Raw genomic sequence first — 57671 nt, forward strand, 5'->3', positions numbered from 1 at the left:
CCCAAAAACGAAATCCCAAAACGCAGGAAAGCGAGGTCCCACACACCGCTTTCCTGCAAAATCGAATACTTGTTCAAGACCAGTTTTGCTTGTTTTTCAGGTCAATCCGCATTCTTCACGGACGACTCGAAAAGTCATCGACCGCAACGCGACAGCAGAACGTGTAGTCGAGCATCTACATCGGTTGATCGCGAAAAATCCAGAAAAGGAACACATGTTTTATTGGGCTAATTGCTCAGCAGTTATCGCTCTCTGCCGATGAAGTCCGGGATTCGGTCAGGTTCGGCGGCCATCACGGAATCAGGGTCGTGATAACTGACGACGACCAAGCCTTCCTTGCTCGATATCGGTGAAGTTGGTTAGTCTTGCAGCTTGCTCTTACCTTCCTTCTCGACAAGTTTTGCACAAGCATCCATGTCGACCTTAAGGCCGGGCAGATACATTAAATAGCTTGGCAACCAACCGTCTCCGGCTCCCCCATGGTGTCGACGGAAGAGCACTTGTGCCGCGTCCTTCTCAGAGTTTTCACTTGTGATGGAGCGGACGAGCACTTGCACCATAAGGCTTGCGGCTTCGTCCATGGCATGAGGCGATGGCCCGCCATCATCCTCCCCAATGTCTTTGAAAGCCACGTAGGTGGGGCGAATACGGTCTATTTGCACCAGTCGTTCAATTACCGCCGAGCGGAGCTTCTCAGGCACGCACCAAAGCAGGCGATCCAGCGCATGTGCCCATATGTCGATCAGTTTTTCGGTCAATTGGCTCTCTCTTGAATGCGATCTTACAAAAGTCATTCTCAATCGTTGCAATGGCTGACAGTGTGAAGAAGCCAAGCATACAGAATTGTTCTTTGGGCGACATCGTATCGTAGACCCACTCCCGATAGTTCCCGTCCTTCCTTTTATGCTGAAGAGCGAAATGAGTCGGTATGTTGCGCCCTAAAAGTTCCGAGACTGGACCCTCTAGCGTGGTCACGTCTTGCGGACTAAGCGCTTCCTTCTCCCGATGCGCGAAGTCATTTCTAATGGTGTTGATCACTCTTGCCGGTTGAACCCGAACGTTTGGCGCTTGAAGAAATCGAATTCGCTGCTCCATAAATCTGTGCTGGAGAAGTTGAGCTTCGGGCACCATGACGTTTACCACGTGCTCTAACGCTCTATCGATTTCGAAATGCAAGCGAACCACCGCTCCGATATCGTCCGGGGTATCGATCGCACAAATCATTCGGGCCGTATCTACTGCGAAATTGAAAGTGGTGGTTTCGGTCATGCCCTTGAACTAGCCTGAATACGTATTGGACCGCCCGTGCTTCACGCCGCGAATGTACCCGCGCGACACTCGCTCTTCCATCTCGCGCTCTAAGAACTCGTTGCAATCAAGAGGGCCTTCACCGCTTCGCGCGCGTCACCGCCGCAAGCCGCGATGGCCTGATCGGCGGCAGCTTCCAAAGCGTGCGCATCCAATAATAATTTGGCAGCGGCTGCATGAGCCATGGGGAAAACCAAAGGATCGGCCTAGCCAATGTTCTCATTCCGTTCTAAGCAAGTCAAGCGTGTGTTGTATAACGAGCGCTCAGGTGACGGATGGAGACTACAGGCCCTTCATTAGAAGAGAGAAAGTGGGCTCGCGAACTGGAGATCGAGGAAAAAAAGTGGGTAGCGGAAAAGACTCGCGAAGATGCTCAGCACATGACCGCAGCAATGAGTTCCACACCTACGTCAACAAGGCGGCTATCGATGCTGGAAGCCTTGCCCTTCGAACGCTCATTGTGATCAACGAGGGCGCCGCAGTCGCTGTCTTGGCGTTTTTGGGCGCGGTGGCCTCGAAGGATAAGGTAAATTTCGGCCAGGTATTGAACTTGTCGCCCACACCCTCCGATATTTCGCGGTTGGTGTTGCCCTAGGTTTAGCCGGAATGGCTCTCGCCTATCTGACCAATTTCTTCATGGCTGCCATTGAAGGCTCAAAGAAATATACTTTCGAACATCCCATTATCCGCAAGACGCCTCGAACTCGCACCATGAGGTGTGCTAACAGGGTGTTTCACGTCCTCTCGTTTCTAGCAGCACTCGGATCGCTTACGCTGTTCACGTGTGGGTAACTAGCGATAAGGTTACGAAGCTGATATAGAGAGCAGGTCAATAACCACGCCCGCGCGCGGCTAGATGGTCTTGCGGGCAGCCTCGATACTACTGCTCTTAACGGGCGGCGCTATTGCGGGCGATCTAGTCGGACAGGCCAGCGTCATTGAGCGCGACACGCTGGAAATCCACGGCACCCGTATTCGCTTGTGGGGCATCGATGCACCTGAAACCTCGCAGCTCTGCCGTGGCGAGGACAACTTGCCTTATCGTTGCGGAGCGAAAGTGGCGAATGAGCTGGACAGATTTATAGCCGGAAGGCCGGTGAGCTGCGGGTCCGTCGGGCATGATGTCTATGGTCGTACAGTCGCAACGTGCTCAGTGGGCGGCGTTGACCTGGGAGATTGGCTTGTGCGGGGCGGGCTCGCGTTTGATTGGCCGCGCTATTCCAAAGGCGAGTACGACGCTGCGCAACGTGAAGCCGATCACGCGTGGCGGGGAGTATGGGCGGGCAGCTATGTTGTGCCGTGGCTGTATCGGACTTCTGTAATTGCTGGCGGGAAACCGGGCGACTGTTCGGATAATGCGAACGCGCATCCGTGATCCCATCTCGTCTAGAACGGTAAAGTGTACGAGGACCTGTCAACGGGGTGTGTTAGTTGTTGATTCAATGAGGTATTTCGAGGTCGGCGGTCAACTCCGGCCGACCTACTCGCTGCAAATGACCCTCGCATCAACCCCGATCGTCTGCTTTAGGAAAACTAGACCAGCTCCGAGCACTAGGCGTTGGTCATCGGAAATGCGTGAGCGGCTGACACCTGGCTGCACGATGGCGATCTCGAAGTCGATCGGCTTGACCCGGGTCGATTTGGCGATCGCGGCCAAGGTCGTCAGGTTGCCCGTCAGGAACCGGGAGCGGCTTCCCGCGCCGGATCCCTTGAGCTTCAGGCGGGCCAGCAGATGCCTGTGGAGCCGGTCGAAGTTGCCGCGCCAGACCGCACTCCTGACGGCCTGGGAGGTCACTTCGACGACGTCTTTGACGCGGCTGCCTTCTGTTGCTCCACCGGAGAATTTACAGTGGGTCAGCACGATTCTGACGCTTTCCTCTTCCTCCTTGAGGCAGACTAGGTCGGCGGCCTCACCCGCATCGTCGTCGTTGAAGACTACCTCGAAGCCTTCATCCCGATAGTGGGCAGCCACATACGCCTGGACCGATTTCGGCCTCTCGACGCCTTTTTTCCAGATCGACTCCACCGTGATATCGACCTTGTCATTGGGCCATTTCCACGACTCGAGGCTGCGGTCGTCCAGCTTTATCGTCGCCGGGTTGCTCTGTTCGTATAGGAGATCGCCCTCCAATTCTTTTAGGCTCACATACCGGACGAGCAGTGGGTAATTATAGAGATAGTCGGTCAGCGCCATGGCCAGCCGCCCCGACTTGAAACTAACCCCAGGGGCTCCTTCGAACCGGTATCCCTTGTTGGCGTCCAATTTCAGGGACACCTGCTCGTCGAGCTCGCCGGATGACGAAATCAGCCTGAAGGCCAGCTTGGTCGCCGTCGAATTCTCCTCGTCAAATGACCACTCACAGAAGGCCGTAGCGACCTCTTGGTCGCCCTTCACGACGAAGACGCGTTCGTCCGAGGTCTTGAGCAACTCGGGCGGCCACTCGACCGAGAGCACCTGTTGGTCGGGGAACTTGTCCTTGACCTCGACGGGAATGAGCACGTTATCGATGATCTTCGATGCATCGATGGTCTCGTCGATCAGCTTCCGGCCCACCGGTCTGCACCAGCGCACCAAGTGCGGAATCGACCCCTGCGCCTTCGACCAGACGCGGCCTTTGGCGGAGCACCCTGGGTGAACGACCGAGCCGTACTCCCATCCCCGACCGTCGAGGTTGGATTTGGTCGCATCCTTGGTATCCACCGCCGTCAACGCTTCTTTCACGTCGGCGCCAGTGTACATGGCGAAGCTCATGTTGCGTCGACCATGTTTCCGGACGCCGATGTTGCTGAAGATCAGCCGATTGATGCCTCCAAGCGACCGGAAGACGGTCTCGCCCTGGATCCGACTGTCCGCGCCGACCGCTTTGGCCAGTTCGTCGTGCGTCGACGCCTTGTCGGACGAGTTGATGTGCAGGAGCCCGGCCTCGGCATCGTGATAGAGCACGAAAAGATGCCATTCTCGGTCTTCAACGACCCGACCTTTCGCCCATCGTACGGCGTCCTGTCTACGCGACACAAAGAACAGCAGATTAGCGCCGGGGTTGAGCCATGCGTTGTGCACGATGACCGAGCTGGAAATCCCCTTTTGGAAGCTCTTCGGGGTGAACTTCGTACACCTGAAGACGATGGTGCTGAACTTGGGGCGCAGCAGGTTTTTCGAGATCTTGATCTCGTCGACGCCGGAGTCGTCGATGAGCGTGTCGGAGTTTCTCAGAAACTCCACCAGCTCAGCGTGTTCTTTGGCCGCTTCCGAACTTCGCTCGCTGAGCAGGACGTTCCAATCGGCGTTCTCGGTATAGAGCTTCTCCAGTCTCTGCGAGACCTTGGGGTCGGCGATATTGGCCACGACGGTCGCGTCCCCGATGCCGACTGCCGAGGTGCGCGTAAACCGCCCGGTGAACTGGAGCAGGATCGGCAGGCTTTTGTGCAGATCGTGCAGAGCGGCGATCTTCAATTCGGGCAGGTCGAACCCTTCCCCTAGCATGTTCACGCAAATGACGATCTTGCTTTCGCCGGCGCGCATACGGGCGATGGCGGCTTCGATGACCGAATCCTCCATGTCCGAATGGACGACGAGAGCGTCGAATTCCGGTGCCAAGCGATCGTAAATCGCCTTGATCTTGGCGCCTCGATCGATGAGCCGGCACCTGGCCATCAGCAAATGACGTAGGCCTGTCCGCAAATCCGCCCGTAGAACGCGGACAGCCTCTCGCGCTATCGCTTCGTCAGCATCCGCCTGGTCGAGCTCGAAGACTGGAAGAAATGTAATTTTCTTGAAGTATCGGTCGCGCTGGGCCGCAGCCAGCGAGTAGTTGAAGATCACACGGCCATCGACGAGCTTCCGATCCAGCCGGAATGGAGTTGCAGTAAACTGCACGATCTCATGCGCCGTGAAGTGGGACCTGAATTCGGTCCATGTGTCGGAGGGAATATGATGGGCCTCGTCAATAAACAGAGACCTGAAAACGGCCGCGATTCCTGGACGGAACGGAGCCACATCTGAGGCCCCCAGCGATGCCATCACCGCAATTACGACGTTGCAGCCGCGAAGCATCTCGAAGTCGTCTTCGGAGTTTGGCTCCTTTGTGATGACGCCCACGATCGGATTCGGGACCGCGCGATCGACGAGGCCGAGGTCACGCAGCAATCCAAGCTTCCTAAATTTTCCGAACGTCTGATTGCGAAGGGCCCGGGACGGCACGACCACCAGAGTTGGGCCCCGGCGGTAGTTCACGACCGTGCAGAGCATCGTCTCGGTCTTGCCCGTCCCCGTCGGCATGACTACCGTGGCGACGTCGTGAGGGAAGATGCTCCAGTGGGTTCCGATAGCGTGTAGCGCGCCAATCTGGGGCGGTCTCAGTCCTTCGTTTCCCGGAGCCACCTCTCCCGCTGAGTCCGCCTCCTCCATGCGGAAACGAAATTTATCCCTCCAGGCGGTCTCGATTTCGCCTGCGACCGCGCCGGCATCTGCAGCCATGCGGGCACCGAATTCCTCAAGCAACGAGTGCCATTGCCAACGATACCCCTCGTCGGTCTGCTCTAGGACGCCCGTAATCCCTTTAGGAATCTCGCGAGGCTTGCGGTCAACCACCATGATTCGGTCACCCGTTCCTAGATGCCAGACGGGAAAGCGCGTTCGACCGTAGGCAACCTCAGAGGTGGACCGAACGACGTCGACAGACTGACTTTGGCGCAGCAGGCAGACCTGTTGGCCCAAACGATACCTTCTGACGAATTCGATTTCCGGGAAAACGACCGATCGAGGAAACGACGAAGCGGCTTCGTCCTCCGATCCCAGTATCGCGTCCATGCAGCGCAATCTCCGCCGATCTTCGGAAGGTAGCTAGTTGTACAGCAACGAACATTGCAACCTTCGAGAAATGCCAAGAACGCGCGATAGAATCACCAGGGTCGACCAAAGTCACCACTTCGTTGTCCCGGATCCACGGGAAAATCAGTCGCCTTCGCCAAGCAACGTTCCGAGCGCCGTCTCTCGCCGCTCGGCGCGAGCGTCCCGCTCCAGCGCCTGCCGCAAGGTCTCGCCGGCGCCGACCATGACCGTCAGGTCGGTGGCCCGCGTGATCGCCGTGTAGACCGGCGAGCGGTCTAGCAGCCGGGTCTTCTGTATCGGGATGACGACCTTCCGGAAGCTCGAGCCCTGGGCCTTGTGGACCGTGATGGCGTAGGCCAGCGCGAGATCGTCGAGCCCGTAGCCGCTCAGCTCGACCTCGGTCCCGTCGAAGTCGACGGCCACCTTTGCGTCCTCGATGCCGGTAATCCGGCCCAAGCTGCCGTTGCGTAGGCCCAACTGGTAGTCGTTCTTGAGGAACATGACCGGCTCGCCCTCGGCGAGGCGTCGGGTCGGGTGCCGGCGCTTGCCGACCGCGAAGATGTCGTGGAAGCGGGCGTTGAGCGCCTCGGTGCCGGCGGACCCGGCCTTCACGGCGCAGACGATCCGCAGGTCCTCCTTGAAGCCGCCGAGGTCGGCGACCACGTCGACGATCTGGTCGGTGGTGACCTCGCCTCTGGGGATCAGCGCGGCCCCGCCGCTGGTGGCATCGAGCGTGTCCGGGAGCTCCGGCAGCCGGCCGGAGCGGATCGCGCCGGCGACCGCCGGGATGCCGGTCGCCTCGGTCTGGCGGTAGACCTTGGTCAACACGACGGAAGGGATCTCAGGACGCTTAACCAGCGCATGCAGCACCAGGCCGAACTGGATCGGCGGGAGCTGGCCCGGGTCGCCGACCAGCAGCAATCGGCAGCCGTCGGGCAAGGCCCGCAGGAAGCCGGCGCGTAGGTGCCGGGGCTTGAGCAACCTGACAGACCTGATGAACTTGACAGAAGCAGGGATCGTGGCCATCTAAAGGACCGGAGATATCCATGGCCCAAACTCGTCGACAGCATCCATCGCCTCACGTCGGGAAGAAGAAGCGCAGCCGAAGTCGCCTCGTGCACCCCGCGACCGGTGAGGTCGCGATTCTCAGGGTCGGAAAATACGAAATCGAGCTGCCGGTTTCCGACGTAGTCATGAAGGTGATCGGCAAGAGGAAGAAGCGAACCGTTTTAGGCAAGCTGCTGGCTGGATACGCCGACGTCGCCGAAAAGGCTGCGCGAGCGGGTCGCGCCGTCGAATATACTGTCCGTGTCACGCCCGAGGGCGACGCCGAGCCGGTGGCAAAGCCGGATCCACTCGACGCGGCGCTGAGCGCGGCGAAGAAGCGGGGCGAGGCGAAGGTCGCCGAGATACTGAAAGGCGACGACATGCTCACGGCGAGCGACTTCGGGTCGCTGATCGGAGCGTCCCACGAAACCGTCAACGTCAAGCGACGTCGAGGCGAGGTATTGGGACTACAAGCCGCGACGCGCGCAGTGAGATACCCCGCTTGGCAGGTGACGGATGCAGGACAGCTTTTGCCTGGTTTGTCCAGCTTGTTTGAGATGCTGGGTCAACAGCCTTGGACTGTCTACCGCTTCCTACGTACCGCTCATCCAGAACTCGAAGGACGGACCGCGCTGGATGCCCTGAAGGCCGGCGAGGAGAAGGCCGTTCTGAACGTCGCACGAAACCAGATGAGCGGCGTGTTTAGCTGACATGACTAGGCCCGTGCTGCCCGATGCGTCGTTCGCAACCCGGCCGCTGGTGACTGCGACGATCCCAGTCGGGTCTACCTGGAGGCGCATGTACGAAACCCGATTTCCGGATCCTCTTGGCTACGGAACGGGCCTGAATCGTTTCAGTGATCCGACCGGAAAGGCGTTCGGATTGATCTATCTTGGATCGAGCGCGAAAGTTGTCTTTGTCGAGACGATACTTCGGGACCGTGCCGACGGTCGGGGCACTACCTGCGTGGTTGAGTACGGCGAGATCGAAAAACGTTCCCTGGCAAGCATTGTAACGGTGGAAGCCTTGGTGCTGGTCGATCTTACGGGCGATGGTCCACTCCGGATGGGCATTCCGTCCGACGTCGTGGGCGCCCGGGATCAATCGTTGGCTCAACGATGGTCGGTCGCATTTCACGATCATTCCGAAGAACCGGATGGAGTTCTCTACCCTTCGCGCCTGAACAAAGAACTCTGCATCGTGCTCTACTCGCGCGCGCTTCGGAAGCTAAAGGCGACCGCAACGCCGCTTCTGGTGGATTGCGGTGCGGAGCTTGCCGCGATCCTCGACGATCTCGATCTCGCGATCGTCTGACGTGGATCCGCGGCGGGTCTCCGAGAGAACCGTGTCGCGTGACGATCCGTTTCGAACTTCTCGTCAGGCGCGCCCGCTGAAGGAGACTGGGCACATCTCACGCGACGCTCTTTCCCTTCTCCATCTGCTTCATGTACGACTCGATGCCCTCGTTCAGGATCTCATCGCGCAAGCGTTCGGCCACTGCGCGATGACCCGGCCCGCGGATGGAGTTCGAGATGGACATAATCGGCATGAAATCGGCTTTCGGACGGTCGCTATACACGCCATCGACATAGGTGGAGTCCGTAACGCTCTCGAACAATCCGATAGGTGCCGGATGCTTGGCACGTGGATTGTGAAATAGATTGGCTCCCGTCCCCCACGTCTCCGTCGGCGCTTCTTCGTCGCCGACGATGAACGCGAACGGCAGTGGCAGATGCGCGTTCGGGTCGTGATCGATCATATTGCCGAAACGCACAACCGAGACGTCCTCATCGGGATAGGGGCCGGTGATCGCCATCCGCGTGAACTTCGGTACTGTGCCCGAGTTCGTCCAAAGGACCGCCGAGACGTTCTCCGAGCCTTCGAGATTGAAGAAACCGGTCGGAATTTCCTCCTCCGCATACTTATGCTGATCGACACGCCGCGTCTCGATGACCAGGTTGCCCTCATTGTCCCAAGATCGGCAATGCTCGATGCCGTAGAGATATCGAATGACACCGACGTTCGAAAACGATAGCGAGCCATGTTCGTGGAACGTCTGGATCGCGAGAACAAACGGCCGTCCGGCGACGTGCGGAAGTTCCCAATAACTCTTGCCGGCTCCGTTCTTCTTGTCCAATCGATGCTGCATCTTGGCTCGGAGTGCGCCGGCGATCCGGATTGGGAGCTGGTTCTGCTGGCGGTCGCGGATGTCGGCGACATCCAAATCGCGCTCGTTGACGCTGCGGTAAGCGAGTAGACCGGCATCGTTGCCCGAAGGATTGGCCGTGGTGCGTTCGATGGAGATCTGAACCCCATTCTTCGCGACGGTGAAATGGGGCTGCGGCTCGCTTCCCACGGGGAAAAGCCTTCCGAGTGCAGCAGCTCGCTGACGTAGAGCTCGAATGTCCGTGTGTTAAAACCGGTGGTCTGGAATTGCTAGATGAAGTTTCCGTCCCGTTCGACGAAGCGGGCGAATGCGTCGTTCATCATCCGGCGCGTAGATTTGCTCCACAGCGAGGAACTGATCACCTCGAACGACGGATGGAGAAGCTTCTTCGGCTTCTTGGTGACGAACAGACTGCGTGCGCTAGAGATGTCGGAATCCTTGTCCGGTAGGGATGCCCAACCGGGGGCGTGCATATGTGTGAAGATGTTGGCGAATGGTTGGCTGACCCGTCTTTGGAAGCAGTTTTTTCGGAGCAGGACGGCGAGCCCCCATGTCGCTCGACGCCGGTGGGCGCGCAGAAGCATCTTCTCGGAAGCGCGTATGAAAACCACCGGTGGAATGGGCTCCGAACGAGATTGGCACTCTCCGGTGGAGGTGGACCGATAGTCAAGCCTTTCGGGAGAGTCACCACGGGCAGATTCTCTCATGCCGTTTCAACCTCAAGCCACGCTCTTGCACGATCTCTTTGCTCAGAAGGTCGAACTCAACCTGCCCAGCCACATGGACTGGTCGGCAAGTCGTCTTGGGAATCCCATCTACTCCCTGCGCAGTTCGAACCAGCGGCTGCCGGCGAGCGTCCTTGAGTTCGAATACAAGGGGCTCCGGGCGTTCAAGGCGGTTACGCAAGACGGGCATCGCATCGCTATCGTGGCGGAGAAGTCTTCATCACCTTGGGCTGGACAGCGTCTTGCACGCGGGCAGATCGGCGCGGTCTATGCGACGCTCGCCTACTGGAGCACGTCCGAGAAGCCAACGACCGTCGTCATGCCGACCGGTACCGGAAAGACGTGGACCATGCTAGCGCTGCTCGCCGCAGCCCCACTCGATCGTCTTTTGGTCGTCGTACCAAACCGCAACCTGAGAAGCCAGATATCCGCCAAATTCATGGAGTTGCGGTGCGCGCGTGCGGCTGCCTCGGTGGCGAGGCGCGGCTGCCGGCCATCGCGGTCCTGCGCCATGGACCAAAGACCGTCGCGGAGGTTGATGACGTCTTCCTGCGCGCCAACGTCATCGTCTCGACGATGCTGATCGTCGGCGGGTGCCCTCCCAGAATCCAGGAGCGGATGGCCGAGAACTTTGTGGCGCTCTTCGTCGACGAAGCCGATCACATCGGGGGCAGCCACGTGGAACGCAGCCAAGGGGCAGTTCGTCGGCGGCGGCGCATCGTTTAGTTCACTGCCCGCGCCATTCCGCAACGACGGGCGCCGCGTGGACGGGAAGTTCATCTACGTCTATCCGCTCAAGAAAGCGCACGAGGAGCGATACTACAAGAGAATCGATTTCATCCCCGTCAACGGCCGTCGATCAGGAAGACACCGACCGGTTGATCGTTGCCTGCGTGAAGGAAGCGTTGGACCGCGACATCGCTGCGGGTTACGACCACCGAGCCATGGCTCGCGCCGAAAACGGTATCCCGGGCAGTTTCGTTGCATCGCGCCCTATCAAGCCGCCGTGCCTGGTTACGCCCCGTCCTGGTTCGCAGCGGCCTCGCGCGTGCCGAGCGCCGCGACGCGCTCGATAGGCTGAGGTGCGGAAGCAGCAGGATCGTTGTCTGCGTCGATATGCTTGGCGAAGGATATGATCTCCCGGAACGGAAGAGCGCAGGCCTGCACGATAAGCAGAAGAGCGAGGCCGTGACCCTTCAGTTCGTCGGTCGTTTCACGCGCGGCCGGAATGACCTTGGCAACGCGACCGTGATCGCGAACATCGCTCACCACAACGCGGCCGAAGCGTTGCAAGACATCTACGCCGTGGATGCCGACTGGAACGCCCTACTCAGCGTCGTCGGCACAAAGCTGACCGAACGCGAGGAGCGTCGGGGCCATATTCCCTGGCTTTTCCGAAGAATTCGAAGGCGTTCCCGTCAGCACCCTGCTTCCCGAATGAGCACGGTCGTTTACCGCACGACGTGCGCTGGCTGGCGTCCCCTGTCCGTCGCCGACGCGATCATTAAATCCTCTTCGATCATTGACGGTCCGGTCGTGAACGACGAAGCGCGCCTGGTGCTGTTCGTGACGCGAGACGCCGGCGAACGGCATCCCTGCGGCTGCGACCCAACGGAAACCGTGCTTTCCGAGCCAGCCGGCGAAATCTATCTGGCGCGCGTGCTGCCCGTCTGGATGGATCCGGACGTCTTGGACCGGCTCGGTTCTGAGCAGGTGCATGGCGTAGGCTAACATCACCGCCCCGTAGCAGTGTCGGTCCGACTGGTTTGCCGTCGCTCCGGCCGTCGCCGGGTGCTCCATGATCAGCTCGCCGAAATCCATCCTGCCTCCAACTGACGCCGAAGCTACAATCTCGGGCGATCATACCTGGATTGTCGCCTAGCTTCGACTCGGCTATCATCGCCCGCCTCTGCGTGATACCGGACGATCCTTGCGATGGCTGCCGAACTGAAGCCGCAAGCGGTCAGGAAGATGTAGCGCCGGCGCAAGCCGCCGGAAGAGATTGTCGACTACATCGTCGAGCTCGAAGATTGAGATTTCGGGCGGATGCTACGGCCGATGGGGCTAAAGTCCCGCCGAGTGGAGGTATCGATCTTTCCGTCGATGAGCCTGACGGAGGAGCGTCGCATGGACCTTAACCGATCGCGGTCGGGGCGCTCGAGGTCTATCCGGAGAGGCTGGCCGCCAGCATGAGCATCCCACAGGATGCGCTGGAGCCGATCCTGCAGATTTTCAGCGCACGAGGCGCGAAATTGCGATACCGCAGCGCGCGCCTGGTTAGCTACAGCGATCTGCAGGAAGACTTCGATGCGGTCGTCCACACGTGACGGTCAAGAATGGTTCGGTGGACTCCTCTCTCCACTTAACGTCGGCCGGTACCACTCCCTAACTGTCGAGCTAGCCGATCCTTGCGAGCCGAAGCTCGCCGTGCCGGCGTGCGCCGAGGAGTGCGAGATCATGGCGCTTACCTATCAGCCCATGGCGTATAATTTCACCCCGAATCTATTCTGCCCCAACCAGGGGAAGGCATCCTCAAAACCTTCCTTCTAAATATGAACTTCTGTGCGAGACGATTGTAGACTAGGCGGGGGCTACCAAGGTGGCGCAATCCGGTTAGTGCGCATCAAAGCTGGGGCGATACGATTTTACGCAAGCCACTATGAAGCGATGAACTTCCTGAACTCGCCGAACGTCGTGGGTATCGGGATGCGAGGTGAGCCAGTAGTTTCGAACGAACCGCACATCGGGGAGCAGACGCTGAAGCTCGGGATAGCGGCGGGCAGCATAGTCGTGCAGGATGCCAACGCCATGGCCGCTTCTCACCGCTTCCATTTGAGCAACGACGCTGCCACACTCGTAGCGGCGCGACATCACCCGACCGAGGGTTGAGGCGTAGTCCAGCGCCCTGCTGTAAGCGAAATCCTCAACATGCGTGACGAACAACCGACCCGTCAGATCGGACTGTTTCCCGATTTGGCCTTCGCGCGCGAGATAGCTCTTCGCGGCATAAACACTGAGCGTGTAATCGGTCAATTTCGACAAGATTAATCGCCCCTGTTTCGGCCGATCGAGAGTTATTGCAATGTCAGCTTCTCGGCGCGACAATGAAAAGGTGCGTGGAAGCGGCACCAATTGAATGATCAGACCGGGATGTCTGGCCGCGAGTGCCCCGAGCTGACCTGCCAGAAAGTAGTTGCCTAGTCCATCCGGCGCCCCAACGCGCACAGTGCCAGTGATCGCTTCAGCGGCGCCCCCGATACTAGCGCCCACCTTTAACAACTCGCTTTCGGCGCGTTCCGCTGCCACGACGAGGGCATCTCCCGCCGCTGTCAACACGCAGCCAGAAGTATGGCGCTCAAGCAGCTTGACGTTGAGAGTCCTTTCCAACGCCGTGACTTGGCGAGCAACTGTCGCATGGTTCAGCCGCAAATGCTTTGCCGCTTTCAAGAATTGGCCGGCACGCGCGACTTCAAGAAAGATCCGAACGTTTTCCCAATCCATCGACGACACTTTCTGCACAACGGAGACGCGAATTTGGCCGTTGATGCGCAAATCTATGCATCCATTATGAGACGCGATCAAGCGATTTACAGCGGAGCAATGCGGTGTCGGTAACCATTCGGAACTTCATCAATGGCGAACTGGTGCAAGGACGGAGCGGCAGGACTTCGCCGGTTTTCAATCCTGCAACTGGCCAACAATCCGCGTCGCTCGGCTTGGCTTCGGCAGATGACGTGAGAACTGCTGTAGGTGCCGCGCGCGCCGCCTTCCCGGCCTGGGCGGCTACCCCTCCCCTCCGACGAGCCCGGATCCTCAACCGGTTCTTGCGCATTTTGGAAGTGCGGACCGACGAACTTGCCCACGCCATCACAGCCGAACACGGCAAGGTGGTTTCAGATGCCAAGGGTGAAGTTCAACGGGGAATGGAAGTAGTGGAGTTCGCCACGGGCGCACCGCAGCTCTTAAAGGGTGAAATTACGGAGAACGTCGGTACGCGGGTTGACAGCCATTCGCTGCGCCAGCCATTGGGTGTTGTGGCCGGCATCACGCCCTTCAACTTTCCGGCCATGGTCCCGATGTGGATGTTTCCCGTCGCGCTCGCCTGCGGCAACGCCTTCATTCTCAAGCCATCGGAGCGCGATCCGTCTGCTTCGCTGATCCTGGCGAAATGGCTCGAGGAAGCGGGTCTGCCGCGTGGCGTCTTCAATGTAGTGCACGGTGATAAGGAAGCGGTTGACGCGCTTCTTACCCATCCTGATGTTGCAGCCGTGAGTTTTGTGGGTTCGACGCCAATTGCCCGCTACATTTACGAGACCGCGACCCGGCACGGCAAGCGTTGTCAGGCGCTCGGCGGAGCCAAGAACCATATGATTGTCATGCCGGACGCCGACATGGATCAGGCGGTCGATGCGCTAATGGGCGCCGCTTATGGCTCGGCCGGCGAGCGTTGCATGGCCATCTCGGTCGCTGTCCCGATCGGCGAGACGACTGCCCAGCGCCTGATCCAAAAGCTGGCCCCGAAGGTGCGCGCGTTGAACATCGGGCCCGGCACCGATCCCGATGCCGAGATGGGGCCCTTGGTGACCAGGCAGCATCTCGAGAAAGTTTGCGCCTATATCGATGCGGGTGTTGCCGAGGGAGCGGAGCTCGTGGTCGACGGGCGCGACTTTAAGCGTCAGGGTTATGAAGACGGCTATTTCATTGGGGGCACACTGTTCGACCGCGTCACGACAGACATGAAAATCTATCGAGAAGAAATCTTCGGTCCGGTTCTAGCAGTCGCTCGCGCAAACTCGTATGATGATGCAGCGGACATGATCAACCAGCACGAATTTGGCAATGGCACGGCGATCTTCACCAGGGACGGCGATGCGGCCCGGGAATTCGCTCACCAGATTCAGGTCGGCATGGTCGGCATCAATGTGCCGATTCCGGTTCCGATGGCATTTCATTCGTTCGGGGGCTGGAAGGCGTCCCTGTTCGGCGACCACCACATGCATGGCCCGGAAGGTATTCGATTCTATACCAAGTTGAAGACAATCACGACGAGATGGCCAACGGGTATTCGGGCCGGAGCCGAATTCGTGATGCCGACGATGGAATAGTCCTTTCGGGTGCTCCGACAACTGATTACGGGCAGCGGCCGCGCTTCAAGCGTACGCGGCTGCACCGCTCGAATGCAGCGGACCTAGCCGAATTCAGGCGACTGTCCCGAATGGACCTTGATGGGACTTTCCAGGCCCCCGGCTCCAAGCGTCGGGTCGGGACTTACCTGCACCAGCATCTTGCCGAAATTGTCGCCGCGTAGCATTTCGGCGAAAGCGGACGGGATAGTCTCCAATCCATGGCGGATATCCTCGCGGTACTTGACCTTGCCGGCCTTCACTAAGGGGGAGAGATACGCCAAGATCTCCTCGTGCTGTCCAGCGAACTCGCTAACGGAGAGATTCCTTACCCTGACATCACGCGCCTTGAAGATTGGTTCACCTCTTTTCATCAGTGCGGCACGTCTGTCGACGCCTCCGTCCTCGTCGCCATAATGCGCGATGAGGCCGCAGATGGTCATTCGCGCGCCCTGATTGAATAGCGGAAGCACCGCCTCGAATACCTTGCCCCCCACATTTTCGAAATACACGTCAATGCCCGCTTGGCAAACCGCGGCGAGATCGGCTGACAGAGTGGGCGAAAGATGGGAAACGCAGGCATCGAAGCCTAGATCATCAGTCACGAACTTGCATTTGGCATCGCGCCCAGCGATCCCGATGACCCGCGCGCCCCGCTGCTTGGCGAGTTGCCCCGCGATCTGGCCGACGCCGCCTAAAGCGGCTGACACCACCACTATCTCGTTCGGCTGAGGCGAGGCCATCAAGTTCATGCCGGCGTAGGCAGTCAGCCCCAGCATTCCAAGCACGCCCACCGCTTGGGAGATGCGCCCGACCGACGGGTCGAGCTTGCGCGGGACCATGTAGCCCGGCCGCCAGACTCCCTCGCCCATGAGCGCATATTCGGTCCAGCCGTTGGTGTTGAAAACGAAATCGCCGGCCGCAAATCCGTCCATTCGGCTCTCGATGATCTGGGAGACGGTACGCGCATGGCAGGGCGCGCCTTCTGGCCCAGTGCGCTCCCGCTGGTAGTACAATTGATATGGGTCGAGGGACACATAGATGGTCCGCGTCAGCGCCTGTCCCACGGCGGGCACCGGGACTGCCCCCTCCCTCAGCATGAACGTGTCCTGCTGCGACCATCCCGTCACCGGCTCGTCCGCCAATGTCCAGTATCTATTTCTCACGACGTCACTCCCTTCTGGGCACCGCCCTGAGGGCCTTGAGTCTCAAGTCTGTCATCAATCGGTTGCAGCGATATCCCCCGACCGCGCAAGCGAGGCCTTCTACCATCGCTAACACATCGCTTCCAACGCTCCACTTCTCGCTTCTCGGTTCCCTGATCAAGTCTTCGGACAACCGAGCAGGCCAAATGGGCGCCAGGCCGAACTCTCACAAACGTTAGAGCGCGCCTGGATTCGGCTCGAACACTTTCATCACATAGTGCGCACTGAGCTCGACACTTTTAACTTCACCGCAATCTTTAAGCGAGTTCGATCTCCGCCGTCCGCGGACTTGCCACACGGCCTTCATTGCTCCACAGATAGTTGGTCTCACGAAGCCTGATACAATCTTCGGCTAAAATCGATGGTGATGCGCGTTATTCCGGCGCGAGTGCCGCTAGCACCGCGTTGAGCTGTTCGCGCGAGGCGCAGCAGCGAGCTTCTTCGTAAGGCGCAATGGGCTATGCTGGTCTGTTTGTGTCTCACCGTCCAGACATTTGAGCCCTTTGTTGCGAGGTTACGAAGTATCGGAGGCATTCGCACCCCGCTTAAACCCGTATTGGATATGGCATTAGTGCTAGCTCATGGCAGCTACACCCGAGACGATCAGTTCGATGTGTGTTGTACGTCGCCAATGCGCCCTCGAACAGCGGGTCAATTGATGGAGCTGATCGTCAGTTCGCGCTGTAAGATGTAATCGGTTTTCTTTTTTCCTTATCTACCGGCGATTCGTTGAGTCTGACGGCGGCTATCTCGAGATATTTGCTTGCCCACATGATGTCGTTTGCCAAGGCACGCCGTGCACCTGCACCATCTCCAGCAGCTAGGCTTGCGAGGATCGCTCGGTGCGGATGATCCTTCGCGGTTGGGGATGCACTGAAATCATTCAGCGTGAGAAGCGGACCGATCTGAACCCACAGGCTTTCGATCAATCCGCAGACCACCGGCAAGTCTGACGATCTGTAAATCCTGAAATGAAATTCTTCGTTGATCGCGAGGACGGTCTGCACGTCGCGCTGGCGTCTTGCCAACATCAGTTGCTCCTGCATTTTCTCCAGCGCGATGATGTCGCCCGCTGAGATGTTGTTCGCCGCAGCTTCTGCAGCTCGCCCTTCCAACTCAATTCGAATGTCACGAATTTCCCTGAAACGGGCCACGCTCAAGACCGGGACCATCATCGTGCGCGACTGATGCGGAACAAGCCCGCGCTCGGAAGCCAGCCGCAGAAGGGCCTCCCTCACGGGAGTGACACTCACTCCAAGCTCTTGCGCCAATGGTTTGAGAAGAAGGCGCTGGCCCGGCCGAAACCGGCCAGCCATGAGAGCTTTGCGAAGCAGCAGATATATCCTCGCGTGTAAGTTATCACGTCCGACGTGCAGCCAATCAAGTTCGGTGGGCATGGGGAGTGTGAAAGAGGAAGCAGAGGAGTCCGCGTCTTCCGATCCCGCTTTTCTCATTTCTGTTCGTTCCCGTCTCGACTGGCGCGACTTCTGTAGGTCTGCTCCTCACAGGCAGGTCCGTGTATCACGGGGTGGGGAGCCACAAAAGATTAAAGGGGCCGCGCGGGCCCCTTTAAGACATGTCTGGACAGGGGGAGTACGGGATTAGCTTCCGGAGGGCGGGGCCCAGGGCAAGGGAGCGAGCGCCTCAAACTCAGTCACCACGTCGATGACGGCGGGCTTACCGGATCGGCGCGCATCATCGAAGGCCTTTGCCAAGTCACCGGGCTTCTCGACGCGCACCCCGAAGCAGTCGAAATCGCGCGCGATTTGCGCGAAATCTGTGTCTCGATAGGCAAAGATCTCCTCTTTGTTGCCCTTCCTTCCTTCGTAGGCAATGTCGATGTTTCTCCTGCCCTGTCCAAGGCAGTGATTGTTGTTCACGATCGTGATTACGTTAAGGCCATACCGCCGAGCCGTTTCCAGTTCGGGAAGGTGATACATAAAACCGCCATCGCCGGTTAAGCAGACGACGGGACGATCTGGCATCGCACACTGAACGCCGAGTGAAGCAGGAAAGGCCCAGCCCAACGATCCGGCGGCTCGCAGGTATCCCTGAGCCGGGTCGGTCAGATAGACAAGCGTGCCGCTCCAATGCGATGCGTATCCGGTATCGGCCACCAGCATTGCGGTCTTCGGAAGCCACTCCGAGATCTCCCGGCATAGACGCTCTGGCCTGATCGGCGTCGCCTCGGAGGATCGCGCGATCTCCGCGTCTGCCCGCCATTCGGCGACGTAATCAACAACTTTTCGCAGCCACCCTGCCCGCGCACGGGACGGCAGTTCCAAGGAAAGGCGCTCGAGAGCCGCTTTCGGATCCCCGTGGACACCAATCGCTTCCGGGAAGTTGCGACCAAGCTCCGCCGGATCGATGTCGATCTGTACAATTTGCGTCTCTGGCCGCGGCAGCTTCCAGTGGTTAGTGATCATGTCGCCCGTATCGCTGCCGACGTACATGACAAGGTCCGCATCGTGCAGGATCCTGTTTGCGCAGGATCGCGAATAGGTCCCGGCTACGCCTCCGTTTTGCGGATGGAACTCCGGAAGAGCGTGCTTCGCATCGAGCGACATCACAACGGGAATTCCGTGATGTTCGACGAATGCCTTAAGGGCCTCTTCGGCGCCCGACATCATCAAGCCGGCGCCCGCAAGGATCACGGGGCGCTCTGAAGCCGCGATTGCGGCCGCAGCACGGCTGACCGATTCCCCGTCCGGAGAAGGACGGAAAGCTGGCACCTTCGCGAAAGTCTCTTCGGGAAAGATGGAAGCGGTGAATTCGGCGGCGCCGACGATGTCGCCTGTATAGCCCGTGATGTCGAGATGGACCGGGCGGGAGGCACCGGTTGTCGCCTCTCTGAATGCTTGGCGAAGGAGATGAGGCAATTGCGCCACCTCATCGACCCGACCTCTGAACTTCGTGACGGAGGCGTAAAGCGGCTCGTGTGGAAGCTCCTGATACGCGTTTCGGTACTGGTAGTTGGCGGCATGACGCCCAGTCAACGCGACGACAGGGGCGTACGCAAACCAGGACTCCTGGAGAGCCGCGGCAAGATTGGCAGCTCCCACTGACTGCGCCATGCATACGGCGGGGCGTCGCAGCGCGCGCGCATAGCCATCCGCCATGTACGCGATTCCTTTTTCGGAATGTCCAAGAATTCGCTTGATGCCGAGGTCTTCCATCTCGGTGAGCGCGCGCCGCAGAACAGCATCCATGAAAAAGACGTGAGAGATTCCCTTCGCCTTGATGGTCTCAGCAATAAACCGCCCTCCGGTCATGCGGCGGCCAGACTCAATGACGGTACTTCCCTTCGACAACTTTGAATTGCTCATCTTACTCCATCTCTTTGTTAAAGGGCACGATGTTTTCAGCGCTTAAAGCCGGTGAGTCTGGCGCGGTAAACGGCCGGTAAGGCAATTGGCCTGACGAGAGTGAGCCTCGCATGGCGCAAGGATCTCGCGTTGCGCGAGCTTTTTATATCATATAAAAAGTCTGTCAATGCGCGTTCATTTCCCTCGGGCGAGCCCTTGGGCGCCACCGAACTCGCTTTGAGAGAAAGCAATGAAGGAGAGACTATGATCCGCTATGGACTGTCGGGAAAACGAGCGCTCGTCACCGGTGCGGCGTCAGGCATCGGTCTGGCGACGCTGAAGCGGCTGGCAGAGTCAGGGTGCACCGTTGCGCTGAATCATCTTCCGGATGATGCGAGGGGGCCTGAGGAGGTCGGCAAGCTCCGGGCCGAGGGGTATGAGGTATTCGGCATACCAGGCGCCATCGGCGATGGAAAAGAGGCAGAACTCGTAAACGCCGCCGTAAACAAGATGGGTGGCCTTGACCTTCTGGTCAACAATGCTGGCACGCCTGGAGCGCGGAAGTCGATTGCGTCCTCCGAGCTCGACCTCATTACTGACGAACTGTGGTCGGCGGTGTTGGACACGAATCTCATTGGACTTTTCCGATGCACACGCGCGGCGGCCCCCCCCTTGCGGCAATCGAAAGGTGCGGTCGTAAGCTTGGCCTCAGTGTCAGCATTGACCTCAAGGGGATCTAGTTTGGCCTATGCGGCAAGCAAGGCCGGTATCATTGCGATCACGCGGCATCTTGCTCAAGGTCTTGCGCCAGAGATCCGGGTTAATGCGGTGGCGCCGGGCGCGGTTGATAGCACCTGGCAGATCGAGTGGACTGAGGCGCAAAGGCAAAGCTCCATCGAGCGCACTCCCCTGCGGCGCAGATGCGTTCCCGAAGATATTGCTGAAACGATCGTCTATCTCGGTTTTGGCGCGCCGATGATCACGGGACAGACTATCGTCATAGATGGGGGTCTGACGCTTTAGCTACGGCTCAATTCGATGATGACGTCCGAGAAATCAAGACATCGCTCTTCTTGGATCGACTTCGCAGGACCAAGAAGCTTACGGCCATGAAAGAGCCGCCTGAACTGGGATCGCGGCACCCCATATAAATACATCGCCGAGCAAAGCCCGGCCGGGGTGACAGCAAAGTCGCGCGAACCGCGGCTTTGCTCGTTTCCCGGAACTTGGTGTGTAGAGAAATCCTATCTATGGGCTTTTTTGCGCGCAGCTACTGATGTTCGGCAGATGAATTGAGCGTCCGAGCGTCTGCTCGACGAGATCGAACGTATCGATGAGCGCGCATGTTGATGAGCCGGGCCGCCTCGAACTGGGCGAACTGCGCAACGCCAACGTGATTGACTTTTCGACGCGCGCGACACCAGCGAGAAGCGCAAGATTGAGGCCGCGGAGTCCAGGCCGAGTATGGTCATCTCGCGGTCGAAACGTTGAACTTGGATATTGCTGGAGATGTGACGGATGACCTCCAGAACGGCATGCTTGCCATTCCGGATGCCGAGAAACGGAAACATGTCGATGGGGCCGTAAAGCGCCCAGTACACGTTCTCATCCAGGAGAGCCTCTATGTCCGCTAAACATTGGTCGCTAATCGCGCGATGCAAGGCACGCGAGAAGCGCCAATAGCAATGCTCTGTCATGCCCTATTTCCTGCAGATCGACGTCAAAAGCGGCTGCGTTGGCAGACAACCTCAAATGCGGTCCGAGTTTACCGCTGCGTGGAAATTGTGTATAGCGACCGGGCATCGGTTTCAGCAACTCGAGAACTGAGAAGCAGGTTATGGCTGATCGAGGCGGCACTGCTTCGCGACGCGAATATCGCGGGTGCCAGCCAGCAGATTTTCACCATCCTGTCTTGCTCTAAGACGAAATGGGCCTCAGCTCGTTCTTAGGCGCGCCTAAAACGAGAACTTCGTCCGCGGTCAGTACGACAGGCACGCCCCGTTCAAAGCTAGCAGGAGCCGTCGATCTTCCGGCATGAGACGTTCACCAGCGAATCTTGACACCCCGGTAATCCTGAAAAATACCGGTGGTTGCGTCCGTGAGCTCCGCAATGCGGGCGATGAGGCCGCGCGCGCACTCCTCAGCCGATATAAATGCAACTTGTCCCTTGACCATCTCTGTTTGAACGTAACCAGGATTGAGTAGTGCCACCAGGATTCCATCTCGAGCCCAGGCGCGCGACAAGCCGCGCATGCCATTGTTGAGCGCCGCCTTCGAGGCCCGATAAGCATACTTGCCGCCTGCAGCGCTGCTCGTCGAGCCCATAATGCTGGTGATCGCCACCAGCTTCTTCTGGGTGCTGAGTCTCAAATTGTCGTACAGGATCTGCGCGATCAGCATGGGGGCCAGGGCATTGACACGCATCGTGGTCATGTAGCCCTTCGCCTCGATCCGCTCGGCTGATAGGCCGCTGATGCCCGCATTGTTGATGAGAATGTCGATGGGCTGATCGCCCAACGTACGCTTAAGGGAGACGATTGAGGACTCCTCGGCGACGTCCAATGGGATGATCCGAACGCGCCCCCCGGACGACGCTGCGAGCCGTTTGAGATCGTCGGCCTTGGCTGGGTCCCGGCAACAGGCAAAAACCTCGGAACCTTCGGTCGCGTATTGCTGCGTAAGCGCAAGGCCAATGCCGCGATTCGCGCCCGTGATCAGAACTGTGGTCATCTGAGGAACCTTCCCCTTCGCCTCGCCTGCCGCAAGCCGCTATGAACTCGCGTAAAAATCCCGACTCTCAAAAGACCCTCTCAGTATTTCAGTCGTAGTACACGAAGAAGCGCGCCTCGACACTCCTGCGGGGTTTCGCATTTGGGTAAGCGCGACGATCGTCGAATGCCGCATGAGCGGACCTCGGATTGTGATCGTCTTCGGAATCGTATCCTTTAAAAAGAGCGAACTCCTCGGAGGTCATCTCCGGGAAGTAATACCAGCGGTGGACTGGACTGTAGTGGACCAGCCATGTCTTGTGTTTGACGTCGTATTTCTCGTAGATGGTATCGACGAGATCCGTGTCCACAACGGAGTTACCATCGCAAAATGCCAGCGGAAAATCCTGCGGCGGCTCCGAAAGAGCGTGCCAGGCTTGAATGATCATCAATCGAGAATAGGCGCGGATCGGAATGCCCTGGAGTTGGTCTTCCCGCGCGGCCATCACAGGCCCAGCGATCGGCGCATAGTCAATGTGAGCAAAGCTGGCCACATATGGCCTGACCAGGCCGGCTCCCTTCTCTGCGGGAGGAGCAGAGCTTGCGCCGACAGAGCGAATGATAACGGCGTCTTTCTTGGGAACGACCCACGAGGCTTTGAAGTAGTCCTTGATGAACGGGACCATTTCTTCGAGATACCTGTCGCGCATGACCTCAGGATCACGCTCGTTCGCGCAGGAGATCTTGTGCTGGACCAAAGTGAAACCTTCCCTGCCGAGGGAAAGTTCGTCCACGATTGGTCGCGCGTCGCGTATCGTGACGTCATAGCTCACCAAGGGTCCATCGGATCCCGGCACCACAATTTCCGGAGCTTTCTCGCTCGGCGAGCGTCGCGCAAAGGCGATTTGACCTTGCACCGATTTCAACTGATCACGGTTAATTTGCGCCGTCGACGAAACTCGCATCGCCGCTCCCATCTGTATATCTCGGCTTCAGAGGAAGAATCTAAGCGAGTATTCTAGCGGGATAGCTGCGAAGATCGGGGCTAATATGCCGAAATTCTGCAGCAAGGAGGGGAACGCGGGCATCGTTCCCGCCTGGTCCTAACTTGGCGCGGCCGGCCGTCCTAGGCCGAGACGGATCAGCAGTCGAGGCTACCAGCCCGGCACATCGCGCCCGGTGCGATCAGCTTTCTCAGCGCGAAAACCGCCTCGCACACAGGCTGCTACCGCCGATGGGTATCATCGAAGACGAAACTGAAACGACCGTCGCCCTGCTCTCATTAACCCGGAGGCGGACAGAAATAAAGAAGAGCCGATCTTGCGAGTGCGCCGAAGGAGAAGCAGGGGGCCGCCGGCAACTGGAAGCTTCTCTGAGTCGCGAGCATGCAGCGAGTATACTGGCAACGTCCCGAGGGACGCTGCCAACTTCAGCGCGGCGGGCTCTTGATCGGAAGAGTCGGCAGCCGAGTTAAATCTCGAAAATCTGACGTGGCACCCGAGTCAACACGTCAGCCCCCGAGTCCGTGACCCGGAATGTCTCGCTGAGAACATAGCCGAAATCCTCATCGATCCAGTTGCCGAGCATCAGATGGAAGGTCATGTTGGGCTTCAGAACTGTCAGGTCTCCTTCCTTAAGGCTTGTGACCGCCTCGTTCCAATCGATGCCGATGCCATAGCCACAGCGGGATTCTTTCTGAAAGCCCGACTTCCCGATCGTGCGATTGAATGCTTCGGCGACGTCGCTGCAGGTTGCTCCGGGTCGGACTTTTTCCAGCGCCGCCTCTAGGCCCTGGACCTCGGCCTCATGCACGCGACGTAGACGGTCGGAAGGCTTGCCAATCGAGAACGTGCGCATGACTGCGGCCGTATAGGTGTGGCGCACGCCGCCGAGCTCAAGATTAATCTGCGAACCTTGGCGGAAGATGTCGTCGCTCCAGATGATGTGGCTTGTTCCGGTGCGCGGCGAGGAGCACATGAAGATATTCGCGATTCCCGTTCCGTGCTTGCCGTTGGCGCCGCGCGCCAATGTCGAAAGGATCTCGGCGACCGCGTCAGCTTCATGCACGCCGGGGCGGATGACTTCGGCCGCGCGCATCATACCCGCATCAGCAATTGCGGCGGCTTCTTTCATCAGAGCTATTTCAAGATCGGACTTGATGACCCTGATCCAAGTGACGACGTGCGTACAGTCAACGAACCTCGCCCCCGGCAATCGCTTCTTGAAGTTTTCCGCCGCGCGCGCTGGGAGCTGCCCCATTTCAAGACCAACCCCGCGGTTGGTTAGCTTAGCTTCCTGAAGAAAATCGATCACAGCGTCGTAACCATCCTTCTCGGGGTTGCCAACGAGCGATTCGGGATATCCAACAATCCTATTCCGCTCGAGGAACGTCAGATGAATCCCTGCTGGCACATCCATGAGACGCAGAATTAGCGATGGCTCCTCCTCGTGAACGGAAACGACAAGAGCCTGCGGGACATAGGCTGATCGCGCGGTGTATCCGGTCAGATAATTGATACTGCGATCGAAGGTGACCACGAGCGCCTCGATGTCGCGTTTGACCATTTCTGCTTTCACAGCGGCAAGCCTTCGCAAGTATTCCGTGCGCGGAAACACTTGAGGTCCTTTCCTGACGGCCATTGTCTTAGCTCCTTGGTTCTTGGCTATTTGATGTCCTTTGAGGAGAGGGCTGCGCATTTCCGCGGCCCTTGAATGGTCGCGGCCCCATTTACCTGGGAAGAAGATTTCTCGACTTCGCTCAAAGGTGAGGTCACGCCCGGCGCACGTATTCTTCAAGATCTAAAAGATCCTAATCGCAGCATTATAGAGAACGTTGCAAAGGTGAATTCCTCTTAATAAGAGGCACATCGGCCGAAATTCTGCGTTGTCGACCGGTAGGGCGCGGGGGCGTAATGCCCAAAGCCCGCCATTCGATCCTTTGAGGCAAAGCGATCTGGAGGTTAGGCCTGCTTCCCTGCTTCCCTGCTTCCCTGCTTCCCTGCTTCCCTGCTTCCCTGCTTCCCTGCTCCATTCCTGTTGCCGCATCGAGCAGGCACTTGAGACCGCCATTTCGTGCGTTCGGATAGAGGTTTCAACGTGCGCACCCTCCGCGCCTCAAGCCTTCCCTATGGTGCCATTGGCGCTTATGACGTCGAAAACCGACCTAAGTTTCGACGCGCGTTCGCGGGGCCAGAACGAATATGCTGGTTCTATGCAGCCCCCGTCCGGGAACATGTCGTTAGTGCCTGGAGTGAACGACTTCTCCGAGCTGATCAATCGAGCCACACAGGCGGAAGTCGACTTGTAACGAGAAAGGCCCCCGGCGGGCATGCCGGAGGCCTTCTTGGAGGTTAGTTTAGAGCCTTGTTTGTTGCTCCTTTCGCTGTAAAAACCGCTTAGAAATTGCGTTGAGCGCGGAGCAGCAGCACAAGGCTGTTCTGATCCTTCAGCTCATAAGCAGCAACCGGCTTTGCGATAGCCGACTGCAACGGTAGGGTCACGGTGCTTCCTCCGGCGTACTTCTGGTCGAGCATCAGGTACGCGAGTTCGCTCGTGAAGGTCAGATTTTTGATCGGAGTCCAGGACGTCTTCGTACCAACTACCGCATAGTTAAAGTCGGGGTTGCAGCCGCCAACAGCGCTCGACAATGCGAGGCTTGCGACAAATGCACTGCAGATATAGCTCTTGGCTGTGCCATTGTACCTGACAGCCGCCCACGCGCCGAAGATCGAGGTGTTCCAGTATGGATCCCAGTTGTGGGTGTAGCCACCGTTGAAGCCATAGGTCGTGGTCAGCTCCAGACCCTTACCGGTGACGAACACGGCGTCAGACACACCAGCAATGCCCAAGCTCTGGTAAGCACCCGCCGCCCCGGCGCCGCCATACATCGCGAACGTGGTCGACATATAGTCCTGGAAGACGTAACGGCTCGCACCGTTTGCATACACACCCGTCAGGTTGATCGTATCACCCGCGCCAGTCGGGAGATTCTTGATCGATAATGCTAGCTGACCAGCCCAGCCCCATTTGTCGCCCGGATGGCCAGTCGTTTCATCGGCCCCGTAGTAGGCTGCATGGTTGTCATGCGCAGCGACTGACGCTTGGAAGAGGCCCCAGGCCTGATCAACACGAAGCATCGCGACGAGGTCTGGAGCTCGCGAGCCTCCGATGTCATTCGCACCGTACGCACCGGTCGCCAGCCCAGCCGCGGTCGCGCCACTCACGTTCCAGACGTTGGTCGTGTAATTTTGCACCTGATCTTGGGCCGAGAACGAGGCTGTAATTCCTTGACCAAAGTCAGCGGTATAAGTGAACTGGTTTACCGGATCCCAGCCGCTTCCAGGCAGCTCGAGGTTATTCGCGGGATACTGGGCCCAAGGTGTCCTGAACTGAGACTCTGCTTTGCCGACCGTAAATCCGGCGAACTGAATGAAAGCGTAGTAGACGCCAAGCGAACCACCAGCGATCTGAGCAGCAGTCGACGTAGTATAGGCGGTCGAGCCATTCACGCCAGTCGTGCCTGCACCGGAATAGGCACCGGTTCTCCAGGTGAACACACCTTCATAGTAGGTCCGAACCACGCCCCACTCGGTCGCAGTGCGCGTATCGATTCTCAGAGCTTGGCGAGCCAATGTCGTATAGTAGTTGCCGAGGCGGTTTTTAGCGCCCGGCACGCCGCTGCTGGGAAAGTCGAAGTCAGAGCTGGTTCCCAAGACCGCATCGGCACGAAGATAGCCGCCGAGCTTGATGCAGGTGTCGGTGCCGGGGATGTAGTAGAATCCCGCGCCATACAGGGTGCAGATCTTTACGTATTCGACCGCCTTGGCCTTGACGGGAAGGTCGGCAGCCTGCGCACCAGCCCCCACGAACATCGCCACTGACCCAAGAACAATAGCCTTCATCACTTTCATCGATGAACCTCCAAGTTGGAAACGGCGTTTCCGTCCTTCAAAGATCCGCTACCAGCGTCACCCCAGGCGGACCGCTTGACGGAACGACTTCGAGGACCCCCTCGCTGTCCCATCGAGACATACTTTCGATCATCAATTACTGCAATCAATTAATGATACCAACAAACCCTTTGCGCCGCTCCGTTGCTGATTGGCAACATACGCAGCGTTCAGCGCGGCAAAAGGGCCAGGGAGTCGTCCAATAAACAAAACCCCCGGGGGGCATCCCGAGGGCTTTCTTGGAGATTTGGTTGAGCAGACCGCCTTGCGAGCCTTAGCGGTCGCAATATTGCTATCACAAATCAATTTTACAAGTCAATTGATAAATTAGATGGCAGGCATGCTCTGGGTGGGCTATTTCAGACTTCCCGAGATTGGATAGGATGCAGCGGATTCCGCTCACGCTCGCCGCCGCGGACAATCAGAACTGGCACAAGAATGAAAATGGCCACGCAACAGCAATTCGACAGGGCTGTAAGAGACCTGATCTGGAACATCATTGAGATTCGCGCTCAACTGGAAGAGATCGACAAGAGTTGGGCGGAATTAATCGGTATAAGCGAACCTCAATGGCTGATGCTGATGGCGATCGATGAACTCGACCATGGCAGCGGTGTTTCCGGCATTGCAGTGGCGAATAAATTGGGGTTTCACCCCGCCTTTATCACGACTCAGACGAAGAAACTTGAACAATTGGAATTTCTAATCCGCGCCACCTCGCCTGATGATGCGAGATTCTTGCAGATCTCGTTGACCCCGAAGGTGCGGACGGAAATTGCTAAGCTGTCGGACAAGAGACAAGCCGTTAATTCGACGATTCTAAATGGCTTGGATGAGGAGTCGCTTGCCTATCTCAACAAGCGGCTAAACGCGATTGCCAAGAACAGCAGATTGGCATCTCAGAAATTAAGCCTCGGGCTGCTATAAAGCTGAGCGCGATCGAGCTTGCGCTCGAGCCATTCGAAGACCGCCTCATCGCATGCTATGAAGTTCTCGAATGCGCCCTCTGGGGTCCGTGGCATTAACAATTCGAGGTCAATGCTCGCCGAGGCGCAATCAGCCTCTAATTTGATTGCCTCAGACGCGTTGAAAATGCTGCGCTCGCCAGCAACGACGAGAATGGGACACCTTAACTTCCTCGCCAAACGCGATCGTTGGGTCGTGGACAGCCCCGCGTCCGGAGTCTCAGCAGTCCTAGTCATCCACTCAATAGATGACCGAGTCCGGGTGCAGCTCCAAAGCCCCCCGTCGCAAATCGCCGCAGACACGCGGCGGTCAGTCGCAGCAAAATCGGTCGCGAGCGCGGCTGAAAGGCCTTCTCCGTAGATTGCCATTCGAGACGCATCAATCTCCGGTAGGGTCGACAAATGATCGAAGCAGCAAGAAAGCAATATTTGTGACGGTCCAAGCCAATGACTTGCGACATCATCGTAAGAGACGACGAGAACCGCCATGTTTCGACCCGTTACAAGGGGCAAGAGTCTACCAAGCAGGATCCCTGCGGTTTCTTCTTCCCGGCTGATGCAAACAATTGCGGGGACGCACGAACTGGAAGTACCGGCGGGCACGTAGTAGGCAGACAACTCGCCATGATCATAGAGTGTGATTTGGACACGCTCCACCCTCTGATCTAGGGATCCGAAGCCTTCGACGCTGGCCTCCAGCTTGGCCACAACGTCCACCCTTTGCGGGTCGTCTTCATCGGATAGTCGCCTGGCAACTTCAAATGCGGTCAGCGCGCAAAGCCAGGCATGGGCAGCTTCATCATGAGTACCTCTTTGGATGCTAAGATTGGCGAAGAGGCAATGAGCGTCTCCGATACTTGTCCATTTTGCAGCACAGTTTCGCCGGCTTGCAATGTCGCTTTCCTGATCAACACTATCAAGGAAGACGACAGCACTTTGCCGCGTGGACGCAAGATTGCCTGTCAGTTCAGGCCAAGCAGCGCGCAACATCCGTTTCATCCCTTCAGCGCGAGTCCTCAAAACCGCTCAGGATTGCTCTAGACAACCCCAACGGGAGCTTCGTATAAGGCCAATCAATCCACGGTGACTGACCGGCCGGTGGGTTCCGCTATGCTTATTTTTGATGATACGATTCCTCCGAGCTGAGGATCGCCGATGTGCGGCCGTTTGCCGCCGGAATTCTGCTTCATTTCCATGAAATGTGCTTTGTTCCAGCTCGACGCGACGAACACTTGATCGCCGTCGAAGCCCATAGATCCTTTTCACCGAGAGCGAGACGTCATGCGCTCATTCGAAAATGATCTGTCAAACCTTTGGGCCGATAGAATCGAAGAATGAGCCTTGCGGCTTTGGCTCCAGCGCCTGCGCCCGTCTGGCCAGGATTGTCGCCTCTTCCTTTGTGTAGGTTTTAATCACCAAAACTCCACTAGATTCGTCTATGGAAAGCAGAATTTCGGCGATCGCCAGCCGGAATTGCGGATAATTCCCCCTAAAAGTAGGCTATGGTTGCTGTATGACCTCGTACCTAACGCCCCGCTCCCTCGGTATCCTGCATCTCGAGCGCGGCCTCACCCCCGGTGCTACACCGCCTGCCCCGGCGTCCGGCTCAATGCTTAATCCAGCAACGTTCGATTTTGAAACCATCTCAGAGACGGTTGCGGGAGCTTGGGTTGAGAACGTTGTACGCGGCGATGCGGCGCTTGAGCCCGCCTTCATAGCTGCCGCCCAGCGCCTGGTCGAACGAGGGGCGGTCGCGATAAGTTCGACCTGCGGCTTTTCTGTTCGGCATCAAGCGGCGGTGGCGGCTTCGGTCAAAGTGCCGGTTGTGATGTCAAGCCTGCTGTTGTTACCCACATTGCTTCGTCAATTGCCGAAGCGCGCCAAGATCGCCGTCCTGACCTATGATTCGACCTGTTGCAGCGAAGATCTGCTCGGGATCGATGATCGGGCGGAGCGGGCCAGGGTCGTGATCGGCGGCATCGAAGGGGGCAAGTTTTGGCATGACGAGCTCAAGCGCCCGGCACCGCCGCTCGACGTCCCCGCGATCGAGGCAGATGTTGCCGCGTGCATCGCGCGTCTCCGCTCAGCCCATCCGGAGATCGCCATAATTTTGTTCGAATGCGCGGCGTTTCCGATTGTTGCTCCGGCGATCCGCCGCATCACGAAGCTCCCAGTTTACAGCATCACAGACCTCTGCCGACTGACAATGGCATCGACGAGTTGATATTGCTCGTAGCACGTAGCGCCTCGCCACGCGTGAAAGCCTCCGCTTGCGTGGCTCCACCAATGTATTAGACGTCTGCCGTCTACCGTCGTCTTGAAGAATTCGCGGACGAAATTCACGCTCAAGGCACGCTTTATCGGAGGCGCCGGTAGCGCCGCCAGCACAAACAAATTCGGCTGATGTGCTGCACAGAAGCACGCATACAGCTGTGATCCTCCGGCACCTGCAGGACTGGAGAATGTGCGGACGAAGACGCATATAGCGTCCCGAGCAGCCTCTGCACAACCTTTAATGGCTGAGATTCGATTGCGCGGCTCGAGCGAGGCACTCGCCGAGCTCGGTCATGACAGCATCTAGGTGACGCAATCAGTTGCGAGACACAATGCCCGGTATCTCGCTTCTCAAGAGTTCACGATCCACGACCTACAGTGCTGGCGGCTGTGAGGCGTGAAACGCCTCCAGGCTTTGGGCAACTATCTTGGGCCTCAAGCAAGCGCAGCAAAGGGGCCCCGCCTAGAGGACCGGAAAGATGTCCATGAGAGCGCGCGAAAGCTGCGAATTCGTTCGCCGCGAGCGGAATATCCCCGAGGGATTGGCATTCACAGGTGAAAACCTTTTTTTCGCCGTCGCTATTATGGTTCGAGATTCCGTTGCTGGTTTTGAGGAGGAGAGACCATGTCTAGCGATGCCTCGGATGAATGGGACATCCGCTGCGATTTGGCTGCGGCTTATCGTCTGATCGCTCACTTTGGCATGGACGACCTTATCTCCACGCACCTGTCAGCGCGCCTACCTGGGGACGCGCATCGTTTCCTGCTCAACCCCTACGGCATGATGTTTGACGAAATCACAGCCTCCAGTCTCGTCGTTGTCGACCCGGAGGGACATGCGCTTCAGAAAGAGGATGAGGCTAAAGTAAACAACGCAGGCTTCACAATTCATTCCGCCGTGCACATGGCTCGTGAGGATGCTCATTGCGTAATTCACACGCACACCTTGGCAGGAATGGCCGTCGCGGCTCAAGAACAAGGACTGCTGCCGTTAAACCAAAAATCGATGTGCTTCTACGGTGGCATTTCTTACCATAGTTACGAAGGCGTTGCGCTCGATCTCAACGAGCGCGAGCGTCTCGTGCGCGATCTTGGGGACAAAGACGTCATGATCCTGAAACACCACGGCTTGCTTACAGTTGGCGGTACCGTGTCCGAAGCATTCCTCAACATGTACCTTTTGGAGCAATCGTGCCGGGTCCAGATCGCGGCTATGCAAGGTGGACACAAAATCGTCCTGCCGTCGGACAGAGTGGCCGCTCATACGGCGGAGCAGTTCCAACGAGAGGGCTACAATAGGACTCTTCGGCCCTGGACGGCTCTCAAGCGCCGCCTCGACCGGATCAGCCCCGATTACGCGACATAGTAGATTTTGAAGGTCTAGGAGAAACGTAGAGCTCGAGCGAATCGTGTTTTGTCACGTTTCATGCCAACCCATCGGTCTGCTGGGAACACCCGCTCCCAGCTTCCTGTTCAGCGAGCGAACTAAAGATCGCTTGCAAAAAGGGGGCTAGTTGCTGTCGAAATCCAACGCTTTGCCGCTTCATACCGCCATCGAAGTTCAGTCTTCAGCATAACCGACTAAGTTCGCTCGGCATCCGGTAAGTGCCGCTGAGAAGCCACCACGCGTCGCCGCGAGCACTGGCCGCGCTTCTTTGGGCCCTCCCGTTCCGCGTGAAATTGCTTGTCGATATTGGTGTGACCATCTTGAAAGCCCGTTCTTCTCCTTAGTCGACGGTAATACATGGCGCGCAACAACTCACTCTCGAAGACCTATACGTGATTGGCGCAGCCGTTTGGAGCCTGCGCCTTCTCCGTCCCTGGGACCTTCACTCGAGTAACAGCAACGCGATAGTGAATTGAGTGACCGTTTGTTTAAATGACCCTGTGCTGACTTGGCGATCGGACCCGACCGCAGCGCGACACCCACCAGGCTCGTCGCAGTCGTGATGGTCGCATGGACTCGTGGGGTGGACGGGTGCAGATAGCAAGCTCGGCGTTCATTTTGTGCAGGCTGTCGCCTCTGAGCTCGATGCGGTCTCCTTTGTAAATGATTCGACGGACAATGGCGTCCGCCCGCCGGCGCCGCGTTCTCTGCCGGATACCGACTATGTGTTTCGCGAAAAAGGTTTGCCGGAGGAAAGATCAAGCGTCATCAAGGGCATGATTGCGCGGTCGACCGACTCCGAGGATGACGTCTGCAAAAGTTCTACGAGCTGTTACAAACAGCGCGCTATCTCCCCGTGTAAGATCCCTGTCGAGTTTCCGTGCCTGAATGCACCCGTTCTGCCGGAGTATAGCGAGGGCCGCCCATCAGCGTCCAACTGTATCCGCTTGGCGAACGATATGTCACGGCTCGCGGCGACTTTTCGAGAGGACGAGCAGCCAACTTTTCCGGCCTCCGGTCAAATGCGAGGCGACTAGTCCCTCTCTTTTGATCAAGGTTGAAACACCATCCACGGATGCCCGCCACCGCCTGTCGCGATAAAGAAGGTGTGGCGCAAGCAGGCTCAGGACCTGCTTGCTCGAGCAGTCGGCAGGCAGCTACGATGCAAACCGGGTCGAGCGCTGCATCGCCACACCCAGGGGGTTCAAGATCTGGAGAGAGCCCAAGGTCCTTGATCTCATTTAAGCCTCCAGGCGACAGCGCAGGACGGTCGAAGGTCACGGAGCCAGCACCGTCTCGACGACGTTCACCCAATAGCCGATGCCATAAGGCAGGGCGTCGTCGTTGAAGTCATATGCCGGGTGGTGCAAGCCAGCTGTCGATCCGTTGCCAAGAAAGATGATTGCGCCCGGCCTTGCTTCAAGCATGTAGGCGAAATCTTCTGACCCCATCCGCGGGCTTATCTTCTCATCGACGCAAGCCGGTCCAACCAGCTTGCGTGCTGCTTTGACCGCCAGATTAGTTTCTTCCGGATGATTGATCGTGACCGGCGCAGACCTGCAGTACTCAAATTCGACATCTGCGCCAAATCCGCGCGCGATCCCTCGCGCAGCCGCAAATATCTGCCCTTGTGCGAAGTCGCGCAGGCCGGGCGCAAGAGTTCGAATACTACCCGCCAGCTCGACCTGATCCGGAATGACGTTGTAGGCCTGAGCCGCGTTGAACTTGGTGACGGATATCACGAGCGCCTCCATCGGGTTTGTGTTCCGAGAAACCAAGGTTTGCAGGCCGACGATGATCTGTGCGGCGATGACCACCGGATCAATGGCCTCATGAGGTTTGGCGGCATGGCCGCCCTTCCCCTTCACGATGAGGTCGAACTCGTCGAGAGCGGCCATGATCGGACCTGCGCAAATGCCGAAATGGCCAACTTCTATTCCTGGCACATTGTGCAGGCCGAACACCTTCACTATTGAGAAACGATCCATGATCCCTGCCTGGACCATCCTTTGGCCGCCCACTCCACTCTCTTCAGCGGGCTGGAAGATCAAGGCGACCGATCCCTTGAAGCGCCGAGTCGTCGCAAGGTATTTCGCGGCGCCTAATAGCATCGCCATGTGACCATCATGCCCACAGGCGTGCATCTTGCCGGGCACTTTCGAGGACCAGAGCTTCTCGGAATGTTCAGGTATCGGAAGCGCGTCCATATCCGCGCGCAGTGCGATCGTCGGCCCGTTTCCACAATTGCCGTCAATCAAGGCGACGATACCAGTTTCAGCTATCCCCGTTTCGATATGATCAACGCCGAAAGAAGTGAGCTTCTCGGCTACAAATCTAGCAGTGTTGTAAAGCCGATATTCCAGCTCGGGATTCTCGCGAAGATGGTGGCGCCAAGCAGTTGCCTCCGCCAGCAAATGTTGAAACGCTTCAATGCCATTCATGTGGAGCCCACAGCATGAAATAAGTTGTGACCTGTACGGCTGAGCACTTCCGCGCCAGAGTCTGTGACGACCACGTGCTCGCTGCAGCCAAACAGATGACCGCTTTCCCCAAACAGAATAATGGGAAGATGAAAGGTCATTCCCGCCTGTAAAATCTCCTCTGCGGCAGGCTCCAGGCTGATGTTTCCTCGCTCTGTCCAGTGGATGCCACTTTGGTACCCGGTACGATGGCGAAAGGCGCCCGGGCGTCGAGATTGCTCAATCACCTTGCGCGCGGCGGCGTCCACGGTCTTCGCGCTTACCCCAGGCTTAATCGCGGCAATGGCGGATTCGAGCGCTTCAACCGAAAGAGCGTGCAACGATTCGGCCTCGCGATGCCGACCAAGCACCGCGCCGCGGACCAGCCCTGCGGCATAGCCGTGCTTCACGCCGCCGATCTCGATCATGGCGGGTTCATTTTTTCGGAGTGCGTGTGGGGTCGGGATACCGTGCGGCATCTTCGTCCGATCACCGAACACGAGAGTAACGGATCGCCATATTTCGCCGCCAGCTTTGCTGGCTTCTCCAACTATGGCTGCGTACGTTTCTGTTTCGCTCGCGCCTTCGCGAACCGAGTTGCGAAACACGCGCACCGCGAGATCAGTTATCGCCATTGCTTGACGCATCACATCGAGCTCAAGCGGGCTTTTGACTGCTGCGACCGACGCAACCAAATGGGAGCCGTCGGTGACTTTCATGCCTGGACACTGTCCTTGCACTGCACGCACATCGGCCGGTGCCAGATTCCAACATCCGAGTTCGAAACCCACTCTCTGATCCTGCAGCCGATGCCGGCGAAGAACCTCGGCACAGGACTTGGCAACATCGCCAGGGTGTCTATAACAAACGACCTCATCGACACATCCTTCGACGCGGACAGCCTCGGCATCGTACTCTCTTACAACGAGAACCGGCGCATAACCCGGTGCTAGAATCAACAGGAACGGAGCGAAGTACCCACCAAATCCATGATAGCCGGTAAGATATCTGAGGTGGCCGATAGCGGTAACCACAATTGCATCAAGTTTGGCATGCGCTACCGCTTCAAGCACCTTCTGCTGTCGATAATCGTACTCCGATTTTGGGAATGGAGGCCCCGCCCAAGGGATTTCCGAACCTGTCGCTGTGAGCATAGAAATCTCCATCTTCAGTCCCCACTGCGCCTTCGCCTTTTCCTCTCTCGAGCGCCTTCTCGTCAAAACTCTGCGATTGGATAGACCCCGGTCTGATTCGTGCCCGGCGGCCACAGCCCTCCGCGGCAAACACTGAAGCGCCCCGAGACCGACTTAACAACTGCCGGGTTTAGTAGTTTCAGAGCTGACGAGCTAAGCATTCGGACCACAGTCAGCCCAGCGAGGATCATGTCCCCGCCAAGCACCTGGAGCAATGACGACAAGGTAGCGAAGGTCAGTCTTGTTTACGACGTCTTCAAACCCAAAAGCGTCGTGAAGCACCTCAAGCGAACCAGTGCGCGGCCTGAGTTGGCGCATGAACACTGCGGTTTATACCGAGCGTCCGTACGATGGTGCAATGCGCAGGCGCATGGTCAGGCATTGCCCTGCCAAAAGTGGATTGGCCAACGGCCGGCGAATGTGTTTATGGATGAAGGTCCTAACACCGCAGACTTCATCGCAGCATGAAAGGTCCTGAGCGTCGGGAAGACCGTACCGACAGTGGCGTGGCAATCGAGGCGATGTGATTTTTCCAGGCATCAAATGGTCGTTGAGCCACTCCTTTGTTCTCGGGAAGGCACGCTAGCAAGCAGCATGGACGGTCCACTTGTCGTCGCTCGCTCAAGCCGGGCTTTCCCCGCACTGGGCAAGCTCAGCGTCGCTTGCGCACCGAGCCCTCTTGGGCGACCGAAGCCACCAGCGTGCCGTCGCGCGTAAAGATCAGCCCACGAGCGAGGCCACGTCCGCTCTGCGCGCTTACCGATTGCTTGGCATAGAGCAGCCAATCATCGGCACGGAAAGGACGATGAAACCAGATTGCGTGGTCAAGACTTCCGGACAAGAACAGTGTACGCCCATAGCGTGCCATCACGGCATCCAGCAGCGACAAATCCGAGGCATAGGCCAGTGCGCAAATGTGCAGCGCCGGATCATCGGGCAGCTTTCTCGCGGCTTTCATCCACATATGTACTCTTCCGTCCTCGATCTTCGGGCCAACATACCGGCCGATCTCGACGGGACGAAGCTCGACCGGACGATCAGGTTCATAGTAGCGCTGAACAATTTCCGGTAGATCCGGATATAGTGATTGCCTCGACAACTCTTCGGCTGCGAAATGCTCCGGCCCTGGCACCTCCGGCATTTTATCCTGGTGTTCGAACGTGCCATCCTCGCCCTTATGAAACGAGACCATGACCGAAACGATTGTGCTACCGCGCTGCATCGCCGTGACGCGCCGGGTCGAATAACTTTTACCGTCGCGTAGGCGCTCGACCTTGTAGATCAAGGGTACCCGAGGATCGCCGGTATGGATGAAGTAGCGATGTAGTGAATGCGGCAGTCGGGCTTTGACTGTGCGACACGCTGCAAGCATCGCTTGACCGATCATTAGGCCGCCGAATACCCGTTGCTCGCCTGTGTTCGGACTGTTGCCGCGAAATAGGTCGATCCCGACGGGGTCGAGGTCGATAATGCTGCAAGGTCGACCCGACTTTTTTGAAGAGGCTCTTAGCTTGTTCAGTGTCACCGCCGGAGCGGTGGGATCATGAGCCCCAGCGTCGTGAGGCTTTGAGAGATGAAACATCCTCGTAGCGAAGAGCCGCGTTTGAGGTCCGGTGCTCGAACTGCCTCTCCACAGCACTCAATACGTGCGACAGCTCACGCCGCCCATCGCACATCAGCTGATCTAGCAAAGAATGAGGGGCTTCTTGTGCCGTCGATACTGGTCCACCGTCAGCGATTGGTTCCGGACCTGTCGTGAACCAGACAGCTGGGATACGATTGGTGTATGTAAGATACGACGCGACAGCTTATTCGAGCTGCTTCCTAGAAGCGCAGGTCGTACCCGCTGCAACTCAAGGGGATGCTTCACCGCGGAAGACATGGGGGTACGTTGAATACGACCATCTCGCCAACTGAACGATTCGAACTGAAGGCGCGCAGGCCTCGCAGCATGGATCGCATATTGTCGCCCACGCGCGCGATGAGCCGAAATGGCCTTCCTTGAGGCCCGCAGTTGAAGTGCTCCGAACGCCTCGGGTTCGTTGCGCGGCCCTTCTAAGCAGACGTTGCCGCGGACCTTTCATGCATGTCGGCAAGAACCGCTCAAAGAGCGCGACAAACTCGCAGCCGAATAGGTACAAGAAACGGTCCAAGCCCTGCTCAGTGTAGCACCGTCTGCCCATTCTTGACGACCGTAACCCGACCCTCTCTTACGCAAGCTTCGAATGAGATCGAATTACCGTCCTTCCAGAGATTGATGGTAATAACTTCTCCCGGGAACACGGGCGCCGAAAAGCGGGCGCGATGACGATGAAAAGCAGACGGATCGTAGTCGGCGTAGCTCTGCAGGACGGCTCTGCAGGTCAGCCCATACGTGCACATTCCGTGCAGAAATGGGGCTTGGAAAACCGGCTCGACGGCGAACTCCGGATCACTATGCAAAGGATTTCGGTCGCCAGAAGGACGATAGATCAGGGCTTGGTCAGGTCGGGTTGGGACATCGAGTGATCTATCTGGTGCTCGGCGGGGCACTTGGAGCGGCTCGGGCATCCCCTCCGATGGCCCGCCAAAGCCGCCGTCACCTCTCGCGAAGGTCGACGAAAGGATTGTGACGATCTTGTCGCCGCCCCTATCTCTGACCACCACCTCGTTCTGAATGATCGCGCCTTTCTCCTTACCATTGTCATAAATTCCCGTCACACGGGCGTCCGCCGTCACGTTCGCCGCGACGGGCATCGGCTTGTGAAACGTAAGGTCACGTTCGCCGTCAACGACCATGACGCGATTGAGGTCAATGACCCCGGGGCGAGCGTCCCAAACGCACACGGAAGCAAACGTCGGGATCACCTTTAATGGCTTCGACGTCGCAAACGCTTCGTTGACAAATTGTAGCTCCTCCTCTTTCAAGGGATCTGAGCCCATGCCCACTCCAAGCGCATAGAGCATTACCTCCCTGTCAGTCCAGGAATAGCGAGTTCCACAGGTCCTTAAGTTTAGTGCAGCGGGATAGTCGAGTGGCATCCGAGCCTTTCTACAGTTGAGACCAGGCACGCCGCCAGCGGCTCAACTTGATTGCGCTTCGGGGGGCGGCGGGCCTACCGCACTCGCTCGGAGCCCATGGGCTAGAGGGCGTGCGTTAGATTTCATAGTTCGGGCAGATCATCAAACCAGCAGGCTGTCGCGACGTGCGGTCGGGAAAAGATCTTTCCGATCTTCTCGATAACTTTATTCTGGTGGTAGCGCATATACACCCGGCCATCATGGGCTAAATCCAGAATCTCAATTTTTCCGGTGTAATGGGACATGATGTATTTAAATGTCTTCTCGATCCCGCTCAGACGTTGGTTGATGCCGCGCACAACCTCTAGTCCGCGGTCCAGTGGGACTTGGAAGTGCGATGCACCCTTCACCGGCCTCGCCTGAAATAAGTAGTAAGGTCGCACTCCGATTTCGTGGCATTTGGCAAAAGTCGCGGCCAATATCTCGGGATCGTCGTTGACTTTGGCGAGAAGCACGGACTGATTAAGGAATTGCACGCCCTGTGCTCGCAAGGCGCGAATTTTGTGCTCCGCGTCCGATGAGATCTCACCTACGTGATCGAAATGTGCGACGATGATTGGGGTTTTACCCGCCTTGTGGATACGCTGAAATAAGTCCGGCAGAGCGGAATCCGCAAACCGCCTTGGCTGATAGGCCAGCATTTTTGTGCCAAATCTGATGGAATTCAAATGGTTTATTGGCAGCAGGTGGTCAACGATCTTGTTCAGTTTGGCGGTGCTGAGCACGAACGGGTCACCTCCCGAAAGAAGTACGTTCGTCATCTCAGGATGGCGCGCAATATAGTGCGCGGCCTGATCGATATCCGGTGCGATTTCATCCGAAACCTTGCCCACAATGCGCTTGCGAAAACAGTAACGGCAATATGAGCCGCAGCGTTCCGTCACCAGCAATAAGCCGGTCTGGGCGTACTTGTGCTGGAGTCCCGGCACGACCGTGTTGTCGTGCTCGCCGCTCGTATCTAAAGTGCCCGGACTGTCGAACTCCTCGACTGAGGGCTCGACAACGTACTTTAGCTGATCGTAGTAACCGCTATTGATAATTTGTTCGCGATAAAACGTTGTGACATGATAAGGCGTGATGTTGTTGGCCTGCAGTTCATTCTCGCTAACCACGCGCGTTTCTTCAATGAGCTTCAACACGTGTGTTCTGCAATCCAGCGGATTTGCTGTGGTTTCCATTGCCGCACCTCGTGTGCCCTTATCTTTGTTTCAACACGATCTTCCCCCTCTACAATACAGTATCAACAGTCGACCGATACCTACCTGGTGTGGTGACGACTATGGGGCCCGAGAGTTGCCAAAGGTGCACCGGTACTCGCCTGATGTCGGCGCGCCGAGGTTAGCGGCGCGACCGCGAACCTAGTAGCGCTATGATAGCGCTGCGTGAAGGTTAGGCAGCTTGCTGATCGGTGGGTTCGTCGACTTGGCGCGGGAGCTTCCATTCCCAGGGCAGCAGTTCGTGCAGACGCGAAGCGGGAAGATCGGCGATCCGGGCGAGGACGTCGGAGAGCCAGGCTTTGGGATCGACATCGTTAAGAGGACAGGTGGTGATCATTGTCAGCATGATGGCGGCGCGGTCGGCGCCGCGCAGGCTGCCGGCGAAGGTCCCATTGCGCCTTCCCAAGGCGATGCCGCGCAATGCTCTTTCGGCGGCGTTGTTGCTGAGGCAGATCCTGCCATCGTCGAGGAGGCGGGCAAAGTCGGCCCAGCGCCTGGGCATGTAATTCATGGGTTTCAGGATCTCGGAGGAGCGCGCGAGGGTTTCTCGCTCGCGCAGCAGCGAGGCGTGCATGTCGTCGAGCAGCGGCTTGCTTGCCTCCTGGCGCACGGCACGCCGCTCGTCGGCGCTGCGGCCGCTGATGGCACGCTCGATCTCGAACAACGTATCGAGGCGTCTGACCGCCTCCAGCGCGATCGGGGAGACCCGGTTTGCCCTTGCCTTCCCTGGCGTTCTTCTCGATATCGGCCAACTCGAAGAAGCCCCGCCGCGCATGCGCGAAGCAGAATGCCGGCGTGATCGGCATCGCTTTCCTTTGCGGGTCGAACAACGGCTCGAAGCCGCTGTAGCAATCGCCTTGCAGGATGCCGGCGAAGGCGGCCAGATGCTTCTGGGGATGCTCGCCCCGTCGATCGCTCGAGGCGTAATAGACCGCAGCCGGCGGCACCGGCCCACCGTAGGGCCGGTCATCCCGCACATAGGTCCAGATCCGGCCGGTCGTGCACTTGCCCTTCGCCAGGACGCGGATGGTGGTGTCGTCGCCATGAAGGCGCTCGGCTGCGAGTACATGACGCTCGATCAGCTGGAAGAGCGGCATGACGGCGAAGGTTCCGTGGCCGACCTGGTCAGCGAGCGTCGACAATGGCAGGTCGATCCTCTCGCACTTGAAGCGCGCGCTCTGGCGGTTGAGCGGGATATGCATGCCGAACTTGTCGAACAGGATCGTCGCCAGCAATTGCGGACCGATGAAGCCGCGACGTGGTATGGAACGGTGCCGGCGGCTGGCTGATCTTCTCGCAATCGCCGCAAGTGAACTTCTCGCGCACGGTCTCGATGACCTTGAACCGGCGCGGCATCTCCTCCAGCGTCTCGGTCACATCCTCGCCCAGCTTCGCAAGGCGCGCCCCACCGCAACAGGCGCAGGTCTTTGGCGCCTCACGACGATGTCGTCCGGCCAGGGCTTGCGTACCGGCCGCTTGCGCGTGAAGGCGCGCACGCTCTGGGTTTTCGCCGCGGCGGCGCGCGCGGCAAGCTCATCCTCGCTCGCCGTGGTGGCGAGTTCTTCGAGTTCCAATTCCAATTGTTCGATCAGCCGCGCCGTGCGCTCGGAGCGCTGCCCGTACAGTTCGCGCTTGAGTTTCTCGATCCGCAACTCGAGATGCGCGATCAGCGCCGCGTTATCCGACAGCTCCGCTTGCGCGCTGGCAGCCATCGCCTCGGCTCGCAGCCGGGCCTCACGCTTGGCCTGCAGCGCTGCCAGGGCACTGACAAGGTCCGATGGAAGGTCGTCCGGCTTCGATATCATGAAGTCATTGAATCAGATCAAGCAGCAGATTCAAACCCAAAACGGCTATCCGACCCGCGTCGGACGCTGGGTTTCTTGCGGGTTGCGCGAAACGATTCCGGACAACATGTAGCTCATCTGCGCCGGCGAGATCGTCGCTGCTTCGCCCGCAACCGAAGGCCAGATGAACCGCCCTCTCTCGAGTCTTTTGGTGAACAGGCATGCTCCCTGGCCATCGTGCCAGATCACCTTCACAAGATCGCTTCGGCGACCGCGGAAGACAAACAGATGACCGCTGTGCGGTTATGTTGCACGCAACATAACCGCACTTATGTGTCGGACGAGATTATGTGGCGGAGGCGCCCTAACGCCAGCCAGGGCCGGCCACGGCTGGATTTCTCCGCCACATAATATTTTGTGGCCCTCGTGCGGACGTGGGATCCCCCTGCGCCGTTACGCCGGAGGGGCACAATGCTCGAGTTCTATTTTTCGTACCGTGGGGCGCTTAAACGCCTTCGTGACGGGGCGCTCGGCGCCGAGATGGATCGCATCGCGGGGCACTTTTTCTCGCTCGGTTACAAGCAAGCATCCGCTAAGCTTTATCTGAGCCGGATCGCGCGGTTCGCGCCATTTTGCTGCAGCGCATTGCGATTCACAGCCGATCGGCGAAGCTATCGTCGATAGCTATCTACGCACATTCACCACGGACTCACCGCGGATTGCGGCAGTGTCTGCGCTCCAATACGCGCGACGGGTGGCGCCCGAACGATTCATCGCCTCGACGCCTATTGTAGTCGATGATCCGGATGCTCCGCTTTTGCGCTCCTTTTCTGACTATCTGAGCAGGGTACGAGGCCTTGGGCCAAGGTCCCGCGAGGGCGTTCTCTTGGGCGCACGGCGCTTTCTGGATTGGCTCCGCCATCGCCATCCTGGCCAAGACCTCGAGGCGTTGACGGCAGAGCATGTCCTTGCCGCTGTCGAGTATCGGCTGTCACTCTCGGCGACCTCCGGCACTCGCACGCCGGCGATCTCTCACATCCGAACGTTTCTCCGCTTTCTGCATTGGGGTGGCCACCACGAGCAGGATCTGGCTCCCGTCGTTCCAAGAACGCCATATTGGCGACTGGCCCATTTACCGCCCCGGCTTTCGTGGGATGATGTTCGCCGCGCCATCGATGCGATCGGCAAGGCGACGCCGATCGACCTTCGCGATCGAGCTGTCCTGTTGTTGCTCGCCACCACAGGCATTCGCAACGGCGAGCTACGCGCTCTTCAGCTCCGGGATATCGACTGGCGAGCTGGCGAGGTTTTTGTCCGGCGCACCAAGGGCAAGCGTGACCGAGTGGCTCCGCTCATCGAGGAGACCGGCGCCGCGCTCGCCGACTACATCCTACGGGCTCGACCGAAGTTCGATAGTCAGCATCTCTTCCTGTCCTTCACGCCGCCCGAGGGACCATTCAAGTACGCGTCGTCTGTTTCGAGGATCGTGCGGAAGAGATTGCAGCATGGTGGGATCGAGCTCGGTCCCGTCGGAGGCGCACATCTCCTGCGCCACAGTCTAGTCACCCAGCTCGTGGGGCGACGAAGGCCGATCAACGAGGTCGCCGATCTTCTAGGGGCCGGAGCATCAACACAACGGCGCTGTACGTGAAGGTCGCGGCCTCGCACCTCGCTGAGGTCGCGCTCCCCTTTCCGGGAGGCGCCGCATGACCGCCTTCGCCGCATTCCTCGACGACAAGGTCGAGCGCTACATCGAGCTGCGCCGCTCCCTCGCCTAGGCCTTCAACAAGAAAGCCGGCACGCTGCGGGCTTTCGTTCGCTACGTCGAGCAATCTCAGCTGGGTGCGCCCGCCACTCGGACGATGGCGCTGGACCTCGTCCTGTCGTTCGGTGGCGCCGCCGACAGCCGCACGGTCCGTCACGGCGTGCTCCGCCGATTCTACGAGTACCTGGTCGTCTACGCCCCCCAGACCGAGGTCTTGGAGCGCAAAGCTTTCGCGCGGTTCAGGGCGATTCCGCTGCCGCGCATCCTAAGTGAGGCTGAGCTGAGGTGGTTATCGACGCATGCAGCTTCATTTCGCCAGGGAACCCTCTCACGGGCCGCACGATGGCGACGCTAATCGGATTGTTGGCCAGCACGGGGTTACGATCGGGCGAAGTGGTCAGCCTTGATCGCGGCGACGTCGATCTGACCAACGGGGTCGTCCTTGTCCGTAAAACCAAGTTCCGTAAAGACCGCCTGATTCCTGTTCACCCAACGACCCAGGCAGCCCTTCGTCGATACGCCCCGTGAGCGCGACACCGTGTTTCCCAGGCCCAAAGGCGAGGCCTTCTTCCTCAGCTCGCGAGGCTGCCGTCTGTCGGCGACCGGCCTGCAAAGCAACTTCGCTAAGACCCGCAAGCTCGCGGGTCTTGACAATGGCAAGCCTCTGCGACCGCACGATCTCCGGCACCGGTTCGCGGTGACCAGGCTCAGGCTGTGGCACCAACAGCGCGCAGACGTTCAAGCGCTGCTGCCCTTACTCGCCACCTACCTCGGCCACGCCAACTATAGCGACACAGCCTACTACCTCACCGGCTCGTCGGATCTCCTCTCCATCGCGGCTGAGCGCGCCTTCCTCGACGGAGGCGCGGCATGAACGAACACCTCCTGGCGCCGCTCTTGGAGTCGTACTTCCGTCGCCGGCTGACCAAGCCGCGCAACGCGACCTCCGCGACCTTAGCCAGCTATCGCGACGCCTTGCATGCTGATCCTCTTTGCCGCGGCGCGTTTGCAGAAGAAGCCGGCGGCGCTGGCCCTTGAGGATCTCGATCGGGACCTTGTTCTCGCCTTTCTTGACGAGCTTGAGGAGAAGCGGAACAACTCCGTCGCAACGCGCAACGCCCGACTAGCCGCGATCCGATCCTTCTTCCATCACGTCGCTGCCGCCGATCCCGCCTCGTTCGGCGTCGCCCAACGGGTTCTGACGATCCCCACCAAACGGGCCCACATCGAGGTGACGCATCTCACCAACGCCGAGGTGGAGGCCATCATCGCAGCCCCTGATCAGACGACGCCCCGCGGCCGGCGCGACCGGGCCTTTCTGCTCTTCTTGGCGAGAACCGGCGCTCGCGTGTCCGAAGCGACCGGCGTCAACGCGAACGACCTTCAGTTGGAGCGAGGACGCCCGCAGGTGCTGCTTCACGGCAAGGGACGCCGAGATCGCGTCGTTCCCATTCCTAAGGATCTGGTGCGATCGCTGACGGACCTATTGAGCGAACGCGGCCTCACCAATCATGAACCGCGGCCGATCTTCGTCGGGGTCCACAACGAGCGCCTGACGCGTTTCGGCGCGACACACATCGTGCGGCGTGCCGCCTCCCAGTCCGGGTCCACGACGCCAAGCTTGGAGGGCGAGCCGATATCGCCGCACATCTTCCGGCATTTCCTCGCCATGAAGCTCCTCCGGTCAGGCGTGGACCTCCTGATGATCCAGGCCTGGCTTGGCCATGCTCAGGTCGCCACAACCCACCGATACGCCGGTGCGGATGTCGAGATGATGCGCCGGGGACTCGAGAAGGCGGGCGTCTCAGGCAACCGCAGCGCGCGCTTCCGGCCGAACGACACCATCCTGCAGCCGCTGGCCAACGTCCGGTTATTATGTGGCGGAGAAGCCCTGGGTGGCCGGCCCTGGCTGGCGTTCGGGCGCCTCCGCCACATAATCTCGTCCGACACATAAGAGCGGTTATGTTGAGAACGCAACATAATCGCACAGCGGCGCAGTCTTCGTGTTCCGATCGAAACGAGCGGACCGGATCAAGATTTTGGTCTGGGATCGAACGGGTCTGGTGTTGGTGCACAAACGCCTCGAAGATTGCAAGTTCGTTTGGCCAACGATCGCGGACGGAGTGATGCGCATGTCGCCGGCGATGTTCGCTGCCTTGTTCGAAGGGCTGGATTGGAGATTGGTCCGCCCGGAAGAAGCACGATGCCTGCAGGTGGCGGGATAACTGCGGCAGAATGACTCGGAAGCTATTTTGAGCGTGGCACGCGCGGCGGCGATGTGCTCGAAATAGCACATGAGCATCGCGGCGCTGCGCGACGAAAGCGAACGCCTCAAGGCGCTTTTGGCTCAAACGCAGGCGGCCTTGAGCGAGCATCAAGGGGCGCTGGCGGCTTCGGAGGAAGCGCGGCGTCGGCTGGAGATCATTCTCGGCGAATTACGATGCGACAAGTTCGGCGCGAAGTCCGAGAAGCTGCGGCCAGATCAGTACCATTTGCCGCTGGAAGACGTGGAGATCGCGCAAGGTATCTCGGACGCGGCGCAGGAGAGAGCCGAGACTGTGATCCTTGGCCGATCGCGGAACGTGCCGGATCAAGGTGCTCATCGCAATCGCGGCTGCTTGCCTGCCCATTTGCCGCGGGTGGAACGGATCATCGAGCCTGCGAGCACGCTCTGTCCGTGCGGTTGCGGTGTTATGGCGAAAATTGGCGAGGACGTCAGCAAGCGCCTTGACGTGATCCCGGCACAATGGCGCGTGCTGGTCACACGCCGCCCGAAATACATCTGCCGCCGCTGTTCCGGCCCTGTCGGGCAGGCGCACGCGCCGGAGCACGTCGTACCCAGCGGGCTGCCGGCCGAAGCGGCCATTGCGCACGTGGTCGTCTCCAAGTTCGGCGACATACGCGGTTTTACCGCCAGTCCGAGATCTATGCGCGCCAGGGCATCCGGTTTGATCGGGCGACACTGGGCAACTGGTCCGGTCGCGCCTGCTTCCATCTTCAGCCCATCACGAACCACATGGCTGACCCGCTTCCTCGAAGACGGGCGTCTCGAGCTCGACACCAACCCGGTCGAGAACGCCATCCGGCCGGTCTGCCTAACCAAAAAATGCGCCCTTGATTTGCTGTTGCGGGCCAATTTGACGAGGCGCCGGCGCGAATGGCTCCAGCAATGCACGAGCGTCCACGGCCCTTGCGGTCGAACGACTTCGGTCAGCCGGTCATAACCGTCGTAGGCATCGCATTGCAGGAAGCGTCCGCAAAAGCCATCCAGGAACTGCTCCGCAAAGGCACCGCTGCGACCGGGGGCGTATCGGAACAGGACGATCGGCGGACTTGGGCCGCTGTGGCCGCGGTCGTCTGAGGCGATCGCTCAGAAGTAGCCCTTCTTCGTTTGGCCGCGCCGGGGATCGAGTACCGGCGCCGTGGTTTGCCGTTCGGCACATCGCGCAGCTTTACGCCATTGAAGCCATGGTGCGCGGTGCGTCGCCGGGCATCCGGCTGGCCGCGCGCAAGGAGCATTCGTTGCCCCTCATCGCTGCTTTAAAGCCGTGGTTTGAGAAACAGCTTACTATGATCTCCAGCGGCTCAACGCGCGCCGAGGACATCCGCTAACAATCATTGGCAGGGCGCCATCACCTGGCCATGGCGGACCGTCTGTTCATGGACGACGCCGATCGCCGAGGCCGTCGCGGGCAATGAAATCGGGGCAGAAAACTGGGCCTTGCTGGCGTCGATCGTCGCTACTTGCAAGCTCAACGGCGTCAACCCGGCTGCCTACATCGCCGAAACACTCGAGGCGATCATCGACGGCCATCCACACAGCAGGATCGAAGACCTCATGCCGTGGCGATTCCGCAAAGCGTCAAGCCCGCATCAATAGGGTGACGGCTAAGCGCTTACCTGTGATCGATGTTGGAGCGAGTTTGTCTTTAGAAGAAACAACAGCCCCTGATCGCATTTGCCGAACGTCATGAAGTCGGCTTTCCAGATCCCGTCGTCCCGACCTTCGACCTCGACGAGCCGTTCGGCAATCGGCCGCTGACTTTGCTCAAAACCATGTTGGCGCAACCAGCCCGCCAGCGTGACAGAGGCGCAAGACTCCAGTTCTGAGTAATCCCAAGTTTGGTCTTCTTGCAAAGCATCCCGAGACTCTAGCCGCCGCTGGATGAAAGTTCGGTGGCCGATCAGTTTAGAAGCTTGGGGTGCGCGGTGGGGCAATGGCACCATCGTCGCGGCAACAAAGCGATGGAGCGCCCCATGGCGAAGCAGAACGACCTGAGCAGATGCCTTGTCAGACTTGAACAAGACGCGACAGTGATCGCCGTGATCGAGATCGGCCAGTCGAGCTGGCTGGTCGCCGGTATTGTGCCCGGCCTCGAACGCAATCCATTGAAGAAGCTCAACCCAGATCAGGATGCGCTCTGCCGCTTCTGCATCGTTGGCAGAAGAACCGATGCAGGTTGAACGCACGATCAAATCAATCGTCGCCTATGAGGCCGGCGGCGACGACTTCTGGTTAGCGCGCTGGCTGCGAGGGCGAGAGATCGAGGCCGACGTGATCCACCCGTCGAGCATCCCGGTATCGCGCGAGCTCCGGCGGGCGAAGACAGATCGGCTCGACACTGAGCTGTCTCAAACGCGCCTTTCTCGGTTGGCTACCCGGCGAACCCAAGCATTGCAGCATGACGGCTACGGCTGAAGACCCTGATGATGTCTCAAACTTCACGACTACATCCGCAAATGCTGGACGTCTCAGCAAGGACGATTCAAACTGAAACACCCATTTTCTCAAGTGCACAAATCACACCAACGCGCCCGTCTCACTCACCCGACGAAGGTGATAGTCGGCATCCCCAAACGTGTTCTCGATCATGGTCAGCCGCTTAAAATAGTGGCCGATCTTAGCGGCCATGGTCATGCCAATTCCACCGTGAAGCTGGATCGACTGCTGGCCGATGAACTTTGCGCTCCTTCCGATCTGCACCTTAGCCGCAGCGACAGCTTTTGCACGCTCGGCAGCATTATCCATATCCGCGGCTATCGTAGCGTACATCGACATCGAGCGCGCCTGTTCGAGCGCCACAAACATGTCGGCGGCGCGGTGCTGCAGACTCTGAAACGAGGAGATTGGCACCCCGAACTGCTTTCGCGTCTTCATATACTCGACTGTGGTCCTCAGCGATTCGTCCATCAGGCCCACGGCTTCGGCGCAAAGCGCGCTGCGGGCATCGTCTACCACCCGCTCGATCAGCGGCAATGCGTTGTCGGGATCGCCGATCGCAGCTGCGCTGCCCACCTCGACCCTCGCGAAGCTGATGTCGGCGGCGCGCAGCCCATCTTGGGTCGGGTAGCTCTTCTTGGCGATCCCTTTCGCGTCGCCAGGCACCAGAAGCACCGCGATGCCATCTCGATCGCGTTGAGCGCCTTTGGTGCGGACGGTGACGATCAAGGTGTCGGCGTTCTCGCCGTTGAGCACGACAAATTTTTCGCCGTCAATGACCCACCCATCGCCGGTCTTCCTTGCGGAGGTCGTCACATCGTTCAGATCATAGCGAGAGTTCCTTTCGAGCTGCGCTAAACCGAAGGTTCTGCTCCCGTCGATGATCCCTGGCAGATGAGCTGTCTTCTGCGCATCCGAACCGCCACGGCGCAGGAAGCCGCCGCCGATCACAACGGTGGTGAGATAAGGTTCGACCACCAGCGCTCGGCCGAACGCTTCCATCACGATCATGGTCTCCACGCCGCCGCCACCAAACCCGCCATCGGCTTCGACGAAGGGAAGCCCGAGCAGGCCCAGCTCCGCAAGGCGGCTCCAGATTAGTCTGCTCCAGCCGCCCTTCTCCCTCAAATATGTCTTGCGCTGCTCGAAATCGTAGACATCGGTCAAGAGTCCATCAACGCTTTCCTTGAGGAGCCGTTGCTCCTCGGACAAATTGAAGTCCATATCTCAGCTTCTCCTGGCGATGGATCTGGACCTCCTTCCGTTTCCCCATTTGCAGGGTGGAAGAAGGGTTAGAGCCCCAGCACCGCCTTGGCGATGATGTTGCGCTGGATTTCGTCAGAGCCGCCGTAGATCGAGACCTTGCGGTTGTTGAAGTAGCTCGGCGCGATCTGCGCGGTCCAGCCCATCGCTTCGTGCGAATGTTCGTCATAGGGCGCAGCGAATGGCCCGATCATCTCCATCAAGAGCTCGGTCGCGGCCTGCTGGCTTTGTGCGCCCTTCATCTTAAGCATGGAAGACACGGGATTTGGCTTGCCGTGCTTTCCTTCGGCGGTGACAATGCGCAGTTGCGTAAGCTCCAGTGCCTTCAGCTCGATCTCGGAGATGGCGAGCTTCTCCCGGAAGGTGCGATCCTCGATCAAAGGACGGCCGTCACTTTCGAAGCTGGAGGCCAACTCCTTGATGTGCCGGATGCGCTCCTTGGAGACGCCGACCCTTGCAATACCAGTGCGCTCGTTGCCCAGCAGGAACTTTGCGTAGTCCCAGCCCTTGTTTTCCTCGCCGATCAGGTTTTCGCAGGGCACCTTGACGTCGTCGAAGAAAACCTCGTTGATCTCATAGCCACCGTCGATGGTCTGAATCGGGCGCACCGTCACGCCCTTCGAATCCAAGGCGAAGACGATGAAGGAAATGCCCATCTGCTTCTTGGCGCTGGGATCGGTGCGGCAGAGGCAGAAGATCATGTTGGCGTGCTGCGCGTATGTGGTCCAAGTCTTCTGTCCATTGATGATCCACTTGCCACCCCTACGTTGGGCCTTGGTCGTGAGCGAAGCAAGATCCGAGCCGGCGCCGGGTTCCGAAAAGCCCTGGCACCACCAATCATCTACGTTTGCGATGCGCGGTAGATAATATTTTTTCTGCGCCTCGTTGCCGAAGGTGTATATGACCGGACCAACCATGCCGACGCCAAAGGCGAGCGGCGTCGGCGCCGGATACATCTGCAGTTCCTCCCTAAAAATGTAGTGCTGGACCGAGCTCCAGCCTGTGCCACCATATTCCTTCGGCCAGGAACTGACGTTCCACCCCTTCTTGTTGAGGATACGCCACCAAGTGACCATTTCTTGCTTCGACACATGTCGGCCTTCGACCATCTTGTGCCGCATTTGGGGAGATACATTATCGCGCAGAAACTGGCGCACTTCCTCTCGGAATGCTTGTTCTTCCTCAGTGAATACAAGATCCATCGGATTCTCCTGCAACCGGATCAAGGCGGGGTGGACTGGGAAAGCCTGTCCATGCATGCCAATAGGGCGAGGCCTTGACGTTAAGTGAACTGAACGCGAAGCGTATTCTTGCGTCACGCGAGCATCTCCTTTTACTGGCTCTTTGCGAAGCCGTAGGATGATGGGCCCATGTCCAGCTCAACTTCTCGTTAGCTTTTTGACGCAAAAGTGTGATCTGCCGCTAAGGAGTTTTTTTCCTCTCAATCGACGTCAACGATTGTGCTGCTATTCCCGCCTCTCTCTCCGTCAGAAACGAGCACCCCGGTTTGCGAGAGCGAGCGCAGCACCCATCCTGCCTTCCAAAATGCATTGAGCCTGCCTCTTTGACAGTGTTGTAGCCTCTCTGTAGCAACGGCCGTGCCAACAACGCTCGAACGCTTTGACTTTCTAATTTGATACGAAAACGAGTCGTTCGTAGATCATCAGGGCTTTGACGGAACAGACATCCTTCGCTGTCGGAATTCGCACGACAATTGAAAGGTCGACGGCTGCTTGATTGTCGTGCGGGTGACCGATCGATTTGCTCGCTTTCCTTATCTCCAGCTCGATGCGAGCAGATCTGGAGCTAGCGACGTTCGAGCCCGGTCGTCCTGAGAACGAACGGATGCAGATGCCTCAGGTTGCGACAATGCTGCCAAACGTAAGATTGAGGTGCTCTCCGCACGATAGCTCCCCGGCGACAAGGGGCCACAACGGCTGACACCCCGCGCGCAGGACTTCATGCTGCCCTCGTCGATCTGCCAGATCGTTCGACGAGACCCCTCCCACAACAGCCGGTCCTAAGCAGACCACCGACATTATTATTCAGCCCAACGGTTCTTCGAACCTGCGCTTGACGAATGCTGATCGAAGACCAGGCATGACTATGAACGCGAGCGAGGGACAGGAGCATCGCTCGCTGTCTGTCCGGATCACAGACGTGTGGCTGGGGCTCGCGAGGCTTGAGCGACCTAGCGCAAGCGCCTGCCATTCAGCAATGTTGCGGTTGCGCACGGCAGCTGATGCATCACTGCCTAGCAAATCGGACTAGCGCCTTGCGATCGATCTCGATCCCCAACCCCGGCGCGTTAGGTACGGGGACGATGCCGCGAGTGTGCTCGATGGGCTCGGTGACAATCGCCTGCCGGAGTGGGTTTTCGGTTCGGTCGAACTCCAGCAGCGGCGCTAGGGGTATGGGCGAGGACCGTGTGTGCGGCGGGAGAACGGCAAGTAAATGTAGCGATGCCGCAATTGCGATCGCGGTGCCCCAAACATGCGGATTATAACGGACGCCGAATGCCTCTGCCATGTCAGCGATCTTCTTGCATTCGGAGAGCCCACCTGCCGCGCAAATGTCGGGCTGGGCGATATCCAGCGCGTGCGAGACGAAGAGGTTGCGGAACCCGAACCGAGTGAACTCACATTCTCCGCCTGCGATCGGGATCGAAAGTGCGGCCTTTACCGCGCGATAGCCGGCAAGATCCTCTGGCGGTACCGGCTCCTCAAACCACCCGATATCGTGTTTTTCGATCATGCGGCCCAGACGGATCGCTGCGACGCTGTCAAAGGCGTGGTTCGCGTCCACCATCAGCGACACAGTCGGCCCGATCGCCTCTCTCACGACGCGCGTCGCGAGCGCATCCTCCTCCACACCGAAGCCGACCTTGAGCTTCACCGCCGAGAAGCCCTCATCGACGTAGCGCGCCGCCTCCTCGGCTAAATCCCGGGTGGGGTCTTCAACTTGGCGTCTATGGAGGCCAGTTGCGTAGGCGACGATGTGAGTCCGCTGCGCACCGCCGAGCAGCTGATGCACGGGAACGCCGAAATGCTTGCCCTTGATGTCCCAGAGCGCGATGTCGATACCGCTCAAGCCTTCTATCACTATGCCCTTCTGGCCGTGATCGCGCAGGCGCGCATAGATCATTTGCCAGAGATACTCGGTGCGCAGCGGGTCCTCCCCCATCAGCCATGGCGCGACCCTCTCGATCACGGCAGCCGTCATCCCTGCCGGCCCGTAGCATTCGCCCCAGCCGATAATATCCTGGTCGGTCTCGATTTCGACCAGCATCGCTGTGCGCGTATCATACCAGCCACGGGCGGAGGCAAGAGGCTCCGACAGCGCGGCTTGAAGGATATGGGTGCGAACGCCCGTGATCTTCATCAGCTTTCGTCTTTCCGGTCCTGCTGCGTCCCGCTATTCAGTCTAGCCGCTCCTAAATAGGCAACGCTGGTGCTGCGACGTTCGAACACCTTAAGCTTTTACTTTGAGAATGTTCGCACATAGGAAACGACGCTCAGTGTATTGAAGCGAGATCTTTCCAGGTCTGTCAAATACGGAACAAGATACCCGGGCGTTCGTACACGAAGACCGCCGGTATTTGCCATGGCGTGCTCGGTTGTCGTCGGCAGGCACGGCATGGGAGCAGCGGATCACTGCCTCTCGCTCTGCATCGCCGGACAGCAGCAAGCCCCGGCCGCCCCACTTGGTATGCGCCGCCGCGCAGCGTCGTGGAGACAATCATCGCCGAGGTAGTTAATATCGGGCGCCTTGTCAGCCTCAGCCGACATCTCCGGCTTGATTGATGCCCATATCCGTATTGCGCAACGACCCGTCCAGCCATCGCTGCTACCACGCCAAATACGAATAATGGCAAAGCGGCTCCCGCTTGCTACTCCTGCCGCGATTTTGGGTATGCCTGTACAGATGCTGTTCGCGCTTAACCCATCCCACTGGAAGGCTATTCCCGGGCATAATCTTATAGACATCGTGAGGATGGGCATGTTGGAGCGGGTCAGCGCCAAACACCTCTGCAAGATGCTCTGTAAAGCTGAGGCGTAACAGCTCATACGCTCGAACGGGCTGCAAACGCGAAGTCGATTTTTGTCGAGGTCCATCAAAGCCCATTTCGTGAGTTTCTTGGGAAGCGATTGCACTTGAAAGTTGGAGAGCTGGGCGCTCTTGTTGACGTGATCAGTGCGATTGAGCCGGTTGTGGCGGCAGCATAATCATATAACAATTGTCGGGCGTGCAGGTGATCAACGAGGCTGTTCATGTCTGTACCGACGGCCGATATTGAGAAGCGGCGATAGTATTGCTGTACACCGTCAACAGCGATCGGGGCACTACCTAGTCAGGTGAGGAATACATTCGCGCGGACTGCGGCGTATCAGAGCCATCTGAGGCTCCATGGACTGACGATCGAAGACTTGCGATGCGCGCCCTATCGGGTCCTGCTACTCGCTATGGACGCGGCCGATGGGAAATGAATGTGGCACGCAAGTTTCCGAATGTCTCTCGAGCCCAGGAACGGCCAGGCAGTGAACAGCTTGTTGATCGGTAAGAAATCTGCCGACGGATGTCTGATCATGGATCTGAAGAAGCACTTTTCGGTGCTCAGGCTTGCCATTCGATCGCGACCTCTTCACCGTGATCCGCCGACCGCTGCCCTTCTTGCCTCTAGGGGAGTGAGGCGGCTCGGAGGAACCGGCGCCGCGGACCGGTGATCGCCTCTATTGAACTTGGGGCCGAGAACTACTCACTGAGAACTCTCCTGACTCGGCTCGTTTCTGCAATTTGCGTTACCCCGCGCCCGCCTTCTGCGCATAATTCCATGATGCTTTCGCGAGCGGCACGGTACGCTTGGCAGCTTCGATCGCCTTGGTGTTGGCGGCGGTGCCATCTCGCATGCGGGCTGCGATGCCCTGAGTCATGCCGACCAACCGAAAGAAATTAAACGCAAAATACCAGTTCAAGTCCGGCAGCTCGCTGCCCGTGCAGTCGCAATAGATTTGCGCGGCCTTGTCCATGCTCGGGATATTGAGCGTCTTCAGATCGGCGTCCGCAAGACCCGGCCTGATCCATTGCATCAACAGATAGGTAAAATCGGACATGGGATCGCCGAGCGTCGACAATTCCCAGTCGAGTACCGCGATCACGCGCGGCTGCTTTGCATCGAAGATAATGTTGTCGAGTCGATAGTCGCCGTGCACGATGGAGACACGTTTCTGCTCGGGAATCGTATTCGGCAGCCATTCGATCAGCTTTTCAACCTCCGGGATATATTGCGTCTCCGAAGCGCGATACTGCTTGCTCCAGCGATCGATTTGGCGCGCGAAATAATTGCCAGGCCTTCCGAAGTCCGCAAGGCCGATGCTATCGGGATCAAACATGTGCAGCCTCGCGAGAGTCTCGATCTTGCTGCAGAAAATCTTTGCCCGCATTTCGGCAGACTGGCTCGGCAAAGTCGGATCCCAATAGACGTGTCCTTCCTCCATCGACATGATGTAGAATGCCGCACCAATGACGGCCTCGTCAGTACAGAGCGCAAACGCATGCGCAACCGGGAAGCCCTGCTGGCCGAGCGCCGAGATGACGCGGTACTCGCGGTCGACCGCATGCGCCGACGGCAGCAACTTGCCGAACGGCTTTCTGCGCAACACGTAGGAACGGCCGCGGCTGTCGAGTTTGTATGTGGGATTGGATTGGCCTCCCTTAAACTGTAAGACGGTCAAGGAGCCGGTATAACCTTCGACATGCTTGCGCATCCAGCGGTCGAGACGGCTCTCGTCGATGCGATGTCGCTCTTCGACGGGCCTCGTGCCCGAAAACTCCTCGTCCTTCCTGAAGCCCTCGGCCAAGGTGACGCTCCTCGAAATTGTTGACTTCCGCTTCATTAAGCACCCGAGCAGCCTTCCGAAATCCAATCTGACAATGGTGCAGCAGTGCACTTCATCGGGGCCCTTCGTGAGACGCATCGCGCGTGTCGAGCTTGGTCGCGCGGATTCCGCATCGTCGGATGGGCCCGCCCGAGGTCCGAACCGCCTGCTCGATTATTCGCAAGCCGCTTCGGCTAAATACCAATACAGCACAATCCTCACTCATCGAACTTTCTGTGCGGATCTCAGGCCGCCTAGCTCGCCCGAGAGTGGCTTCTTTTGGCGATGCGAACGGGCGCATCTGAAGCCGACGTGGGTCAGATTCCATTTCTCGCTGCGCCGACAAAACGATTTTGACTCGCCCGGGAAAGGGCTGCGAATGCTGCCGCAAGGCCCTATTTTGCGTGAGATACGAACACGGTAGGATCGCAGCGCCCCTCACTCGACGAATGTTCGTGAATTTGAGCCAGCAGATGATCCCCGCGTCATTAGTGGCATCGTTCATTCGTTTACAACGCCCCAGGCTAGTGCGATTGCCCACCCAAATTGGTCCTCCTATTAAGTTCTACGATCGATTGTGCAGTTGGCTCACGTGGGGTCGGGAAGCCCAAGTTTCAGGAGCCGACCTCGTACGCGCTAAGAAGACGCAAATGATGACTCCGTTTAGTCAAAGCGTATCGCTCGAGAGCTGGCGGAAACAATGAGAGCATAAGACTGTCATTGCCTTTCGCGCGGATGGCGCAACTTCGACGGCTCCCGCAGATGCTAAGGGGTCTGATCGCAATGCTGCTGACGGGGTGAGGCGCAAGACTGCCGGTCTCAGGATGTTTCTGCTCAGTCGGAGACCGAACGCCGTTCGCGCACCGAGCCCTCCTGAGAGACGGACGCTACCAGCGTGCCGTCACGCTTGAAGATCAAGCCGCGCGCGAGGCCGCGTCCGCCTTGCGCGCTCGGCGACTCTTTGGCGTAAAGTAGCCACTCGTCGGCGCGAAAGGGTCGGTGGAACCAAATTGCGTGGTCGAGGCTCGCCGAAATCATGCGCCCGTCGAACAGAGTGCGGCCATAGCGGACCATGACCGCATCGAGTAGCGCCAAATCTGAGGCGTAGGCCAGCGCGCACATGTGAAGCGTCGGGTCATCGGGCAGCTTTGCTGCGGCCTTCATCCACATATGAAAGCGGCCGTCATCGATCTTCTGACCGACATAACGGCTAATCTCGACCGGACGCAACTCAATCGGACGGTCGCGGTCATAATAGCGGCGGATGAATTCCGGTAGGTCGGTGAACTTCGACTGCTTGGCTAGTTCTTCTGCGGTGAGCATTTCCGGCGGCGGAACAGCGGGCATTTTGTTTTGGTGATCGAAAGCGCTGTGTTCACCTGCGTGAAATGACACCACGATGGAAGAGATTGCCTTACCATGCTGAATTGCTGTGACGCTCCGTGTCGAATAGCTTTTGCCATCACGCAGCCGTCGGACTTCGTAGACAATCGGAACCTGTGGGTCACCGGTCTGAATGAAATAGCCATGCAGCGAATGCGGCAGCCTGTCCTTCACCGTGCGACATGCCGCGACCATCGCTTGCCCTATCACCTGGCCACCGAACACCCGTTGAGGGCGAGGACTTGGATTATTGCCGCGAAACAGATTCGACTCGATTGGCTCAAGGTCGAAGATGGCGGGCAGGTCGATCGAGCTTTTGGACATTGACGCGCCTTTGCTTTTCTTCGACATCATTCCCCGGAATGGCAGCCCTGCGATGAAGCCGAAATCCGAAATCGAGCCTTCTTTCGAACCATAAGGGAATTCTTGGGCCCATGTTGTTTGTAGCTGAGGCGGCGCAACTGCAACTGTACTGGTGCATTGACATCGATTGGTAAGAAACGAGACGCCTTCCTTTGAGCTCCCGGGCCCGGACGACCGCATCCACCCTTTCCAACGATCCTTCACTTGCGAAGCAATCACCGTGCCACAAGACGGTCTAGAGATGCGCAATTGGTGTCCTCATCCTGCGCCAGCAACTATACTTGCGGTTACTGTCGGGTTGGCAACATCGACTAAACGGAACAAAGGTCCGAGCACGACGACGCACATGGACGAGGGATGGACGCTGCTCGGGGCTGAGAACCGGCGGCTGTTGGATCCTCGAATGATCATCACGTTTAACGCACATGACAGCTCAGCGACCCTCGCGCACCGAACCTTCCTGGGTAACAGAGGCGACCAATGTGCCGTTAGGCTCGAAGATCAAGCCGCGCACGAGACCGCGTCCGCCTTGCGCGCTCGGCGACTCTTTGGCGTAAAGCAGCCAGTCGTCTGCTCGAAACGGGCGGTGAAACC

General features: G+C 58.5%; 48 protein-coding genes and 7 pseudogenes (1 of these 55 running past the window's edge). 23 read left to right on the top strand and 32 right to left on the bottom strand.

Features of this window, described 5'->3' with window-relative positions:
- Positions 1-262: hypothetical protein (locus P0R31_RS33940; protein WP_275519020.1), on the top strand; the 262-nt coding region annotated here is incomplete at its 5' end.
- 97 nt (positions 263-359) lie between these two features.
- Here P0R31_RS33940 and P0R31_RS33945 read toward each other — a convergent pair.
- Positions 360-758: a hypothetical protein gene (locus P0R31_RS33945; RefSeq protein WP_275519022.1), complete on the bottom strand. Its 399-nt coding sequence runs from the start codon at positions 756-758 to the stop codon at positions 360-362.
- Positions 759-1358: 600 nt separating this feature from the next.
- Entirely contained in the window at positions 1359-1493 is a 135-nt protein-coding gene (locus tag P0R31_RS41145; RefSeq protein ID WP_430516882.1) for a hypothetical protein, read from the bottom strand.
- Between the two features lie 671 nt (positions 1494-2164).
- On the opposite strand from P0R31_RS41145, the gene P0R31_RS33955 reads away from it, so the two are divergent.
- Positions 2165-2683, top strand: a complete 519-nt coding sequence (locus P0R31_RS33955) for a thermonuclease family protein (protein ID WP_275519024.1) — start codon at positions 2165-2167, stop codon at positions 2681-2683.
- 105 nt (positions 2684-2788) lie between these two features.
- Here P0R31_RS33955 and P0R31_RS33960 read toward each other — a convergent pair whose 3' ends face one another.
- Positions 2789-6118, bottom strand: coding sequence for a DEAD/DEAH box helicase (locus P0R31_RS33960; protein WP_275519026.1), 3330 nt, complete (start codon positions 6116-6118; stop codon positions 2789-2791).
- A gap of 144 nt (positions 6119-6262) precedes the next feature.
- Positions 6263-7165: an ATP-dependent DNA helicase gene (locus tag P0R31_RS33965; RefSeq protein ID WP_275519029.1), complete on the bottom strand. Its 903-nt coding sequence runs from the start codon at positions 7163-7165 to the stop codon at positions 6263-6265.
- A gap of 20 nt (positions 7166-7185) precedes the next feature.
- On the opposite strand from P0R31_RS33965, the gene P0R31_RS33970 reads away from it, so the two are divergent.
- Both P0R31_RS33970 and P0R31_RS33975 read left to right on the top strand, forming a co-directional pair.
- Positions 7186-7896 (top strand): hypothetical protein, encoded by a 711-nt coding sequence (locus P0R31_RS33970; RefSeq protein WP_275519031.1) that lies wholly within the window; start codon positions 7186-7188, stop codon positions 7894-7896.
- An 88-nt stretch (positions 7897-7984) separates the two neighbouring features.
- The gene (locus P0R31_RS33975; protein ID WP_275519033.1) at positions 7985-8500 is read left to right on the top strand and encodes an RES family NAD+ phosphorylase; all 516 of its coding nucleotides are present in this window, start codon (positions 7985-7987) and stop codon (positions 8498-8500) included.
- A gap of 97 nt (positions 8501-8597) precedes the next feature.
- On the opposite strand, the gene P0R31_RS33980 is transcribed toward P0R31_RS33975, so the two are convergent.
- Together P0R31_RS33980 and P0R31_RS33985 are read right to left on the bottom strand one after the other, a co-directional pair.
- Positions 8598-9542 (bottom strand): hypothetical protein, encoded by a 945-nt coding sequence (locus P0R31_RS33980; RefSeq protein ID WP_275519035.1) that lies wholly within the window; start codon positions 9540-9542, stop codon positions 8598-8600.
- Between the two features lie 80 nt (positions 9543-9622).
- Entirely contained in the window at positions 9623-9937 is a 315-nt protein-coding gene (locus P0R31_RS33985) for a hypothetical protein (protein ID WP_275519037.1), read from the bottom strand.
- Between the two features lie 196 nt (positions 9938-10133).
- Here P0R31_RS33985 and P0R31_RS41150 point away from each other — a divergent pair, with 196 nt between their 5' ends.
- The 3 genes from P0R31_RS41150 (at position 10134) to P0R31_RS34000 (ending at position 12405) form a co-directional block, all read left to right on the top strand.
- Positions 10134-10661, top strand: a complete 528-nt coding sequence (locus P0R31_RS41150; protein WP_430516883.1) for a DEAD/DEAH box helicase family protein — start codon at positions 10134-10136, stop codon at positions 10659-10661.
- Between the two features lie 398 nt (positions 10662-11059).
- Positions 11060-11809, top strand: a complete 750-nt coding sequence (locus P0R31_RS33995) for a helicase C-terminal domain-containing protein (RefSeq protein ID WP_343299355.1) — start codon at positions 11060-11062, stop codon at positions 11807-11809.
- Between the two features lie 458 nt (positions 11810-12267).
- Positions 12268-12405, top strand: coding sequence for a hypothetical protein (locus P0R31_RS34000; RefSeq protein WP_275519042.1), 138 nt, complete (start codon positions 12268-12270; stop codon positions 12403-12405).
- Between the two features lie 286 nt (positions 12406-12691).
- Here P0R31_RS34000 and P0R31_RS34005 read toward each other — a convergent pair whose 3' ends face one another.
- Positions 12692-13579 carry a LysR family transcriptional regulator gene (locus tag P0R31_RS34005; protein WP_275519116.1) on the bottom strand — a complete coding sequence of 296 codons (888 nt, stop codon included), beginning with the start codon at positions 13577-13579 and terminating at the stop codon, positions 12692-12694.
- A gap of 104 nt (positions 13580-13683) precedes the next feature.
- Between P0R31_RS34005 and P0R31_RS34010 the strand changes: the two genes are divergently transcribed.
- Positions 13684-15183 (top strand): CoA-acylating methylmalonate-semialdehyde dehydrogenase, encoded by a 1500-nt coding sequence (locus tag P0R31_RS34010; protein WP_275519044.1) that lies wholly within the window; start codon positions 13684-13686, stop codon positions 15181-15183.
- A gap of 83 nt (positions 15184-15266) precedes the next feature.
- On the opposite strand, the gene P0R31_RS34015 is transcribed toward P0R31_RS34010, so the two are convergent.
- The 3 genes from P0R31_RS34015 to P0R31_RS34025 form a co-directional block, all read right to left on the bottom strand.
- Positions 15267-16346: an NADP-dependent oxidoreductase gene (locus P0R31_RS34015; RefSeq protein ID WP_275519046.1), complete on the bottom strand. Its 1080-nt coding sequence runs from the start codon at positions 16344-16346 to the stop codon at positions 15267-15269.
- A gap of 731 nt (positions 16347-17077) precedes the next feature.
- Positions 17078-17803, bottom strand: coding sequence for a GntR family transcriptional regulator (locus P0R31_RS34020; protein ID WP_275519048.1), 726 nt, complete (start codon positions 17801-17803; stop codon positions 17078-17080).
- Between the two features lie 204 nt (positions 17804-18007).
- Positions 18008-19732: a thiamine pyrophosphate-binding protein gene (locus P0R31_RS34025; RefSeq protein ID WP_275519050.1), complete on the bottom strand. Its 1725-nt coding sequence runs from the start codon at positions 19730-19732 to the stop codon at positions 18008-18010.
- 129 nt (positions 19733-19861) lie between these two features.
- Between P0R31_RS34025 and P0R31_RS34030 the strand changes: the two genes are divergently transcribed.
- Positions 19862-20734, top strand: a complete 873-nt coding sequence (locus tag P0R31_RS34030) for an SDR family NAD(P)-dependent oxidoreductase (protein ID WP_275519052.1) — start codon at positions 19862-19864, stop codon at positions 20732-20734.
- Between the two features lie 225 nt (positions 20735-20959).
- On the opposite strand, the pseudogene P0R31_RS34035 reads toward P0R31_RS34030, so the two are convergent.
- The 5 genes and pseudogenes from P0R31_RS34035 to P0R31_RS34055 all read right to left on the bottom strand — a co-directional run bounded on the left by P0R31_RS34035 (position 20960) and on the right by P0R31_RS34055 (position 27329).
- A pseudogene (locus P0R31_RS34035) lies at positions 20960-21408 on the bottom strand (nuclear transport factor 2 family protein).
- 346 nt (positions 21409-21754) lie between these two features.
- Positions 21755-22441 (bottom strand): SDR family oxidoreductase, encoded by a 687-nt coding sequence (locus P0R31_RS34040; protein WP_275519054.1) that lies wholly within the window; start codon positions 22439-22441, stop codon positions 21755-21757.
- Between the two features lie 88 nt (positions 22442-22529).
- Positions 22530-23396 (bottom strand): CmcJ/NvfI family oxidoreductase, encoded by an 867-nt coding sequence (locus P0R31_RS34045; protein WP_275519056.1) that lies wholly within the window; start codon positions 23394-23396, stop codon positions 22530-22532.
- 493 nt (positions 23397-23889) lie between these two features.
- A complete protein-coding gene (locus P0R31_RS34050) occupies positions 23890-25059 on the bottom strand; it encodes a M24 family metallopeptidase (protein WP_275519058.1) in 1170 nt (389 codons plus the stop codon).
- Positions 25060-25814: 755 nt separating this feature from the next.
- Positions 25815-27329 carry a porin gene (locus tag P0R31_RS34055; RefSeq protein ID WP_275519060.1) on the bottom strand — a complete coding sequence of 505 codons (1515 nt, stop codon included), beginning with the start codon at positions 27327-27329 and terminating at the stop codon, positions 25815-25817.
- 483 nt (positions 27330-27812) lie between these two features.
- On the opposite strand from P0R31_RS34055, the gene P0R31_RS34060 reads away from it, so the two are divergent.
- Entirely contained in the window at positions 27813-28295 is a 483-nt protein-coding gene (locus tag P0R31_RS34060) for a MarR family winged helix-turn-helix transcriptional regulator (RefSeq protein WP_275519062.1), read from the top strand.
- Here the strand turns inward: P0R31_RS34060 and P0R31_RS34065 are convergent.
- The gene (locus P0R31_RS34065) at positions 28268-29323 is read right to left on the bottom strand and encodes a hypothetical protein (RefSeq protein WP_275519064.1); all 1056 of its coding nucleotides are present in this window, start codon (positions 29321-29323) and stop codon (positions 28268-28270) included. The two genes, P0R31_RS34060 and P0R31_RS34065, sit on opposite strands and share 28 nt — an antisense overlap.
- An 83-nt stretch (positions 29324-29406) precedes the next feature.
- Entirely contained in the window at positions 29407-29586 is a 180-nt protein-coding gene (locus P0R31_RS34070) for a hypothetical protein (RefSeq protein ID WP_275519066.1), read from the bottom strand.
- A 356-nt stretch (positions 29587-29942) separates the two neighbouring features.
- On the opposite strand from P0R31_RS34070, the gene P0R31_RS34075 reads away from it, so the two are divergent.
- Together P0R31_RS34075 and P0R31_RS34080 are read left to right on the top strand one after the other, a co-directional pair.
- Positions 29943-30557 (top strand): hypothetical protein, encoded by a 615-nt coding sequence (locus P0R31_RS34075; RefSeq protein ID WP_343299356.1) that lies wholly within the window; start codon positions 29943-29945, stop codon positions 30555-30557.
- Positions 30558-31232: 675 nt separating this feature from the next.
- Positions 31233-31973, top strand: a complete 741-nt coding sequence (locus P0R31_RS34080; RefSeq protein WP_275519070.1) for a class II aldolase/adducin family protein — start codon at positions 31233-31235, stop codon at positions 31971-31973.
- A 1298-nt stretch (positions 31974-33271) separates the two neighbouring features.
- Here P0R31_RS34080 and P0R31_RS34085 read toward each other — a convergent pair.
- The 7 genes and pseudogenes from P0R31_RS34085 to tnpB (P0R31_RS34115) form a co-directional block, all read right to left on the bottom strand.
- A complete protein-coding gene (locus tag P0R31_RS34085; RefSeq protein ID WP_275519072.1) occupies positions 33272-34435 on the bottom strand; it encodes a M20 aminoacylase family protein in 1164 nt (387 codons plus the stop codon).
- On the bottom strand, positions 34432-35607 hold the full coding sequence (locus tag P0R31_RS34090; RefSeq protein ID WP_275519074.1) for a M24 family metallopeptidase: 1176 nt from the start codon (positions 35605-35607) through the stop codon (positions 34432-34434). Before P0R31_RS34090 ends, P0R31_RS34085 begins: the two co-directional genes overlap by 4 nt.
- Positions 35608-36298: 691 nt before the next feature.
- Positions 36299-37146: pseudogene (locus P0R31_RS34095) on the bottom strand (acyl-CoA thioesterase); the annotation flags it as partial.
- Between the two features lie 660 nt (positions 37147-37806).
- On the bottom strand, positions 37807-38667 hold the full coding sequence (locus tag P0R31_RS34100; RefSeq protein WP_275519076.1) for a MaoC/PaaZ C-terminal domain-containing protein: 861 nt from the start codon (positions 38665-38667) through the stop codon (positions 37807-37809).
- A gap of 122 nt (positions 38668-38789) precedes the next feature.
- The gene (locus tag P0R31_RS34105) at positions 38790-39884 is read right to left on the bottom strand and encodes a KamA family radical SAM protein (protein WP_275519078.1); all 1095 of its coding nucleotides are present in this window, start codon (positions 39882-39884) and stop codon (positions 38790-38792) included.
- Between the two features lie 211 nt (positions 39885-40095).
- A pseudogene (tnpC, locus tag P0R31_RS34110) lies at positions 40096-41728 on the bottom strand (IS66 family transposase).
- Positions 41729-41773: 45 nt separating this feature from the next.
- Positions 41774-41998: pseudogene (tnpB, locus tag P0R31_RS34115) on the bottom strand (IS66 family insertion sequence element accessory protein TnpB); the annotation flags it as partial.
- 180 nt (positions 41999-42178) lie between these two features.
- On the opposite strand from tnpB (P0R31_RS34115), the gene P0R31_RS34120 reads away from it, so the two are divergent.
- The 8 genes and pseudogenes from P0R31_RS34120 to P0R31_RS41160 all read left to right on the top strand — a co-directional run bounded on the left by P0R31_RS34120 (position 42179) and on the right by P0R31_RS41160 (position 46696).
- Positions 42179-42391 (top strand): hypothetical protein, encoded by a 213-nt coding sequence (locus tag P0R31_RS34120; protein WP_275519080.1) that lies wholly within the window; start codon positions 42179-42181, stop codon positions 42389-42391.
- Between the two features lie 202 nt (positions 42392-42593).
- A complete protein-coding gene (locus tag P0R31_RS34125) occupies positions 42594-43358 on the top strand; it encodes a tyrosine-type recombinase/integrase (RefSeq protein ID WP_275519082.1) in 765 nt (254 codons plus the stop codon).
- A 456-nt stretch (positions 43359-43814) separates the two neighbouring features.
- A complete protein-coding gene (locus P0R31_RS34130; protein WP_275519084.1) occupies positions 43815-44000 on the top strand; it encodes a tyrosine-type recombinase/integrase in 186 nt (61 codons plus the stop codon).
- 10 nt (positions 44001-44010) lie between these two features.
- Complete coding sequence (locus P0R31_RS34135; RefSeq protein ID WP_275519086.1) at positions 44011-44346, top strand: tyrosine-type recombinase/integrase; 336 nt, start codon at positions 44011-44013, stop codon at positions 44344-44346.
- A 105-nt stretch (positions 44347-44451) separates the two neighbouring features.
- Positions 44452-45426 (top strand): tyrosine-type recombinase/integrase, encoded by a 975-nt coding sequence (locus P0R31_RS34140; protein ID WP_275519088.1) that lies wholly within the window; start codon positions 44452-44454, stop codon positions 45424-45426.
- Between the two features lie 43 nt (positions 45427-45469).
- Positions 45470-45697 (top strand): annotated as a pseudogene (gene tnpB / locus P0R31_RS41155) (IS66 family insertion sequence element accessory protein TnpB); the annotation flags it as partial.
- A gap of 69 nt (positions 45698-45766) precedes the next feature.
- Positions 45767-46258: pseudogene (locus P0R31_RS34145) on the top strand (IS66 family transposase zinc-finger binding domain-containing protein); the annotation flags it as partial.
- Positions 46253-46696 carry an IS66 family transposase gene (locus P0R31_RS41160; RefSeq protein WP_430516884.1) on the top strand — a complete coding sequence of 148 codons (444 nt, stop codon included), beginning with the start codon at positions 46253-46255 and terminating at the stop codon, positions 46694-46696. The pseudogene P0R31_RS34145 and the gene P0R31_RS41160, both read left to right, overlap by 6 nt.
- Here the strand turns inward: P0R31_RS41160 and P0R31_RS34160 are convergent.
- Positions 46633-46839 (bottom strand): annotated as a pseudogene (locus tag P0R31_RS34160) (IS66 family transposase); the annotation flags it as partial. The gene P0R31_RS41160 and the pseudogene P0R31_RS34160 overlap by 64 nt on opposite strands.
- A 101-nt stretch (positions 46840-46940) precedes the next feature.
- Here P0R31_RS34160 and P0R31_RS40915 point away from each other — a divergent pair.
- Positions 46941-47084: a hypothetical protein gene (locus tag P0R31_RS40915; protein WP_343299357.1), complete on the top strand. Its 144-nt coding sequence runs from the start codon at positions 46941-46943 to the stop codon at positions 47082-47084.
- Between the two features lie 109 nt (positions 47085-47193).
- Entirely contained in the window at positions 47194-47352 is a 159-nt protein-coding gene (locus P0R31_RS34165) for a transposase domain-containing protein (protein ID WP_275519090.1), read from the top strand.
- Between the two features lie 8 nt (positions 47353-47360).
- Here the strand turns inward: P0R31_RS34165 and P0R31_RS34170 are convergent, their stop codons facing one another.
- Positions 47361-47948 (bottom strand): hypothetical protein, encoded by a 588-nt coding sequence (locus P0R31_RS34170; RefSeq protein WP_275519092.1) that lies wholly within the window; start codon positions 47946-47948, stop codon positions 47361-47363.
- Here P0R31_RS34170 and P0R31_RS34175 point away from each other — a divergent pair.
- Entirely contained in the window at positions 47926-48171 is a 246-nt protein-coding gene (locus P0R31_RS34175; protein ID WP_275519094.1) for a hypothetical protein, read from the top strand. The two genes, P0R31_RS34170 and P0R31_RS34175, sit on opposite strands and share 23 nt — an antisense overlap.
- A 102-nt stretch (positions 48172-48273) precedes the next feature.
- Here P0R31_RS34175 and pimD read toward each other — a convergent pair whose 3' ends face one another.
- The 6 genes from pimD to P0R31_RS34205 all read right to left on the bottom strand — a co-directional run.
- Positions 48274-49416, bottom strand: coding sequence for a pimeloyl-CoA dehydrogenase small subunit (gene pimD / locus P0R31_RS34180; RefSeq protein WP_275519096.1), 1143 nt, complete (start codon positions 49414-49416; stop codon positions 48274-48276).
- Between the two features lie 68 nt (positions 49417-49484).
- Positions 49485-50657, bottom strand: coding sequence for a pimeloyl-CoA dehydrogenase large subunit (gene pimC / locus P0R31_RS34185; RefSeq protein ID WP_275519098.1), 1173 nt, complete (start codon positions 50655-50657; stop codon positions 49485-49487).
- A 1045-nt stretch (positions 50658-51702) separates the two neighbouring features.
- Complete coding sequence (locus P0R31_RS34190; protein ID WP_275519100.1) at positions 51703-52836, bottom strand: mandelate racemase/muconate lactonizing enzyme family protein; 1134 nt, start codon at positions 52834-52836, stop codon at positions 51703-51705.
- Positions 52837-54254: 1418 nt separating this feature from the next.
- A complete protein-coding gene (locus P0R31_RS34195) occupies positions 54255-55313 on the bottom strand; it encodes a phosphotransferase family protein (RefSeq protein WP_275519102.1) in 1059 nt (352 codons plus the stop codon).
- Positions 55314-56165: 852 nt separating this feature from the next.
- The gene (tesB, locus tag P0R31_RS34200) at positions 56166-57038 is read right to left on the bottom strand and encodes an acyl-CoA thioesterase II (RefSeq protein WP_275519126.1); all 873 of its coding nucleotides are present in this window, start codon (positions 57036-57038) and stop codon (positions 56166-56168) included.
- A 472-nt stretch (positions 57039-57510) separates the two neighbouring features.
- Positions 57511-57671 carry the final stretch of an acyl-CoA thioesterase gene (locus tag P0R31_RS34205; RefSeq protein WP_275519104.1) on the bottom strand. It continues 688 nt past the right edge of the window, so only the last 161 of its 849 coding nucleotides appear in the window; its start codon lies beyond the right edge, outside the window — the gene reads right to left on this strand; its stop codon occupies positions 57511-57513.

Origin of the sequence: Bradyrhizobium yuanmingense (assembly GCF_029167105.1) — a bacterium.
GTDB lineage: Bacteria > Pseudomonadota > Alphaproteobacteria > Rhizobiales > Xanthobacteraceae > Bradyrhizobium > Bradyrhizobium yuanmingense_A.

Excerpts from the sequence above, each read along its gene's own strand:
- P0R31_RS41145 (WP_430516882.1), bottom strand. The coding sequence starts at position 1,493 with ATGGCTCATGCAGCCGCTGCCAAATTATTATTGGATGCGCACGCTTTG.
- P0R31_RS33955 (WP_275519024.1), top strand. The coding sequence starts at position 2,165 with ATGGTCTTGCGGGCAGCCTCGATACTACTGCTCTTAACGGGCGGCGCT.
- P0R31_RS33960 (WP_275519026.1), bottom strand. The coding sequence starts at position 6,118 with ATGGACGCGATACTGGGATCGGAGGACGAAGCCGCTTCGTCGTTTCCT.
- P0R31_RS33965 (WP_275519029.1), bottom strand. The coding sequence starts at position 7,165 with ATGGCCACGATCCCTGCTTCTGTCAAGTTCATCAGGTCTGTCAGGTTG.
- P0R31_RS33970 (WP_275519031.1), top strand. The coding sequence starts at position 7,186 with ATGGCCCAAACTCGTCGACAGCATCCATCGCCTCACGTCGGGAAGAAG.
- P0R31_RS33975 (WP_275519033.1), top strand. The coding sequence starts at position 7,985 with ATGTACGAAACCCGATTTCCGGATCCTCTTGGCTACGGAACGGGCCTG.
- P0R31_RS33985 (WP_275519037.1), bottom strand. The coding sequence starts at position 9,937 with ATGCTTCTGCGCGCCCACCGGCGTCGAGCGACATGGGGGCTCGCCGTC.
- P0R31_RS41150 (WP_430516883.1), top strand. The coding sequence starts at position 10,134 with ATGGACTGGTCGGCAAGTCGTCTTGGGAATCCCATCTACTCCCTGCGC.
- P0R31_RS34000 (WP_275519042.1), top strand. The coding sequence starts at position 12,268 with ATGAGCATCCCACAGGATGCGCTGGAGCCGATCCTGCAGATTTTCAGC.
- P0R31_RS34005 (WP_275519116.1), bottom strand. The coding sequence starts at position 13,579 with ATGGATTGGGAAAACGTTCGGATCTTTCTTGAAGTCGCGCGTGCCGGC.
- P0R31_RS34020 (WP_275519048.1), bottom strand. The coding sequence starts at position 17,803 with ATGCCCACCGAACTTGATTGGCTGCACGTCGGACGTGATAACTTACAC.
- P0R31_RS34025 (WP_275519050.1), bottom strand. The coding sequence starts at position 19,732 with ATGAGCAATTCAAAGTTGTCGAAGGGAAGTACCGTCATTGAGTCTGGC.
- P0R31_RS34040 (WP_275519054.1), bottom strand. The coding sequence starts at position 22,441 with ATGACCACAGTTCTGATCACGGGCGCGAATCGCGGCATTGGCCTTGCG.
- P0R31_RS34045 (WP_275519056.1), bottom strand. The coding sequence starts at position 23,396 with ATGGGAGCGGCGATGCGAGTTTCGTCGACGGCGCAAATTAACCGTGAT.
- P0R31_RS34050 (WP_275519058.1), bottom strand. The coding sequence starts at position 25,059 with ATGGCCGTCAGGAAAGGACCTCAAGTGTTTCCGCGCACGGAATACTTG.
- P0R31_RS34055 (WP_275519060.1), bottom strand. The coding sequence starts at position 27,329 with ATGAAAGTGATGAAGGCTATTGTTCTTGGGTCAGTGGCGATGTTCGTG.
- P0R31_RS34060 (WP_275519062.1), top strand. The coding sequence starts at position 27,813 with ATGGCCACGCAACAGCAATTCGACAGGGCTGTAAGAGACCTGATCTGG.
- P0R31_RS34065 (WP_275519064.1), bottom strand. The coding sequence starts at position 29,323 with ATGTTGCGCGCTGCTTGGCCTGAACTGACAGGCAATCTTGCGTCCACG.
- P0R31_RS34070 (WP_275519066.1), bottom strand. The coding sequence starts at position 29,586 with ATGGGCTTCGACGGCGATCAAGTGTTCGTCGCGTCGAGCTGGAACAAA.
- P0R31_RS34075 (WP_343299356.1), top strand. The coding sequence starts at position 29,943 with ATGCTTAATCCAGCAACGTTCGATTTTGAAACCATCTCAGAGACGGTT.
- P0R31_RS34080 (WP_275519070.1), top strand. The coding sequence starts at position 31,233 with ATGTCTAGCGATGCCTCGGATGAATGGGACATCCGCTGCGATTTGGCT.
- P0R31_RS34085 (WP_275519072.1), bottom strand. The coding sequence starts at position 34,435 with ATGAATGGCATTGAAGCGTTTCAACATTTGCTGGCGGAGGCAACTGCT.
- P0R31_RS34090 (WP_275519074.1), bottom strand. The coding sequence starts at position 35,607 with ATGCTCACAGCGACAGGTTCGGAAATCCCTTGGGCGGGGCCTCCATTC.
- P0R31_RS34100 (WP_275519076.1), bottom strand. The coding sequence starts at position 38,667 with ATGCCACTCGACTATCCCGCTGCACTAAACTTAAGGACCTGTGGAACT.
- P0R31_RS34105 (WP_275519078.1), bottom strand. The coding sequence starts at position 39,884 with ATGGAAACCACAGCAAATCCGCTGGATTGCAGAACACACGTGTTGAAG.
- P0R31_RS34120 (WP_275519080.1), top strand. The coding sequence starts at position 42,179 with ATGCTCGAGTTCTATTTTTCGTACCGTGGGGCGCTTAAACGCCTTCGT.
- P0R31_RS34130 (WP_275519084.1), top strand. The coding sequence starts at position 43,815 with ATGGCGACGCTAATCGGATTGTTGGCCAGCACGGGGTTACGATCGGGC.
- P0R31_RS34140 (WP_275519088.1), top strand. The coding sequence starts at position 44,452 with ATGCTGATCCTCTTTGCCGCGGCGCGTTTGCAGAAGAAGCCGGCGGCG.
- P0R31_RS40915 (WP_343299357.1), top strand. The coding sequence starts at position 46,941 with ATGGTGCGCGGTGCGTCGCCGGGCATCCGGCTGGCCGCGCGCAAGGAG.
- P0R31_RS34175 (WP_275519094.1), top strand. The coding sequence starts at position 47,926 with ATGCAGGTTGAACGCACGATCAAATCAATCGTCGCCTATGAGGCCGGC.
- pimD (WP_275519096.1), bottom strand. The coding sequence starts at position 49,416 with ATGGACTTCAATTTGTCCGAGGAGCAACGGCTCCTCAAGGAAAGCGTT.
- pimC (WP_275519098.1), bottom strand. The coding sequence starts at position 50,657 with ATGGATCTTGTATTCACTGAGGAAGAACAAGCATTCCGAGAGGAAGTG.
- P0R31_RS34190 (WP_275519100.1), bottom strand. The coding sequence starts at position 52,836 with ATGAAGATCACGGGCGTTCGCACCCATATCCTTCAAGCCGCGCTGTCG.
- tesB (WP_275519126.1), bottom strand. The coding sequence starts at position 57,038 with ATGTCCAAAAGCTCGATCGACCTGCCCGCCATCTTCGACCTTGAGCCA.